This is a genomic window from Bradyrhizobium sp. SZCCHNR1015 (assembly GCF_032489875.1).
Lineage (GTDB): Bacteria > Pseudomonadota > Alphaproteobacteria > Rhizobiales > Xanthobacteraceae > Bradyrhizobium.
The window spans coordinates 228,613-284,644 of the sequence record NZ_JAUEYW010000005.1; the positions used below are offsets into that span (position 1 = coordinate 228,613).

General features: G+C 66.2%; 55 protein-coding genes and 1 tRNA gene (1 of these 56 cut by a window edge). 27 read left to right on the forward strand and 29 right to left on the reverse strand.

The genetic code is table 11. The features are described 5' to 3' along the window. The first annotated feature begins 394 nt into the window (after positions 1-394). Positions 395-916 carry a MarR family winged helix-turn-helix transcriptional regulator gene (locus tag QX128_RS11105; RefSeq protein WP_315804011.1) on the forward strand — a complete coding sequence of 174 codons (522 nt, stop codon included), beginning with the start codon at positions 395-397 and terminating at the stop codon, positions 914-916. A 64-nt stretch (positions 917-980) separates the two neighbouring features. On the opposite strand, the gene QX128_RS11110 is transcribed toward QX128_RS11105, so the two are convergent. Together QX128_RS11110 and QX128_RS11115 are read right to left on the reverse strand one after the other, a co-directional pair. Beyond that, positions 981-2,075, reverse strand: coding sequence for a hypothetical protein (locus QX128_RS11110; protein WP_316237454.1), 1,095 nt, complete (start codon positions 2,073-2,075; stop codon positions 981-983). A 586-nt stretch (positions 2,076-2,661) separates the two neighbouring features. Next, positions 2,662-4,191 carry a porin gene (locus tag QX128_RS11115; RefSeq protein WP_316237455.1) on the reverse strand — a complete coding sequence of 510 codons (1,530 nt, stop codon included), beginning with the start codon at positions 4,189-4,191 and terminating at the stop codon, positions 2,662-2,664. Between the two features lie 747 nt (positions 4,192-4,938). Between QX128_RS11115 and QX128_RS11120 the strand changes: the two genes are divergently transcribed. Continuing rightward, positions 4,939-5,032: transfer RNA gene (locus tag QX128_RS11120), tRNA-Ser, on the forward strand. 132 nt (positions 5,033-5,164) lie between these two features. Here the strand turns inward: QX128_RS11120 and QX128_RS11125 are convergent. From QX128_RS11125 to QX128_RS11165, 9 genes are all read right to left on the reverse strand, one after another. Continuing rightward, positions 5,165-5,518 carry a hypothetical protein gene (locus tag QX128_RS11125; protein WP_315804076.1) on the reverse strand — a complete coding sequence of 118 codons (354 nt, stop codon included), beginning with the start codon at positions 5,516-5,518 and terminating at the stop codon, positions 5,165-5,167. 126 nt (positions 5,519-5,644) lie between these two features. Continuing rightward, positions 5,645-5,911 carry a hypothetical protein gene (locus tag QX128_RS11130; protein ID WP_315740271.1) on the reverse strand — a complete coding sequence of 89 codons (267 nt, stop codon included), beginning with the start codon at positions 5,909-5,911 and terminating at the stop codon, positions 5,645-5,647. Between the two features lie 1,393 nt (positions 5,912-7,304). After that, positions 7,305-8,783 carry an Asp-tRNA(Asn)/Glu-tRNA(Gln) amidotransferase subunit GatB gene (gene gatB / locus QX128_RS11135; RefSeq protein WP_316181893.1) on the reverse strand — a complete coding sequence of 493 codons (1,479 nt, stop codon included), beginning with the start codon at positions 8,781-8,783 and terminating at the stop codon, positions 7,305-7,307. Positions 8,784-8,787: 4 nt separating this feature from the next. Continuing rightward, positions 8,788-9,084 carry a hypothetical protein gene (locus QX128_RS11140; protein WP_316237456.1) on the reverse strand — a complete coding sequence of 99 codons (297 nt, stop codon included), beginning with the start codon at positions 9,082-9,084 and terminating at the stop codon, positions 8,788-8,790. Continuing rightward, positions 9,075-10,550, reverse strand: coding sequence for an Asp-tRNA(Asn)/Glu-tRNA(Gln) amidotransferase subunit GatA (gene gatA / locus QX128_RS11145; protein WP_316237457.1), 1,476 nt, complete (start codon positions 10,548-10,550; stop codon positions 9,075-9,077). Before gatA ends, QX128_RS11140 begins: the two co-directional genes overlap by 10 nt. Next, complete coding sequence (locus QX128_RS11150) at positions 10,547-10,783, reverse strand: hypothetical protein (RefSeq protein WP_316237458.1); 237 nt, start codon at positions 10,781-10,783, stop codon at positions 10,547-10,549. The genes gatA and QX128_RS11150 overlap by 4 nt, the downstream gene beginning before the upstream one ends. Before the next feature lie 80 nt (positions 10,784-10,863). Then, positions 10,864-11,151 (reverse strand): Asp-tRNA(Asn)/Glu-tRNA(Gln) amidotransferase subunit GatC, encoded by a 288-nt coding sequence (gatC, locus tag QX128_RS11155; RefSeq protein ID WP_315804081.1) that lies wholly within the window; start codon positions 11,149-11,151, stop codon positions 10,864-10,866. A 120-nt stretch (positions 11,152-11,271) separates the two neighbouring features. Next, the gene (locus QX128_RS11160) at positions 11,272-12,348 is read right to left on the reverse strand and encodes a nitronate monooxygenase family protein (RefSeq protein ID WP_316237459.1); all 1,077 of its coding nucleotides are present in this window, start codon (positions 12,346-12,348) and stop codon (positions 11,272-11,274) included. 9 nt (positions 12,349-12,357) lie between these two features. Further along, the gene (locus tag QX128_RS11165) at positions 12,358-13,344 is read right to left on the reverse strand and encodes a nitronate monooxygenase (protein ID WP_316218304.1); all 987 of its coding nucleotides are present in this window, start codon (positions 13,342-13,344) and stop codon (positions 12,358-12,360) included. A 105-nt stretch (positions 13,345-13,449) separates the two neighbouring features. Here QX128_RS11165 and QX128_RS11170 point away from each other — a divergent pair, with 105 nt between their 5' ends. Together QX128_RS11170 and QX128_RS11175 are read left to right on the forward strand one after the other, a co-directional pair. Continuing rightward, entirely contained in the window at positions 13,450-14,340 is an 891-nt protein-coding gene (locus tag QX128_RS11170; protein WP_315804084.1) for a LysR family transcriptional regulator, read from the forward strand. Between the two features lie 226 nt (positions 14,341-14,566). Next, positions 14,567-15,502: a cyclase family protein gene (locus QX128_RS11175; RefSeq protein WP_316237460.1), complete on the forward strand. Its 936-nt coding sequence runs from the start codon at positions 14,567-14,569 to the stop codon at positions 15,500-15,502. Between the two features lie 46 nt (positions 15,503-15,548). Here QX128_RS11175 and QX128_RS11180 read toward each other — a convergent pair whose 3' ends face one another. After that, the gene (locus tag QX128_RS11180; protein ID WP_316237461.1) at positions 15,549-17,138 is read right to left on the reverse strand and encodes an ABC-F family ATP-binding cassette domain-containing protein; all 1,590 of its coding nucleotides are present in this window, start codon (positions 17,136-17,138) and stop codon (positions 15,549-15,551) included. 171 nt (positions 17,139-17,309) lie between these two features. Between QX128_RS11180 and ruvX the strand changes: the two genes are divergently transcribed. Both ruvX and QX128_RS11190 read left to right on the forward strand, forming a co-directional pair. Beyond that, on the forward strand, positions 17,310-17,795 hold the full coding sequence (gene ruvX / locus QX128_RS11185; protein WP_316237462.1) for a Holliday junction resolvase RuvX: 486 nt from the start codon (positions 17,310-17,312) through the stop codon (positions 17,793-17,795). A 3-nt stretch (positions 17,796-17,798) separates the two neighbouring features. Next, the gene (locus QX128_RS11190; RefSeq protein ID WP_316237463.1) at positions 17,799-18,722 is read left to right on the forward strand and encodes an AEC family transporter; all 924 of its coding nucleotides are present in this window, start codon (positions 17,799-17,801) and stop codon (positions 18,720-18,722) included. A gap of 9 nt (positions 18,723-18,731) precedes the next feature. Here QX128_RS11190 and QX128_RS11195 read toward each other — a convergent pair whose 3' ends face one another. From QX128_RS11195 to QX128_RS11205, 3 genes are read right to left on the reverse strand one after another with little or no spacing between them, the layout of a single operon-like run. After that, positions 18,732-19,556, reverse strand: coding sequence for a CPBP family intramembrane glutamic endopeptidase (locus QX128_RS11195; RefSeq protein ID WP_316237464.1), 825 nt, complete (start codon positions 19,554-19,556; stop codon positions 18,732-18,734). Then, complete coding sequence (locus QX128_RS11200) at positions 19,553-21,196, reverse strand: acyl-CoA dehydrogenase family protein (protein ID WP_316237465.1); 1,644 nt, start codon at positions 21,194-21,196, stop codon at positions 19,553-19,555. Before QX128_RS11200 ends, QX128_RS11195 begins: the two co-directional genes overlap by 4 nt. A gap of 22 nt (positions 21,197-21,218) precedes the next feature. Next, a complete protein-coding gene (locus QX128_RS11205; RefSeq protein WP_316237466.1) occupies positions 21,219-21,923 on the reverse strand; it encodes a M15 family metallopeptidase in 705 nt (234 codons plus the stop codon). A 172-nt stretch (positions 21,924-22,095) separates the two neighbouring features. On the opposite strand from QX128_RS11205, the gene QX128_RS11210 reads away from it, so the two are divergent. The 5 genes from QX128_RS11210 to dprA all read left to right on the forward strand — a co-directional run bounded on the left by QX128_RS11210 (position 22,096) and on the right by dprA (position 27,733). Beyond that, on the forward strand, positions 22,096-23,049 hold the full coding sequence (locus tag QX128_RS11210) for an aspartate carbamoyltransferase catalytic subunit (RefSeq protein ID WP_316237467.1): 954 nt from the start codon (positions 22,096-22,098) through the stop codon (positions 23,047-23,049). 23 nt (positions 23,050-23,072) lie between these two features. Further along, positions 23,073-24,374, forward strand: a complete 1,302-nt coding sequence (locus tag QX128_RS11215) for a dihydroorotase (protein ID WP_316237468.1) — start codon at positions 23,073-23,075, stop codon at positions 24,372-24,374. 30 nt (positions 24,375-24,404) lie between these two features. Next, the gene (gene plsY / locus QX128_RS11220) at positions 24,405-25,001 is read left to right on the forward strand and encodes a glycerol-3-phosphate 1-O-acyltransferase PlsY (protein WP_316237469.1); all 597 of its coding nucleotides are present in this window, start codon (positions 24,405-24,407) and stop codon (positions 24,999-25,001) included. Between the two features lie 213 nt (positions 25,002-25,214). Continuing rightward, positions 25,215-26,552, forward strand: coding sequence for a patatin-like phospholipase family protein (locus QX128_RS11225; protein WP_316237470.1), 1,338 nt, complete (start codon positions 25,215-25,217; stop codon positions 26,550-26,552). A 62-nt stretch (positions 26,553-26,614) separates the two neighbouring features. Next, positions 26,615-27,733 carry a DNA-processing protein DprA gene (gene dprA / locus QX128_RS11230; protein ID WP_316218295.1) on the forward strand — a complete coding sequence of 373 codons (1,119 nt, stop codon included), beginning with the start codon at positions 26,615-26,617 and terminating at the stop codon, positions 27,731-27,733. Positions 27,734-27,736: 3 nt separating this feature from the next. Here the strand turns inward: dprA and QX128_RS11235 are convergent, their stop codons facing one another. Continuing rightward, complete coding sequence (locus QX128_RS11235) at positions 27,737-28,135, reverse strand: helix-turn-helix domain-containing protein (RefSeq protein ID WP_316218294.1); 399 nt, start codon at positions 28,133-28,135, stop codon at positions 27,737-27,739. Positions 28,136-28,232: 97 nt separating this feature from the next. Between QX128_RS11235 and QX128_RS11240 the strand changes: the two genes are divergently transcribed. Continuing rightward, positions 28,233-28,844, forward strand: coding sequence for an FMN-dependent NADH-azoreductase (locus QX128_RS11240; protein WP_316218293.1), 612 nt, complete (start codon positions 28,233-28,235; stop codon positions 28,842-28,844). Positions 28,845-28,922: 78 nt separating this feature from the next. On the opposite strand, the gene QX128_RS11245 is transcribed toward QX128_RS11240, so the two are convergent. Next, a complete protein-coding gene (locus QX128_RS11245) occupies positions 28,923-29,696 on the reverse strand; it encodes an SDR family NAD(P)-dependent oxidoreductase (protein ID WP_316218292.1) in 774 nt (257 codons plus the stop codon). Between the two features lie 144 nt (positions 29,697-29,840). Here QX128_RS11245 and QX128_RS11250 point away from each other — a divergent pair, with 144 nt between their 5' ends. Beyond that, positions 29,841-30,284 (forward strand): helix-turn-helix domain-containing protein, encoded by a 444-nt coding sequence (locus tag QX128_RS11250; RefSeq protein WP_316218291.1) that lies wholly within the window; start codon positions 29,841-29,843, stop codon positions 30,282-30,284. A 13-nt stretch (positions 30,285-30,297) separates the two neighbouring features. Here QX128_RS11250 and QX128_RS11255 read toward each other — a convergent pair whose 3' ends face one another. Next, positions 30,298-30,507: a hypothetical protein gene (locus tag QX128_RS11255; RefSeq protein WP_315712655.1), complete on the reverse strand. Its 210-nt coding sequence runs from the start codon at positions 30,505-30,507 to the stop codon at positions 30,298-30,300. 225 nt (positions 30,508-30,732) lie between these two features. On the opposite strand from QX128_RS11255, the gene topA reads away from it, so the two are divergent. From topA to QX128_RS11275, 4 genes are read left to right on the forward strand one after another with little or no spacing between them, the layout of a single operon-like run. Then, positions 30,733-33,504 (forward strand): type I DNA topoisomerase, encoded by a 2,772-nt coding sequence (gene topA / locus QX128_RS11260; protein ID WP_316237471.1) that lies wholly within the window; start codon positions 30,733-30,735, stop codon positions 33,502-33,504. A gap of 4 nt (positions 33,505-33,508) precedes the next feature. Next, positions 33,509-35,884 carry a ribonuclease R gene (rnr, locus tag QX128_RS11265; protein ID WP_316237472.1) on the forward strand — a complete coding sequence of 792 codons (2,376 nt, stop codon included), beginning with the start codon at positions 33,509-33,511 and terminating at the stop codon, positions 35,882-35,884. Further along, positions 35,881-36,327 carry a DUF983 domain-containing protein gene (locus tag QX128_RS11270; RefSeq protein ID WP_316181857.1) on the forward strand — a complete coding sequence of 149 codons (447 nt, stop codon included), beginning with the start codon at positions 35,881-35,883 and terminating at the stop codon, positions 36,325-36,327. The genes rnr and QX128_RS11270 overlap by 4 nt, the downstream gene beginning before the upstream one ends. A 40-nt stretch (positions 36,328-36,367) precedes the next feature. Continuing rightward, positions 36,368-37,126 carry an NUDIX hydrolase gene (locus QX128_RS11275; RefSeq protein WP_316237473.1) on the forward strand — a complete coding sequence of 253 codons (759 nt, stop codon included), beginning with the start codon at positions 36,368-36,370 and terminating at the stop codon, positions 37,124-37,126. 15 nt (positions 37,127-37,141) lie between these two features. Here the strand turns inward: QX128_RS11275 and QX128_RS11280 are convergent, their stop codons facing one another. After that, positions 37,142-37,525: a Rid family hydrolase gene (locus QX128_RS11280; protein ID WP_316218286.1), complete on the reverse strand. Its 384-nt coding sequence runs from the start codon at positions 37,523-37,525 to the stop codon at positions 37,142-37,144. Between the two features lie 351 nt (positions 37,526-37,876). Between QX128_RS11280 and QX128_RS11285 the strand changes: the two genes are divergently transcribed. The 3 genes from QX128_RS11285 to QX128_RS11295 all read left to right on the forward strand — a co-directional run bounded on the left by QX128_RS11285 (position 37,877) and on the right by QX128_RS11295 (position 41,064). Beyond that, the gene (locus tag QX128_RS11285; RefSeq protein ID WP_316237474.1) at positions 37,877-39,202 is read left to right on the forward strand and encodes an LLM class flavin-dependent oxidoreductase; all 1,326 of its coding nucleotides are present in this window, start codon (positions 37,877-37,879) and stop codon (positions 39,200-39,202) included. Positions 39,203-39,321: 119 nt separating this feature from the next. Beyond that, complete coding sequence (gene rpmG / locus QX128_RS11290; protein WP_006611239.1) at positions 39,322-39,489, forward strand: 50S ribosomal protein L33; 168 nt, start codon at positions 39,322-39,324, stop codon at positions 39,487-39,489. Between the two features lie 222 nt (positions 39,490-39,711). Next, positions 39,712-41,064 carry a globin-coupled sensor protein gene (locus QX128_RS11295; protein WP_316237475.1) on the forward strand — a complete coding sequence of 451 codons (1,353 nt, stop codon included), beginning with the start codon at positions 39,712-39,714 and terminating at the stop codon, positions 41,062-41,064. A 112-nt stretch (positions 41,065-41,176) separates the two neighbouring features. Here QX128_RS11295 and QX128_RS11300 read toward each other — a convergent pair whose 3' ends face one another. The 4 genes from QX128_RS11300 to QX128_RS11315 all read right to left on the reverse strand — a co-directional run bounded on the left by QX128_RS11300 (position 41,177) and on the right by QX128_RS11315 (position 43,711). Then, entirely contained in the window at positions 41,177-41,407 is a 231-nt protein-coding gene (locus QX128_RS11300; RefSeq protein ID WP_315804107.1) for a hypothetical protein, read from the reverse strand. A gap of 145 nt (positions 41,408-41,552) precedes the next feature. Further along, the gene (locus QX128_RS11305) at positions 41,553-42,251 is read right to left on the reverse strand and encodes an aspartate/glutamate racemase family protein (RefSeq protein WP_316237476.1); all 699 of its coding nucleotides are present in this window, start codon (positions 42,249-42,251) and stop codon (positions 41,553-41,555) included. 186 nt (positions 42,252-42,437) lie between these two features. Next, complete coding sequence (locus QX128_RS11310) at positions 42,438-42,839, reverse strand: DUF1127 domain-containing protein (RefSeq protein ID WP_315804109.1); 402 nt, start codon at positions 42,837-42,839, stop codon at positions 42,438-42,440. 467 nt (positions 42,840-43,306) lie between these two features. Next, on the reverse strand, positions 43,307-43,711 hold the full coding sequence (locus tag QX128_RS11315; RefSeq protein WP_315804110.1) for a DUF1127 domain-containing protein: 405 nt from the start codon (positions 43,709-43,711) through the stop codon (positions 43,307-43,309). Between the two features lie 321 nt (positions 43,712-44,032). Here QX128_RS11315 and QX128_RS11320 point away from each other — a divergent pair, with 321 nt between their 5' ends. Further along, positions 44,033-44,788: a hypothetical protein gene (locus QX128_RS11320; protein ID WP_316237477.1), complete on the forward strand. Its 756-nt coding sequence runs from the start codon at positions 44,033-44,035 to the stop codon at positions 44,786-44,788. Positions 44,789-44,911: 123 nt separating this feature from the next. Here QX128_RS11320 and QX128_RS11325 read toward each other — a convergent pair whose 3' ends face one another. The 3 genes from QX128_RS11325 to QX128_RS11335 form a co-directional block, all read right to left on the reverse strand. Continuing rightward, complete coding sequence (locus tag QX128_RS11325; protein WP_316237478.1) at positions 44,912-45,082, reverse strand: hypothetical protein; 171 nt, start codon at positions 45,080-45,082, stop codon at positions 44,912-44,914. Positions 45,083-46,044: 962 nt separating this feature from the next. Next, positions 46,045-47,463: a PleD family two-component system response regulator gene (locus QX128_RS11330; RefSeq protein ID WP_316181848.1), complete on the reverse strand. Its 1,419-nt coding sequence runs from the start codon at positions 47,461-47,463 to the stop codon at positions 46,045-46,047. 12 nt (positions 47,464-47,475) lie between these two features. Continuing rightward, the gene (locus QX128_RS11335; protein ID WP_008964019.1) at positions 47,476-47,841 is read right to left on the reverse strand and encodes a response regulator; all 366 of its coding nucleotides are present in this window, start codon (positions 47,839-47,841) and stop codon (positions 47,476-47,478) included. A gap of 217 nt (positions 47,842-48,058) precedes the next feature. Between QX128_RS11335 and QX128_RS11340 the strand changes: the two genes are divergently transcribed. Continuing rightward, the gene (locus QX128_RS11340) at positions 48,059-48,358 is read left to right on the forward strand and encodes a DUF3572 domain-containing protein (protein WP_315718395.1); all 300 of its coding nucleotides are present in this window, start codon (positions 48,059-48,061) and stop codon (positions 48,356-48,358) included. After that, a complete protein-coding gene (locus QX128_RS11345; RefSeq protein WP_316181847.1) occupies positions 48,355-49,662 on the forward strand; it encodes a DNA polymerase IV in 1,308 nt (435 codons plus the stop codon). The genes QX128_RS11340 and QX128_RS11345 overlap by 4 nt, the downstream gene beginning before the upstream one ends. A gap of 8 nt (positions 49,663-49,670) precedes the next feature. Here QX128_RS11345 and QX128_RS11350 read toward each other — a convergent pair whose 3' ends face one another. Continuing rightward, a complete protein-coding gene (locus QX128_RS11350; protein WP_315804115.1) occupies positions 49,671-50,528 on the reverse strand; it encodes a cell envelope integrity EipB family protein in 858 nt (285 codons plus the stop codon). Between the two features lie 205 nt (positions 50,529-50,733). Between QX128_RS11350 and QX128_RS11355 the strand changes: the two genes are divergently transcribed. The 4 genes from QX128_RS11355 to QX128_RS11370 all read left to right on the forward strand — a co-directional run bounded on the left by QX128_RS11355 (position 50,734) and on the right by QX128_RS11370 (position 53,781). Then, positions 50,734-51,201 (forward strand): RidA family protein, encoded by a 468-nt coding sequence (locus tag QX128_RS11355; RefSeq protein WP_315804116.1) that lies wholly within the window; start codon positions 50,734-50,736, stop codon positions 51,199-51,201. Between the two features lie 30 nt (positions 51,202-51,231). Continuing rightward, positions 51,232-51,984, forward strand: a complete 753-nt coding sequence (locus QX128_RS11360; RefSeq protein WP_316237479.1) for a glycerophosphodiester phosphodiesterase — start codon at positions 51,232-51,234, stop codon at positions 51,982-51,984. A gap of 102 nt (positions 51,985-52,086) precedes the next feature. Continuing rightward, complete coding sequence (locus QX128_RS11365) at positions 52,087-53,295, forward strand: GNAT family N-acetyltransferase (protein WP_316237480.1); 1,209 nt, start codon at positions 52,087-52,089, stop codon at positions 53,293-53,295. Positions 53,296-53,355: 60 nt separating this feature from the next. Next, complete coding sequence (locus QX128_RS11370) at positions 53,356-53,781, forward strand: HIT family protein (RefSeq protein WP_315804119.1); 426 nt, start codon at positions 53,356-53,358, stop codon at positions 53,779-53,781. Here QX128_RS11370 and nadC read toward each other — a convergent pair whose 3' ends face one another. Both nadC and QX128_RS11380 read right to left on the reverse strand, forming a co-directional pair. Beyond that, a complete protein-coding gene (gene nadC, locus QX128_RS11375; protein WP_315804120.1) occupies positions 53,782-54,630 on the reverse strand; it encodes a carboxylating nicotinate-nucleotide diphosphorylase in 849 nt (282 codons plus the stop codon). Then, on the reverse strand, positions 54,627-56,032 hold the 3' portion of the coding sequence (locus tag QX128_RS11380; protein ID WP_316237481.1) for an L-aspartate oxidase. Its footprint extends 148 nt past the window's final position; only the last 1,406 of its 1,554 coding nucleotides appear in the window; its start codon lies beyond the right edge, outside the window; it ends in the stop codon at positions 54,627-54,629. Before QX128_RS11380 ends, nadC begins: the two co-directional genes overlap by 4 nt.

Consider the following 56,032-nt stretch of genomic DNA (forward strand, 5'->3'; position numbering starts at 1 on the left):
CTCCAAGTTGCTCTTTTGAGAAAGAACCGGACCAAGATCCCCCAGGACGATCCGCTTCCTCTGCTCCCGAAAAACCGCTTCAGCCGCTTCGCGCCATCGGACACACCCGCATCACGCGAGGGACTTAAGCGAACCACCTGTCACGGGACGATCGAGTAACCCCCCACCGTCGTCAGGAACTATGCCTTCGCTCATTCGGTAAGCAAAATAGTTTATGCAGTCAGGTAATTGAATGAAGCCGAAATGTGTCTTGAGGGCAACACAATGGCAGCTTGTTGTGCAGCGCACGGGGGACGGCGCATGTCCTCCTAGATAAGTGATTTTGTTGCGGATTTTTTTTCTTTAGGGTCGAGCTTCGTACTGGAACTCCTGAGCAATGGCGCCCTTGAAGAACATGTCTGCCGCACCTGTGGAAGCGGACGCGCAACCGCAGACTGCCGAACATCTGCCGAAGAATCGCGACGCCATTCTTCGCTTCGCCAGGGAGATCTCCACGATCAACGTCCATCTGGAGGAGCTGAGGTACTTCTGGGCCAAGCGAATCGGCATCAGTGGCCCGCAATGGATGATCCTGATGGCGATCTCCGAGCTGGATCAAGGCGAGGGAGTCGCCGTGAATGCGGCGGCCAAGCGGCTGCACGTCGACCCTTCGTTCGTCACGACGCAGTCGAAGCTGCTGGAGAAGAAGGGCTTCATGGAACGCAAGCCCGCGCCCAACGATGCGCGCGTGGTCCGGATGTCGCTCACCACCAAGACATCGGAGCAGTTCGCCGAGCTGGAAGCCCAGCAGGCGCAGATCTTCAGCTTCATCTTCGAGGAATTCGACGCTCGCGAGCTGGCGACGTTCACGGACAAGCTGGCTGGCCTCAAGGACCGTTTCGAGAAGGCCAGCGCGCGACTCACGATGGGGCTCTGAGGCCCCCGAGGCGACCACGGCCCAATCGCCTCTTACAGGCAGCGGGCCCAGATATGTGGTCGCATCAGCCAGGAGGCCGCTGAGACCCCGCCAGGCGCCTGGCGATCCAGTCAAAGACGAAGGCATCGGCTTCGAGCCAATCGGCGCCCGCGCTGGAGACGATCTTCAGAGTGATATCCGGGTGCTCGCGCTTGATCTGCGCGATCAGCCGGGTTGCGATGTCGGCTCGAAGCCAGCCACGCTCCGGCACCGCCACCAGCAGCGGACACATGATCTGCCGCGCCGCCAGCCCTTCCGTCGCGATCGGCGGCCTGCCCCGCTCGCCCGCACCGGGTCGGCGCGACAGGAAGACGCGCTCGTGAATATCCCACAAGCCGGCGTCGCAGACCGCCGCAGCATAACGCGGATCGAGTGCGATGCCGCGCGCGACGAAGGACGAACTCCAGTCATCGGCCAGGATCGCGATCCGGCCTTCGTCCACGTCATCGCGGGACGTCACGTAGTCCGTCACGCTCGCGATGGCTGATTCGAGATCGCGACGGCCGACGATCTCCTCGAAGCGGCAGTCCGGTCCGCTGCCCAGCAGATCGACCACCAGCAGCGCCAAGCCGCGCTGCTCCGCACGGGCCGCAAGCTTGAACAGCGACGTTTCCTTGCGACGGCCGGGCTCACCGATGCAGATGACGGTGGGCGCCCTGCCCGCCTCGCCACGCGCCGGCAGGAAATAGGCTTCGAGCGGATAGTCGGCGCGCCAGTGGATCGTGACGACCTCTCCCTGCGGATCGGCACAGCGCAGGAATTCGCGCGCACATTCGCGCATGCGGGACAGCACGACGTCCTGGCGGGAACGCGAGCTGCTGAACGGACAGGCCGCAGCCTCATAACAATCCACTGCTCGCGACCATTTGCGAAACGCCAGCTCGGGACGGCCGCTGCTCATGGCGTCGGCGGCGGCAGCCTTCATGGCGTCCGCGCATTGCATCCACTCGCGATACCAGGACTCGTCGTCGCTGGCGTCGATCCGCTGCGCAACCGCCAGACATTCCGCAAGATCCGCGCAGCCTTCCGGCCGCGCCTCCAGCAGCCGCGTGATGGCGCCCGCCAGATCGTCTTGCTCGGACCACGGACGCAGCACTCCCACAGAGCCTTCCGAACTCATCTTTGGACTCATTCCTCACTGGCGTGACGGTGTGGCCCCGTCATCTGACGGTCATGGTGACCATCCGGCATTTCCCGGTCAAGCCGATGCACAACGATTTTTGGTGAGACGATGGATGTATGCGCTGATGGCACGCGCCTACGGAGATCACGCTGAGGCTCTGCAATCGAGAGGCAACGTCAGATCTTGGGTGCCGAGGAGATCCCGATGTGAAAAAGCCTCCGGCGGGGCATCGCCGGAGGCTTCCTGGAGTCTAACATCGTATGATCGTCGTCTTGCGTCTGCGGTGTCGTCCTCACGAGGACGAATGATTACTCAGGCATGAGAAAATTAGCTTATCAACTCATCTGTTTTCAACACCATTTTTAAAAAAATACCAGCGTGCAGCCAACCTACTGAAACGAATGCGACTTTCGAGCTACAGGCAATCGAAGCTCTGCTCAATTGGCTCGATCCATCGATCTGGCATCGATCGCTTCTCGAGCGCACCGGACCCGGAGTCACTCCGGAATGAGCGCCCGCACACAAGCAAAAACCCCCGGCAGTTTCCTGCCGGGGGCTCTTGAACCCGATCAGACGATCAGGATCAGAAGTTGCGCTGAGCGCGGAGCAGCAAGGACACCGAGTTCTGGTCCTTGAGCTGATAGACCGCAGCCGGCTTGGAAGTCGTGGTCGTAGCCGGGGAAACAATGTTGCCCGAGTACTTCTGGTCGAGGTTGGTCCAGGCCACGTCGGCCGAGAAGGTCAGGTTCTTGACCGGGGTCCAGCGGGTGATCAAGCCCAGCGAGGAGATGTTGAAGTCGGGGTTGCAGGTGAAGCCTGCGCCCGCGATCGCACCCATCGCCGCGCTGCCGCAGATCAGGCCCTTGGCAGTGCTGTTGTAGGACACGGCAGCCCACGAACCGTAGATCGCGGTGTTCCAGGCCGGGTTCCAGTTGTGGGTGTACGCACCGCGCATACCGTAGGTCGTGGTCAGCTGCTGCTCACCGCCGGTCACGAAGACCGAGTCGCTGACGCCAGCGAAGCCGAGCGTGCCGTAGACACCAGCCGTGCTGCTGCCGCCGTACATCGCGTAGGTGGTCGGCACCAGGCTCTGAGCGTTGTAGCGGCTCGCACCGTTGGTGTAGACGCCCTGGATGTTGATGGTGTCGCCGGGGCCGGTCGGGATGTTCTTGATCGACAGGGCCAGCTGAGCAGCCCAGCCCCACTTGTCAGCCGGGTGACCGGTGAGCTCGGTGGCGCCGTAGTAGCCGGTGTGGTTGTCATGCGCCGCGAACGACGCCTGGAACAGACCCCAAGCCTGGTCGACACGAACCATGCCGACGATGTCCGGAGACACGTTGCCACCGAAGTTGTTGGTGCCATACGAGCCGCCGATGATGCCGGCCGCGGTGATGCCCGACACGTTCCACATGTTCGTGGTGTAGTACTGGCTCGCGTCCTGCGCCGAGATCGCCGCAGTGATGCCCGAGCCGAAGTCGGCGGTGTAGGTGAACTGGTTGACACCGGTCACGGTGCCGCCGCCGCCCCACAGGCCGTCGAAGTTGTTGCCCGGGTAGTTGGTCCAGGGCGCGTCGAACTGCGACACGGCCTTACCCATCGTGAAGCCGGCGAACTGGATGAAGGCGTAGTACACGCCAATGCCGCCCTGAGCGATGTTGCCGTCGGCCTGAGCGCCAGGAGCGCCAGCCGTCGAATAGGCAGTCGCGCCGGTCGCCGAGCCCGAGCCAGCGTAGGTGCCGCTGGTCCAGGTGAACGTCAGGTCAGCAAAGGTGCGGACCACGCCGTACTCGGTCGCGGTGCGCGTGTCGATGTTGAGGTCCTGACGAGCGCGGCTGTAGTAGTAGTTGCTCTGGCGGTTCATGCCGCCGGCAACGCCGTTGACCGCGTTGTTGTACTGGCCGTTGCTGGCGAACGACGTTTCAGCACGCAGGTAACCGCCCAGCTTGATGCAGGTGTCGGTGCCGGGGATGTAGTAGAAGCCAGCGCCGTAAAGCGAGCAGACCTTCACATATTCGACCGCCTTGGCCTTGATCGGAAGGTCAGCTGCCTGAGCCCCGGACATGGCGACGAGAGCGGCCGCCGAGCCCAGGACAAGGCTCTTGATCGTGTTCATAATGTTAAACCTCCAAGTTGCTCAGTCAGGGAAGGTTCCGCCTCCGCTGGGTGAGAGACACCCTTGGGGTTGGACCCGTTATCCCTCTTCGACCCGTCGCTCAGCCGCTTCGCGCTATCGGACACACCCGCATGAACGCGAGGGACTTGAGCGAACGACCTAAACGGGACGACGTCGGGATGCCCCCCTTCGTCGTGCGAGCAGAATTACCGAAGGCCTTTGCACACGCAACAAAGGAACCATCATTGCGGCGCCCAAGCGGCGCCTTTTCGGACCGGTGTTGCACAAAAGGCACGGAACCGTGGTTCTGCGGGAACACCTAAGTCGCTGTTTATGTTGTCGTTTTGTCACAACGCAATTTGAGGTGCTTAAGGCCGCGAGCACTCGCCCGCCCGGAACCCGCCCCAAGTCAGGCGCCGGGGCCGTGAATCCAGCCACGCGCTGAACGAGAATCGGGCTGGAGGACGCTGGCGTCTGCGTCCCCTCCCGCCGGCCGCCTTTGCTGCAGACGACCCTCTATATTAGGGGTCCTCCGCGTCAGGGATCATCGAGAGGGCTCGCACCGCCCGTCGACTTCGACGCGTACCGCGGCCGATCAAACGGCAGGTCCAGCCCGGATCGATGAGCCGAAGGTGAAGACCACCGCCCGCACCGGTCCGGCGAAGCCGCGGCCCTGTGAGGATTTCGAAACCGCATGCAATCTGCCGCTTGCGGCTCAGCGCGGCGTCGGGCATACCGACCGTCGCCGGAGACGTGGCCGAGTGGCTGAAGGCGGCGGTTTGCTAAACCGTTATAGGGTTGTAAAGCCCTATCGAGGGTTCGAATCCCTCCGTCTCCGCCAGCCGCCCTTGGGCGCGGCCAACAGCCCCCTCCCCCCAGATCATCCGCATCAAAGCCGAGCCGTTCACGCACCTGCCGGATCGCAACGGAGCGTGGCCGTCGTGATCACGGTTGCCGCTCGATCCCGCGCGGTTCAATCGAACAAGCCACGGCTGATGTTGATCACGAAGGCGGCGGGCACGCCGATGATGGTGCCGACGAACCCATAGCCGAGCGCAGCCCACCATGACGCTGCGCCTCCTGCTCCCATCGCGGCACCATAGATGGCGCCGAGACCGGCACAGAGGGCGGTCACCACGACGAGGCGGCGGTCATTATGGGCCTCGACCCGCAGACGCTTCAACTCGCGCCGGCTTTGCACCGCAGGCCCGGCCGGCTCGGTCGATCCACAATGCGGGCACGCCACTGCGCTGAAGGAGACGCCGCTGCCGCAGTCATGGCAGTCGATCAGCTCTTGCCGCCGCGCCTGTCGCCGTGCCTGGCCCATGCCGTCAATCCCGCTTGTCTGCGTCACACCGAACGACAGATAGGAGATTTATGGGCGCGCGACGAGGCCCGCTTCCGACGAGAATGAGCGATCGGGCGAGATCCGCCAAGCCGCGGCTTGGCTCGCTCAGTGCGCGGTCATCCAGGCGCGCGCCTCGCGCTGCGCGGTCGCGATCTCGGCGTCCGACATCTGCTCGGCGACCTCGCGGCGCATGGCCACGGCATCGACGCGGCCCCTGAGGGCGGCGAGATTGAACCATTTGTGCGCGGCGATCAGATCGACCGCACCGTCGCGACCGCTCGCATAGAGCATGCCGAGCTCGAACAGCACATCGCCGCTGGCGCCCTGCTCCGCGGTGGTCACGTCATCGAAATTGAGTTGTCCCTGAAACATCGTCGCTCTCCTTCGCTTCGAGGAGGCGGCTGGTCACCCGAGCACGCCCCCGTCCAGCTGTTCAACGCCTGGTTATCCCCATGCCGTCTCGCGGCTTATGCGCGAAGGATGACCGATCAAGTTTGAAAGGCAGTTTAAACATCGTGCTGAACGAGCCCTGAACGCGGAACCCCGCATTTTCCCGGGCCGGGTTCAATGCATTGATTCGAAATGGATTTTTCAACCCGGCAAAGAGCGGTTTACCGTTCTGTTTGGCAAACTCATAACCATCCGCGAAAGCGCCTCACCGCGCTGGCGCGAAGCGCACCACGCCGCTGGTCAACAGCCGCATCGCGACTGGACACGTCTCGACAGCACGTGCGGGAGATTGCGCAGCGCGAGCACGCCTGCGCCGAGCTGCTGATGATGCTGTTCGTCTATGGGGAGGTTGGAGGCACACAGTCGCCAAGGGCGCGGTGCTCAGGGATCGAGGGCGTCGGCGAACACGTCAGGATCAGATCCCACTCTGGCTGATAGCCGCTCGTGAGATTGCAGACCGGAAACGCGATCTGCACCGAACGAAGAAATCCTGTTTCTTCTGCCGGACCGCACCGCGAGCGAAGCCGCTCTCGAGTTCGATCCGACCGTTGACCTGATGTCTCGCCGACACCCTCTATCGTCTGTTGGAGCTTCAGGAGATCCGCCCGGCTCTCGAGGAGCCATGCAGACCTAACGTTCCAACGACGTGCCGGCATCAGCTGCCGGACTCATCTCGCAGAGGACTGCGAGAGTTACTTCTTCTTGGCGACCTTCTTGGTCTTCTTGGCAGTCTTCTTCGCCGCGGTCTTCGCGACCTTCTTCACTGCCTTCTTCGCCTTCTTCGCTTTCTTGGCCATGTTGCCCTCCGATGTGAGATGGCTTAGTCGATGCGTGCACTCGGGAATCGAGCTGCACTCCTCATCGATACACCAACGAGTGAAAAAAAACAGCTTCCGGCTTAAGGAAGTGTTGACAGGCGCGCGCGCACGCGGCTGGCGCAACGCGCGAAGCAGCGCATCGATCGATCGCGAAAATCCAAACGTCGCTCTGCGCAAGGCCGCGATCGCAACTAATCGCGATTGCGCAAAAAGCCTGTGCTGCAAGTATTTTTCTGAGCGACTGAACGGCACGTCGCACGCGGCGACGCCGGCGTGTCGGCGTGCAGACTCGCACCGCGAGAGCAACGCGCGGACTCTGAGTCGTAAATTTTGGCAACGAAAAAATTTTCATTGCACACGCCCTCGTGTGCGTTCGAACGCTCGGCAATGGTGGCTTTTTTGCGAATCGCACGCGGCGATTCGCCGGACCGCGGCGCCAAAACAAAACGGCGCGCACCCTCGTGCGCGCCGCCGGAACGAAGACGAGCGAGCGTCGTTCAGATGCCGAGCTTGCTCTTCAGGAGATCGTTCACCGCCTGCGGGTTGGCCTTGCCGCCCGACGACTTCATCACCTGACCGACGAACCAGCCGGCGAGCTGCGGCTTGGCCTTCGCCTGCGCGACCTTGTCCGGATTGGCGGCGATGATCTCGTCGACGACCTTCTCGATCGCGCCGAGATCGGTCACCTGCTTCATGCCGCGGCTCTCGACCAGCTCGCGCGGGTCGCCGCCTTCGCTCCAGACGATCTCGAACAGGTCCTTGGCGATCTTGCCGGAGATCGTGCCTTCGCCGATCAGCGCGACGATCGCCGCGAGCTGAGAAGCCGAGACGGGCGACGACGCGATGTCACGGCCTTCCTTGTTCAGCCGGCCGAACAGCTCGTTGATCACCCAGTTGGCGGCGAGCTTGCCGTCGCGCGCCCGGTCGGACAGCGCCTCCAGGACGGCCTCGTAGAACGCAGCGCTCTCGCGCTCGGCGACCAGCACGGAGGCGTCGTAGGGCGACAGGCCGAAATCCGCGATGAAGCGCGCCTTCTTCTGGTCCGGCAGCTCCGGCAGCGCCGCCTTCAGCTCGTCGACGAAGGACTGCGAGAACTCCAGCGGCAGCAGGTCCGGGTCCGGGAAGTAACGGTAATCATGCGCCTCCTCCTTGGAGCGCATCGAGCGCGTCTCACCCTTGTCGGGATCGAACCGGCGGGTCTCCTGCTCGATCGTGCCGCCGTCCTCGATGATCTCGATCTGGCGCCGCGCCTCGGCCTCGACCGCCTGGCCGATGAAGCTGATCGAGTTGATGTTCTTGATCTCGCAGCGGGTGCCGAGCGGCCCGCCCGGCTTGCGCACGGAGACGTTGACGTCGGCGCGCAGGGATCCCTTCTCCATGTCGCCGTCGCAGGTGCCGAGATAGCGCATGATCGAGCGCAGCTTGGTCACGTAGGCCTTGGCCTGCTCGGCGTCGCGGATGTCAGGCTTGGAGACGATCTCCATCAGCGCCACGCCGCAGCGGTTGAAGTCGATATAGGACAGCGACGGCGACTGGTCGTGCAGCATCTTGCCCGGATCCTGCTCGATGTGCAGGCGCTCGATGCCAACAGTGGCGGTCCTGCCGCCGTCGAGCTCGACCGTGACCTCGCCCTCGCCGACGATCGGGTCCTTGTACTGGCTGATCTGGTAGCCCTGCGGCAGGTCGGGGTAGAAATAGTTCTTGCGGTCGAACACCGAGCGCAGGTTGATCTTGGCATTGAGCCCGAGCCCGGTGCGCACGGCCTGCCGCACGCACTCCTCGTTGATGACCGGCAGCATGCCCGGCATCGCCACGTCGACCAGCGAGACGTGGCTGTTGGGATCGCCGCCGAAGGCGGTGGAGGCGCCCGAGAACAGTTTCGACTTCGAGGTGACCTGGGCATGGATCTCCATGCCGATCACGACCTCCCAGTCGCCGGTGGCGCCCTTCATCAGCTTGCCGCTGGTTGCCGTCATGGCTCTAACTCCCAAGCAGTGCGGAGACGATCCGCTCGAATTCGATAACCAACGCATCTTTCGCGACCGGCTGCCCGGCCTGGCGATACCAGTAGCCGGCATTGCCGAGGTCGCCCTCGACGCGATGCAGATGTGCGTGCGCCCAGGCCGCGTCGCGGCCGGGCTCGTCCTGAATGATCTTGTGCGCCCGGTCCCAGTCGCCCTTCGCCAGCCACCACAGGCCGGTGAGCACCGGCGTCAGGCCGGCCGCGGGCGCGTCGCCCGCGAGGCTCGTCTTGAAATCGGCGACGCTTACCACCACCGAACCGGCGTGAAGCGTCCCGCCGCCTGCTCGATGACCTCGCCGAGCGAGAACAGCGTCTCCTCGTCGAACGGCCGGCCGATCAGCTGCAAGCCCAGCGGCAGCCCCTGGCTGTCCTTGCCGGCGGGCACCGCGATGCCCGGCAGGCCGGCCATGTTCACGGTCACCGTGAAGATGTCGTTGAGATACATCTCGACCGGATCGGCGCCGCCCTTCTCGCCGATGCCGAAGGCGGCCGACGGCGTCGCCGGCGTCAGGATCGCGCTCACGCCCTGGGCGAAGCAGTCCTCGAAATCCTTCTTGATGAGGGTCCGGACCTTCTGCGCCCGGATGTAATAGGCGTCGTAATAGCCGGCCGACAGCACATAGGTGCCGATCATGACGCGTCGCCGCACCTCGGGCCCGAAGCCCTCGGCCCTTGTGTTCTCGTACAGCTCGCCAATCGACTTGCCGGGCACGCGCAGACCGTAGCGGACGCCGTCGTAGCGGGCGAGGTTGGAGGACGCCTCGGCCGGTGCCACGATGTAATACGCCGGCAGCGCATATTTGGTGTGCGGCAGCGACACCTCGACGGTTTCTGCGCCGGCGGCTTCCAGCCACTTGCGACCCTCGCTCCAGAGCTTTTCGATCTCGGCCGGCATGCCGTCGAGCCGATACTCCTTGGGGATGCCGATCTTCATGCCCTTCACGGACTTGCCGATCGCGGCCTCGTAGTCCGGCACGGGGATGTCGACCGAGGTGGTGTCCTTCGGGTCGTGGCCGGCCATCGAGCGCAACAGGATCGCCGCATCGCGGGTCGAACGCGCGATCGGGCCGGCCTGGTCGAGCGAGGAGGCGAAGGCGACGATGCCCCAGCGCGAGCAGCGGCCATAGGTCGGCTTGATGCCGACGGTGGCGGTGAACGCCGCGGGCTGGCGGATCGAGCCGCCGGTGTCGGTCGCGGTCGCGCCCATGCACAAGAGCGCCGCCACCGCCGACGCCGAGCCGCCGGACGAGCCGCCCGGCACCAGCGTGGTGTTGGAGCCCTCGCGGCGCCAGGGATTGCCGACCGGGCCGAAGCACGAGGTCTCGTTGGACGAGCCCATCGCGAACTCGTCATTGTTGAGCTTGCCGAGCATGACGGCGCCGTCGCGCCACAGCTGCGAGGTCACGGTCGACTCGTAGGTCGGGACGAAGTTGCCGAGGATCTTCGAGCACGCCGTGGTACGGACGTCCTTGGTGGCGAACAGGTCCTTGATCCCGAGCGGAATGCCGGCCAGCGGCCCGCCCTCACCCCTGGTGATCTTGGCGTCGGCGTCGCGCGCCATCGCGCGCGCCTGGTCCGGCGTCTCCATCACGAAGGCATTGAGCGCCCGCGCCTCCTCGATCGCCTTGAGATGGGCGTCGGTCAGCTCGAGCGACGTGAAGGTCTTGCTCGCGAGACCCTTGCGGGCCTCGGCGAGCGTCAGCGAAGTCAAATCGGTCATTTGTTGATCGGGCTGCAGAAGAACGGGGAGAGCGTCTTGTCGTCGTCGGCGTCGTCCGCGAAGAACTTGTTCTTCGCAGGGGAGGCTTTCTTGGTATTGGCGGCCGCTTCGAGCTGGTCGAGGATCTCGTTGACGGCCTTGTCCGGGTCGGCGGCCTTGCCCTGCCGCTCCATGGCGTCGAGATAGTCCATATAGGCCTTGTAGGCCGCTTCATCGTCGCAGAGCAGGCACATCGGCGTTGGCTCGCTTGTCGGTTTGAAGGAGCGGATCACGCGCGACGGGCGCGCGGACCTGCCTCGGCTATTCCACCTGGCTATTCCACGACCTTCGGCACGAGAAAGAAGTTGTTCTCGGTCATCGGCGCGTTCTTGACGATGTCGTCGGCGATGTCGCCGTCGGTGACGACGTCCTGGCGCTTCTTCATCGCCATCGGGGTCACCGAGGTCATCGGCTCGACGCCCTCGACATTGACCTCCGAGAGCTGCTCGACGAAGGCCAGCATCGCATTGAGCTCGCCCTGCAGATGCGGGACCTCGGCGTCAGTGACAGCGATCCGCGCCAATTGCGCGATCTTGCGGACGGTGGCGGCATCGACCGACATTATATAGGGCCTCACGGGAAACAGTGAACCCGCCCTATAGCAGAGCCGGCTTTCGCGCCGCAACCGGCAGCCTCCGGACTTTCCCAGGGCACCGCCCCGCCCGTGACGCCGCCTTTGGCGTCAGCCCGCCAGCTTCGCAAGCCGCGCCAGCGCCTGTTCGGCCAGCGTCCGCGTCAGCTCGGCCCCCGGCAGCTCGCGGCCGAGCGGCAGCGCCTGCCCGGCCCAGAGATTGGTGAAATCGACCTTGCCCTGCTTCTCCGCGGCCGCCTTGAGCGGGCCGAGCGCGGTCGCGGCATGAGGAAACGCCGGCGCGTCCGGCGAGATCGGCCCGACCTCGCGCATCACCCGGTTGGCGACGCCGCGCGCGAGCCGGCCGGTCATCACGTTGGTAATAACGGTGGATTCGTCATCGGCGGCGGCAAGTGCGGCACGCGCCAGCACGCTGACCTTGGATTCGGGGCAGCGCAGATAGGCGCTGCCGATCTGCACGCCGGAGGCGCCGAGCGCGAACGCCGCGGCGATGCCGCGCGCATCGGCGATGCCGCCCGCCGCGATCACCGGGACATCAACCGCATCGACGATCTGCGGCACCAGCGCAAACGTCCCGACCTGCTCGGCGAGCTTGTCGGTCAGGAACATGCCGCGATGGCCGCCCGCTTCCGCACCTTGCGCGATGATGACGTCGGCGCCGTTCCGCTCCAGCCACACCGCCTCGCGCACCACGGTCGCGGACGCCATCACGACCGTGCCTGTCGCCTTCACGCGGGCCAGCAGCGACGGCTCGGGCAGGCCAAAATGGAAGCTGATGATCTCCGGCTTCAACTCCTCGACGACGGCGCACATCGCGGCATCGAACGGCGCACGGTTCGCGGCCGGGACCGGAGCGTCGGGATCAACGCCGTACTCTTGATAATATGCGCCGAGCCGCTTCTTCCACCCGGCCTCACGTGCCGCGTCGGCCTCGACGGGCGTGTGGCAGAAGAAGTTCACATTGATCGGCGCCGAGACGCGCTGGCGGATGATGTTGACCTGCTCGCGGGCCTTGTCCGCCGAGAGCATCGCGCAGGGCAGCGAGCCGAGCCCGCCGCCTCGCGCCACCGCGATGACGAGATCGGCGTCCATCACGCCGGCCATCGGCGCGAGCACGATCGGGTGCTCGGTCTTGACGAGATCCAGGAAGCGGCGGTCGGGCCACATGATTTGCTCCTATTGCTTGGCGAAGACGGCGGACGAGTTGCGCCGCCCTTGCAGGATCTGCTCGGCCTCATCGACGATGCGCGCGACGATCTCGGCGGCCGGCGGGATATCATGGATCAGGCCGACCGCCTCGCCGGCAATGACCGCGGCGATGTCGAAATTGCCTTCCGCCCTCGCCTTCACATAGTCGGCCGACACGCGCTCGACCTGCTGCAGCAGCTCGACCTCGCGCGCTATCCAGCGCCGCGCATGGTCGTTGACCAGGCAGCGTCCGGTAAACGGCGCCGGCCAGACATTGTTGCGCGACAGGTCGAAGACGATGCCGCGCACGGTCTCGCCTGATTTTGCCGCGCATATGCGGCGCTTGGCTTCGTCTGCACCGGCAGCTTCCTGGCTGGCATAGAAGCGCGTGCCGAGCAGCACGCCATCGGCGCCGAGCGTGAGCATCGCGGCAAGACCGCGGCCATCGGCGAGACCACCGGCGGCGGCCACTGGCACGCGACCGGCTGCGAGATCGATGATGGCCGGCACGATGTCGAGCGTGGTCCGCGAGGCGCCATGGCCGCCTGCTTCGGTTCCTTGCGCGATCAGGACATCGGCGCCGGCCGCGATCGCCTGCTCGGCCATGGCCTCGTCCTGCACCTGGCAGATCAAGCGCGCGCCCGCCTGCTTGATCGCCGGTGCAAAGCGCCGGGGATCACCGAACGACAGCATCACGGCGGTGGGCTTGGCCGCAAGCGCGATCTCGAGCAACTCCGGCTGCTTCGCCAGCGACCAGGTGATGAAGCCGATGCCGAACGGCGCACGCAGGCCATCGAGCTTCGCTGTCTCCTGCATGAGCCAAGCGCGGTTGCCATAGCCGCCGCCGAGAATGCCGAACCCCCCGGCACCGCTGACGGCGCGCACCAGCCGCGCATCGGCAATCACATCCATCGGCGCCAGCAGGATCGGATGATCGATGCCGAGCCTCTCCGTCAGCGCGGTTCTCAGCGGCATGAAGACTCTCCTGCGCTCTGGACGCGGACATTAGGCGCGGGTAGCATTCTCTGAAAATGAATAGTTGAGAACTCTGCCATCGCAGATTCAAAACGGAGAGCGGCCATGGAACTGAGCGACCTGCAGACCTTTGCCGCGGTGGCGCGCGCCGGCGGCATCACGCGCGCCGCGGAGGTGCTCAACACGGTCCAGTCCAACGTCACGCAGCGGATCAAGGCGCTGGAAGCCGAGATCGGCACCGCGTTGTTCGAACGCCACAGCCGCGGCATGACCCTGACCGGCGCCGGACAGCGCCTGCTGCCCTACGCCGATCGCATCGCGGCGCTGTCGCGCGAAGCGGTTCTCGCCGCGCGTGACGACGGCGAGCCGCAGGGGCCGCTGATGATCGGCTCGATGGAGACGACCGCCGCGGTGCGCCTGCCGACGCGGCTCGCCGACTTCCATCGCCGCTTTCCCGCCGTCGCCCTCAGCCTGCGCACGGCGCCGACCGCCGATCTCGTCGCGAGCGTGCTCGACGGCACTCTCGATGGTGCCTTCGTCGCCGGTCCGATCGACCATCCCGATCTCGCCGGCGTCGTCGCGTTCGAGGAAGAGCTGGTGCTGGTGACGGCCCGGCGCTTCGAAAGCCTGTCCGCCTTACGCGCGGCGACCGCGGCGTCGGGACCGACCGCGCTGGTGTTCAGGACCGGCTGCACCTACCGGCAGCGGCTGGAGCAGGTGTTCAACGATTTCGGCTGGCCCGCCGCGTCCCGGATCGAGCTCGGCACCCTCGACGGCATGATCGGCTGCGTCGCCGCCGGCATGGGCGTCGCGCTGCTGCCGCGCGCGGTGGTGACGCGGCACGCGATGAGCGGCAGCGTCGGGCTGCACACACTCGATCCGTCCCATGCGCAGGTCGAGACGCTCTTCATCCACCGCCGCGCGGCGCATCGCAGCAGTGCGCTGTCGGCCTTCATGGAAGGCCTCGGCTGCCGGGATCACGACATCGCGGCGTAAGACGTTCGCCCAGAGATTGTGCACAGGCGTCCCAGCCACAAGACACATTCCACAGCACGGAATCAACGCCACCTCCGCAAAACACTGCCATTTCGACCGATGCGACGTTCGGGCGCTGTGCAGCGCACGCATCCGAAAACATTTTGTCCGGCAGCCCTGCACTACGTTAGGATGCAGCGCTGGCCAGCGCGAAAACAACAAACATCAACATGTCGGAGGAAATGCGATGCGCAACGCGTTCGTGTTGGGCTGCTCGATTGCCATGATGGGTGCGATCGGGACGGCCCAAGCCCAGGACTGGACGAAATCGAAATGGGGGCCGAACGACGAGATCGGCGCGGCCAACTACATCACGCCGGAGCTCGTGGTCAAAGCCGCCTCGCTGGTGAAGACCGGCAAGACCTATCCGCTCGGCATGATCATCGACTCCAAGACCCCCGCCTACCCGCCGCGCTCGTTCAAAATCACGGTGGTGCAGCCGGGACAGGCGGGCATTCCCGGACTCGGGCCCAACAAGGCGACCTACAATGACGACATCGTCGAAGGCTGGGTCGGTGTCGGCAGCCAGATTGACGGTCTCGGCCATCTCGGCGTCGAGCACGTCTATTACAACGGCAACAAGCTGCTCGACTTCGCCGATCCGACCGGCCTGAAGAAGCTCGGCATCGAGAAGGTGCCGCCGCTGGTCGCACGCGGCGTGCTGCTCGACATGGCCGCCTATTATAACACCGACGTGGTCAAGGAAGGCACGGCGTTCAACGTCAAGGAGATCGAGGAGGCCGCCAAGAAACAGGGTGTCGAAATCCGCCAGGGCGACATCGTCATCTTCCACACCGGCTGGCTCGGTCTGATCGGCAAGGACGACAAGCGCTACGGCGCCGGTGAGCCGGGTCTCGGCGTCGAAGGCGCGAAATACCTGACCTCGAAGGGCGTGGTCGCCGTCGGCGCCGACAATTGGGCGGTGGAGGCGATCCCGTTCGAGTCCAACAACCTGTTCGAGGTGCACCAGATCCTGCTCGCGATGAACGGAACCTACATCCTGGAGAACATGGACACCGCTGAGCTCGCCAAGGACAAGGGCTACGAGTTCCTGTTCGTCCTGGGCCAGCCGCGCTGGCGCGGCGGCGTCCAGGGCATGATCAACCCGATCGCGATCCGTTAGCTCATTGAATCGCATCTGCTTTGCGGGCACGGTCTGCCGTGCCCGCTCAGCCATTCACGACGAACTCCCCGGCAATGCCGATCGCCGCAAGAAATGACGGGTCGTGGCTGACGACCAGCAGCGCGCCGTCGAAGTCGCGCAGCGCCCGCTCCAGGATCTCGATCGAGAAAATGTCGAGATGGTTGGTCGGCTCGTCGAGCAGCAACAGCCATGGCGGACGCTCGCCGCCGAACGTGCAGGCAAGGCCCGCGCGCAGGCGCTCGCCGCCGGACAGCGTCTCCACCGTCTGCTCGGCGTCGCGGTTGCGGAATGCGAAGCGCGCGCAGGCTGCATGCGCCGCTTCGGCGCCGAGCGCCGGATGGAGGCGGCGGAAATTGCCGATGATGCTGTCGCTGCGATCCAGCAACGCGACGTGTTGATCCAGCATCGCGATACGCCCGTCGGCGCGCCGGACCGTTCCATCGGTCAGCGGAATCGCGCCGATCGCGGCCCTGAGCAGCGTGGTCTTGCCTGCGCCATTGCGTCCGGTGATCGCGATCCGCTGCCGGCCCCTGACACCGAGCGTCCAGGGACCGAACCTCCTGTCGCCGGCGCTCACGACCGCGTCCTCCATCGCAAGCAGCTCGGTGCCGGCGCCGAGCCCGGTCGGCGGCAGGACCATCGAGAGCGGCGTCAGCACCTCCACATGTTGTCGCGCCTGCTCTGCTCGCTCGGCCGCTTCGGTGATCAAGCGCTCGGCGAGCCGCTGCGATCGCCCGCTGGTCGTCTCGGCCCGCTCGGCTCGGGCGCCCAGCAGGATCCTCGGCGCCGAGCCGGCGGCGGCGAAAGCACGGCCGGCCTTGTCCTTGCGCGCCTTGGCTTCGCGCTGGCGCTGCACGGCGCGGCTGACATCCCGCACATGCGCATCGGCGCGGTCCAGCGCGATCGCTGCACGCGCCCGCGCATCCTCCCGCGCCTGCGTAAACATCGTCCAGCCGCCACCGACGATGTGGACCCCGACCGGGGTAAGCTCCACGATCCGGTCCATCATCTCCAGCAGCGCGCGGTCATGACTGGCGACCAGCACGCCGCCGCGCCAGCGCCGCATCAGCCGGCCGACGGCGTCGCGGCCCTCGGCATCGAGATTGTTGGTGGGCTCGTCGAGCAGCAGCAGATCCGGCGCCTCGATCAGTAGCCGCGCGATGCCGATGCGCGTCCGCTCGCCGCCGCTGAGCGAGTCCATCGAGCGATCGAGCGCAATTCCGGCGAGACCTGCCTCGGTCAGCGCGTCATCGACACGACTGGGCAGGCTCCAATCCGCGCGCGCGAGATCATCGGCAAGATCGGCGTCCTGGCTCTTTCCCGCGACGATACGGTCGATGACCGCAAGGTCGCCGGCCACGCCGAGCGCCTCGTCGACACGCAACCCGGGTTCCCAGTGCTGCGCCAGGAGGCCGAGCGTTCCGCTGCGCGTCACCGCTCCGGCCGCCGGCTCCGAGACGCCAGCGACGATGCGGAGCAAGGTCGACTTGCCGGAGCCGTTGCGGCCGACCAGACCGACGCGTTCGGCGCCGATCGAGAGCGTGAGATTGTCGAAGAGAGGATGACCGTCAGGTGTCGCGGCGGCGACCGCGTCGAGCGTGAGACAGAAGGACATGAGCGACCGTGATGGCAGAGGACACAAAGCGGCGGGCAATGTTGGTCCTGCGATCCACGGCACCACTCCTGTTCACGGTACGATGCTCCATATAGAACGATGGCAGCGGAGCGACAAGCCATGCGCCTGCCGTGCTGGCTCGGGGGATGCACCCGTGCTAAGCGGCGCGCCATGCCCGCTCCCATCCTTCCCCTCATCGAAGCCGCCGGCCGCTGGCCCGAGCGCGGGGCGCTCGTCGGCCTCGATCTCGGCACCAAGACCATCGGCGTCGCCGTGTCGGATCCCGACCGGCGGCTCGCCACCGGCGTCGAGACCATCCAGCGCAAGGCCTTCAAGGCCGATGCTGTCAGACTGCAGGCGATTTGCGCCGAGCGCAAGGTGGTCGGCTTGGTGCTGGGCCTGCCGATCAACATGGACGGCAGCGAAGGGCCGCGGGCGCAATCGACGCGGGCGTTCGCGCGCAACCTCGCGGGCATCACCGACCTGCCGATCGGCCTCTGGGACGAGCGGCTGTCGACGGCCGCCGTCGAGCGCGAGCTGATCGGCATGGATGTCAGCCGCGCCAAACGCGCCGAGGTGATCGATACGCATGCAGCGATCTTCATCCTGCAGGGCGCGCTCGATCGGCTTGCGACCTTGCGCCAGTCCGGTCGCTAGCGCATGAGCCCCGTCGCTGCGGCGCTCGCGCCGGTGTTCCTGCTGATCGTGATGGGCTTCGGCCTGCGGCGCAGCCTGATCCGGCTGGATACGCAATGGCACGGGCTCGAGCGGCTGACTTATTATGTGCTGTTTCCGGCGCTGCTGCTGCAGAGCCTGGTGAAGGCCGATCTCGGCAAGGTGCCGGTCGCAGGCATCGGCGGCGCCCTGTTCCTGGCGATGCTGGCGATGTCGGCGCTGTGCCTCGCGCTGCGGCCGCTGCTCACCCGCTCCGGCATCGATGGTCCGGCTTTCACGTCGATCTTCCAAGGGGCAACCCGCTGGCAGACCTACGTCGCGCTGAGCGTGGCGGGCAGCCTGTTCGGCCCGACCGGGCTCGCGGTGGCCTCGGTCGGCATGATCGCGATCATCCCGATGGTCAACGTATTCAGCGTCGCCGTGCTCGCCCACTATGCCTCGCCGACCCGCCGCTCGATGCGCGAGATCCTCGCCACCATCATCCGCAATCCGCTGATCTGGGCCTGCATCGCCGGGCTCGCACTCAACGTAGCCCATGTGCCGCTGCCAAAGCTCTGGCACGATGCCGCCGATGCGCTCGGCCAGGCCTCGCTGCCGATCGGTTTGCTGGTGACCGGCGCCGGTCTGCACTTCGAGGGCTTGCGGCGCGCCGGCCCGGCCGCCGCGCTCGGCGTCGTGCTCAAGCTGGTCCTGATGCCCCTCCTCGCTATCGGGCTTGCCGGATGGTTCGGCGTCACCGGCCCGAGCCTCGTGGTGGTCGCGATCTGCGCGGCGGTGCCGACCTCGCCGAGCGCCTATGTGCTGGCGAAGCAGATGGGCGGCGATGCGCCGCTGCTGGCGCAGATCATCTCGCTGCAGACCGTGCTGGCCGCGCTGACCATGCCGCTCGCGATCGCCTGGGCGAGCTGAACACCGCGCTCAGGAGTGGCCGCTGGCGAGCCACATGGTTTGCACCGTGGCGGCGAGGTTGTTGAGCCCGTGCAGCACCATGGTCAGATAGGTGGAGTGGGTTCGAGAGCGCAGATAGCCGAACCACACGCCGAGGGAAAACACGTTGAGCAGCGCGAACCAGTCGTACTGGAGATGCAGCACGGTCCACAGCAAGGACGACAGCACGATGGCGCCGGGCACCTGCAGGAAGGTGTCAGACCAGCCGCGATAGAGAAAGCCGCGCGCCATGAGCTCTTCCGAAACCGGCGCCGCGACGCAGAAGGCGATGACCAGCAGCCAGACCACGCCGTCGCCTCTGGCGGTCTTCAGGATGTCCACCATGAAGCTCGACGACGTGTCTCCGCGGCCGGTCAGTTGCGAAACCAGCTCCCAGCATCCCAGGATCACGACCATCCCGACAACGCCAAAGCCGAAATTCTTCCAGCCGGTCCAGCGCAGGCCCAGATAGTCGGCGAACGACATGCGGGTGTGGCGGACGGCAAAATAGATCGGGATCAAAATGGCCGGAACGCCCATGATCGCCGACAGCGAGACCGTGAGCGACCGGCTCGCGATCTGGATCATGGCCAACTGAAACGCGGCCATGCTGTCGATTGGCCCCTCATGGCGCAGCAGGAAATAGACGATCGGAGTCAGCTGGCCGATGAAGAACACGACGATGATGAGGAGGCCCCACAGCAAGGTGCGCCAGAAGCCGAGCGTGCGCGGCTGATGCTGCGCCGGAGCGACCTGCTGTGGCGGGTTGCCCGGATCGAGGGAATCCATCACGGCGGCTTCGGGAGTGTCGGTCAAGGCAGCGCGCGCTCCAGCAAGGTACGGATGTCCGAGGGATCGAGATCGATGGCGCCGTACATGCTCGGATGAACAGCGGAAAGACGCGTCGCGGCGAACAGTTCGGCATGGCGAGGCGTGACCACGTTGAGCGCGGCACAGGCGGCGAGCAGCGCCAGTTTCTCCACCGCGAGCCGGGCAACGCGCTCGGAATCCGGTCGGCGGAAGCTGGTCTCGATGAAAGCGAGCGCCTCCGCCGCACCGGGCAACCCGCTGGTCTCTGCCTTCAGATGCATCAGGACATGCGCGGCAGCCTCCGTCTCGCGCGACAGCGCGCGCAGCACGTCGAGGCACATCACGTTGCCCGAGCCTTCCCAGATCGCATTGACCGGCGACTCCCGGAAGTGGCGCGCGAGAACGCCGTCCTCGACATAGCCATTGCCGCCCAGGCACTCCATCGCCTCATACAGGAACGGCGGCGCGCTCTTGCAGACCCAGTATTTGATCGCGGGCGTCAACAGCCGCATGTAGGCGGCTTCGCTCGCGTCAGCCGGCGTGCGGTCGAACGCGCGGCACAGCCGCATCACCAGCGCCACCGTCGCCTCGACATGGAGAGCCATGTCGGCGAGCACCGCCTGCATCAAGGGCTGGTCGGCGAGATGCTTCTGGAACACGCTGCGATGGCGCGCATGATGCAGCGCATGCGCGAGCCCCGAGCGCATCAGGCCGGCAGACGAGATCGCGCAATCCTGCCGCGTCAGTTGCACCATCTGGATGATGGTGCTGATGCCCCTGCCCTCGTCGCCGACCCGCTCGGCATAGCTGCCTGCGAACTCCACCTCCGACGAGGCATTGGAGCGATTGCCGAGCTTGTCCTTCAAGCGTTGAAACTGGATCGCGTTCACCGCGCCATCCGGCGTGAAGCGCGGCATGAAGAAGCAGGTCAGGCCGGCATCGGCCTGCGCCAGCACCAGGAACGCGTCGCACATCGGCGCCGACATGAACCATTTGTGCCCGGTGATGCGATAGCCATCGGTCGTACGCTCAGCGCGCGTCATGTTGGCGCGCACGTCGGTCCCGCCCTGCTTCTCGGTCATGCCCATGCCGAGCGTCATGCCGCGCTTTTGCCACCACGGCGCAAACGCCGGATCGTAGTCGCGCGTGCCGATGAGGGGCATCGTCCGCGCCAGCAGGTCAGGCTGCGCGGCCAGCGCCGCCACCGAGGCCCGCGTCATCGTGATCGGACAGAGGTGTCCGCTCTCGACCTGCGAGGCGATGTAGAACTTCGCCGCGCGTACCACCTCCGACGCGCCGCCAACAGGATGGCCCCCGGCGGTCCATGTCGAATTGTGCAGGCCGGCCTCGACCGAGCGCGTCATCATCTGATGATAGGCCGGATGAAACTCGACGACGTCCCGCCGAAAGCCCTTGGCGTCGAAGCTGCGCAGCTTCGGCGTGTTCTCATTGGCGAGCCGGCCCTGCTCGGCCATCGCAGCCGAGCCCCATCGCTTGCCGAAAGCTGTCAGCTCCTGCTCAGCCCCGGCACCACCATTGGCCTTGACGGCGTCGGCCAACGGCCGGTCGGCCGTGAACAGGTCGACGTCCTCGAACGGCGGCGACTGGTTTAAGACCTCATGGGTCGCGAAGGAAGACTGCGTCATGGCCGTGCCCTGCAGAGATCAATCATCGGCGCGGCCGAATGGGAAAAACATAAGTGGTCGCGCCAGCGCCCGGCAGCGAAAAGTGCCACCACTCCTTGGCATAGTTCACAAAACCTTGCCGCGCCATCACCGCAACCAGTTCGTTGCGCCAGCGGCGCTGCTCCGGTGTCAGGTTCTGCGCAGCGGTATGGGCCTTCACGTCGGAACAATCGTAGCCGGTTCCCATGTCGACGCTGCCCTCGGGCGCGCGTAGCGCTGCCGGCGCGGTGCAGTCCGCGTAGTCCTTGGCCGGGTCGAACGCCGCGGAATTGTCCGCCGCGAGCTCGACCAGCGTGAGATCGAGCGCCGCACCGGTCGAATGGCTCGAACGCACGGCGATATAGCCGAGACGGAACAGGTCCTGCTTGGCAATGCGCGGCGTGTAGCGGCGGCCGGCCGTGGTCTCGACGCCGTCCTGGGACCAGGCCAGCATCTCTGCGACCGCACGCACCGGCCGGTAGCAGTCGAGCATCTTCAGCGACAGGCCGCGCTGCCGCAGCTCGGCCTGAGCCGCCTGCAGCCGCCGCGCCACGTCACGCGTCACGACGCATTCGGCCGCCTCGTAGCCCGGCAAGGGTCGGCCGACGAAATTGTTGCTGCCGGCATAACGGATGTCCTGGAGGATCGTCGGGTCGATGTCGCGGAGATAGACGAAATCGAACGGCAACGCGGCCGCGCAGGCCGGCACGATCGCCGCCAGCAGGATCAGCGCATATCGGAGCGGGCCTCCTCCGACGACGGCCCGCCAGCCCCCGGTTTGGAGCCCCCTGAGAGGCTCGGAAGACGGAACGGGGGATAACTCGGAACCCCGGCTTTCGGCCTTGCCCCCCATGGAAACCGCGCCTATAGCTCTGGCTTTAATGGCAACCTCTCCGAAATCGACTTTCGTCCTCGTGCACCGGCATTTGCTGGGAATCGAGGGCCTTTCCGCCCACGACATCACCGGCCTCCTCGACCTGTCCGAGGAGTATGTCGAACTGAATCGTCAGGTCGACAAGAAGCGCACCGTGCTGCGCGGCCGCACCCAGGTCAACCTGTTCTTCGAGGCCTCGACCCGCACGCAATCCTCGTTCGAGCTGGCGGGCAAGCGGCTCGGCGCCGACGTCATGAACATGTCGGTGTCGTCCTCGTCCATCAAGAAGGGCGAGACCCTGATCGACACCGCGGTCACGCTCAACGCGATGCATCCGGACATTCTGGTGGTCCGCCACCACGCCTCCGGCGCGGTCGAGCTGCTCGCGCGCAAGGTCGACGGCTCCGTGATCAATGCCGGCGACGGCGCGCATGAGCATCCGACGCAGGCGCTGCTGGATGCGCTGACGATCCGCCGCAACAAGGGCCGCATCGAGGGGCTGGTCATCGCGATCTGCGGCGACGTGCTGCATTCGCGCGTGGCGCGATCCAACATCCTGCTGCTGAACACGATGGGCGCGCGCGTCCGCGTGGTCGCACCCTCCACGCTGCTGCCACCCGGCATCGAGCGCATGGGCGTCGAGGTCGCGCGCGACATGCGCGAGGGGCTCAACGGCGCCGACATCGTGATGATGCTGCGGCTGCAGCGCGAGCGCATGAACGGCTCGTTCGTGCCGTCGTCGTCGGAATATTTCCAGTATTTCGGGCTCGACCAGAAGAAGCTCGCCTACGCCAAGTCCGACGCGCTGGTCATGCATCCGGGGCCGATGAACCGCGGCGTCGAGATCGAATCCATCGTTGCCGATGGCGCGCAGTCGCTGATCCGGGAGCAGGTCGAAATGGGCGTCGCCGTGCGCATGGCCGTGCTCGAAGCACTGGCCCGCAACCTGCCCAACGCGTGATACAGAAGTCGGGACCAAACGCCATGCTGACCGACCGCCGCCCGATCCAGCTCGCCAATGCGCGCGTGATCGACCCCTCCCGCGACTTCGACGGCCCCGGCGACGTGCTGATCGCCGACGGCGTCATCCGCGACCTCAAGCGCGGCATCGGCGCCGCGGGCGTGCCCGAGGGCACCGATGTCGTCAACTGCGCCGGCAAGATCGTGGCCCCCGGCCTGATCGACATGTGCGCCTTCGTCGGCGAGCCGGGTCTGGGCCATCGCGAGACATTCGCCAGCGCCAGCCAAGCCGCCGCGACCGGCGGCATCACCACCATCATCTGCCAGCCCGGCACTGAGCCTGTGATCGACAATTCGGCGACCGTCGACTTCGTGCTGCGCCGCGCCCGCGACACCGCGATCGTCAACATCCAGCCGATGGCGGCGCTGACCAAGGGCCTGCGCGGCGAGGAGATGACCGAGATCGGGCTGTTGCGCGCCGCCGGCGCCGTCGCCTTCTCCAACGGCCACAGCAGCGTGATGAACGCCCAGGTGATGCGCCGCGCGCTGACCTATGCGCGCGATTTCGACGCCCTGATCGTGCATCACACCGAGGATCCGAACCTCGTCGGCGAAGGCGTCATGAACGAAGGCGAGTTCGCCTCGCGGCTCGGCCTCTCCGGCATTCCGCCCGCAGCCGAAGCCGTCGTGCTCGAGCGCGACATGCGCCTCGTCGCACTCAGCAAGGGCCGCTATCACGCGGCCGCGCTGAGCTCGATCGACTCGCTCGACATCCTCAGGCGCGCCCGCGAGGCAGGGCTCACGGTGAGCGCGTCGGTCTCGATCAATCATGTCACCCTGAACGAGAACGACATCGGCCCCTACCGCACCTTCCTGAAGCTGACGCCGCCGCTGCGCACCGAGGTCGACCGCCGCGCGCTGGTCGAGGCGCTCGCCTCCGGCCTGATCGACGTCATCATGTCGGACCACACGCCACAGGACGTCGAGGTCAAGCGGCTGCCGTTCGCGGAGGCTGCCAGCGGCGCGGTCGGACTCGAGACGATGCTGCCGGCGGCGCTGCGGCTGGTGCACAATGGCGAGCTCAGCTGGACCGCCCTGATCCGCGCGATGTCGACCCGGCCCGCCGAGCTGCTCGGCCTGCCCGGTGGCACCTTGCGGGCGGGCGCGCCGGCGGACATCATCGTGATCGATCCGGACGTGCCCTGGATCCTCGATCCGGCAGACCTCAAATCGCTGTGCAAGAACACGCCGTTCGACGAAGCCCGCTTCACCGGCCGCGTGGTCCGCACCATCGTCGGCGGCCGCACCGTGTTCGAACATGTCTGACGCCAGGCGAAGCGTCGAAGGAGTCGCGTGATGGGTTCCGAAGCCTTCCTGCCGGTCGCTCTCATCATCGGCTATCTCCTCGGCTCCATCCCGTTCGGCCTGATCCTTACCAAGCTCGCCGGCACGCAGGATCTGCGCAGCATCGGCTCCGGCAACATCGGCGCCACCAATGTGCTGCGCACCGGCCGCAAGGGGCTGGCGGCGGCGACCCTGCTCGGCGACGCTCTCAAGGGCACGGCGGCCGTGATCATTGCGGGCTATCTCGGCGGCCCGAATGCCGCGATGGTCGCGGGCCTCGGCGCCTTCCTCGGTCACTTGTTCCCGGTGTGGCTGAAGTTCCGCGGCGGCAAAGGTGTCGCCGTTTACATCGGTATTTTGATCGGTCTGTTCTGGCCGGGCGCGATCTTCTTTTGCCTGGTCTGGCTCGCAACCGCCTTCGCGCTCCGCTACTCATCACTCGCCGCACTCGTCGCCAGCGTGCTGACGCCGATCGTGTTGTGGGCTTTCGGCCACACCGCGCTGGCCGCCTTGTTCACCCTGCTCACATTGTTGCTCATTTACATGCATCGCGAAAACATCAAGCGATTGCAGGCCGGCACCGAGAGCAAGATCGGCGCGAAGAAGTAACTACTCCGGGCAAATACGGGTAATGTGTGGTTCGTGCTGAAATCGCAGCGGCAAGGCAGCAACACCTGTGCTTCATCAGCTAACAAGTCAACGCCGGACCCTGGCGTGAATCATGATTGCCTGTCATGATTCCGGCATCTGATTACGCAAGACCCATTCAAGCGGTTCGTCGCCACGCGCGATGATCGCACTGATGAGGAGCCGGCGCAGCAAATGTCCACCCCGGTCCGTTCCAGCGCCAGCGCCCTCCTCTCCGCCGCTCAGATCTGGTTGACGGATGCGTTCGGCTCCACCAGCGAACCCGCCGCTCCCTCGCCGGCGACAGCGGTCGAGCCCGCGACGAGCGTCGGCGTAGGCGCGGCTGAAGATCTGGTTCCTGAGAGCGCAAACGCCGCGATGGAGCCTTCGACGAGCACGCCGCAGGAAAGCACCGCCGCCGTCAAGCTTCCCATGACCGGGGCGGCGGCTGCCGCCGAGCCCAAGCCTGCGGAAACGCCGGAGCGATCGCTCGCCGAGACGATCGCCAGCGCCACCCTGCCGCCGCCGCCGCGAACGTGGCCGCCGCGCAAGCTGTCGCTGGCCCTGCAGGGCGGCGGAACGTTCTCGGCCTTCACCTGGGGCGTGCTGGATCGCCTGCTCGAGGAACCCGGTTGCGATTTCGACACCATCAGCGGCGCCAGCGCCGGCGCGGTCAACGCCGCGCTGCTCGCGAGCGGGCTGGCCAAGGGCGGCCGTGACGAAGCGCGCAACCGGCTCGCTTTGTTCTGGACCCGGCTGATGGAGGAGGCGTCGTTCCGATCGCTGCTGGTGATCGGCGCGTACTCGCCGGCGAGCAGCTCGGTGTCGTTCGGTGCGGGGCTGCGGAGCGGACGCGCCGACCCGCTCGATCTCGATCCGCTCCGCGACCTCCTCCGCGAGACGATCGATTTCGACGCCGTGCAGGGCCCGGCCGCGCCCCGCCTGCTGGTTGCGGCGACCCGGGCCCGTGACGGCCTGCCGCAGATCTTCCGCAATGCCGGCGTCACGCCGGATGCTCTGCTCGCCTCCACCTGTCCCGCGCAACTGCACGCCGCAGTCGACATCGAGGGCGAGGCGTATTGGGACGGCGGCTACGTCACCAATCCGCCGCTGATCCAGATCGCGCATGAGTCGAGCGCCGCCGACCTGCTGGTCGTTCAGGTCATGCCCGCGCGCGACGCCTATGTGCCGATGACCTCGGCCGCGATCGATCGCCGCCTCGACCAGATCGCCGGCAATGCGGTCCTGAACGCCGAGCTCGCGGCACTCGAATGGGCGCGCAGCGACGGCCTGCATCCGCCGCGCGTGCATCGGCTTGCCGCCGAGGACGAGATCGAGGCCCTGGCTCAGCGCGATGCGACCGACCTCGGCAGCGGCTTCATCGAGCTGCTCTACCAGCGCGGACGCGACGCCGCGGAACGCTGGCTGCGCGAAGCCCCGGCCGGCACCACGCCGGCCATCCCCGACGAGCAGCCCGCGCTGGCGTCTCCGGTGTCCGTGTCCGAGGACGTGCGCGACGTCGCGCCGGCGTAGCGCGCCTCTTCCCTGCGTCTTCGGGTTGCTCCATTCTAGCCTCCGGGTTTGGGGGGCTATGCGTGGACGCCATCAACACGACGATCGAGCTCAGCGACACCGAGCGGCGCGACCGGCTGCGGCTGATCCGTTCCGACAATGTCGGCCCGCGCACCTTCCGCTCATTGCTCGACCATTTCGGCACCGCGCGCGCCGCGCTCGACCGGCTGCCCGACCTGGCACGCCGCGGCGGCGCGGCCGGAACCGGCCGGATCTGCACGGTCGGCGAAGCCGAGGCCGAACTCGACGCCTGCAAGCGGCAGGACGTCGACCTGCGGGCGCCGGACGAGGACGGCTATCCGCCCCGACTCGCCACCTGCGACGATGCACCTCCGCTGCTGGCGGTGCGCGGCGCCCGCGAGACGCTGATGCGCCCGATGATCGCCATCGTCGGCTCGCGCAACGCCTCCGCCGCCGGACTCAAATTCGCCGGCCAGATCGCCCATGAGCTCGGCCAGGCCGGCTTCATCATCATCTCGGGGCTCGCCCGCGGCATCGATCAGGCCGCCCATCGCGCGAGCCTCGGCAGCGGCACCGTCGCGGTCCTCGCCGGCGGCCATGACCGGATCTATCCGCCGGAGCATGTCGATCTGCTCGGCGCCATCATCAGTGGCAGTGGCGCCGCAATCTCCGAGATGCCGCTCGGACACGAGCCGCGCGCCCGCGACTTTCCCCGCCGCAACCGGCTGATCTCAGGCGCCTCGCTCGGCGTCGTCGTCGTCGAGGCTGCGCATCGCTCGGGCTCGCTGATCACGGCGCGCATGGCCGGCGAACAGGGACGCGAGGTCTTCGCCGTCCCAGGCTCGCCGCTCGATCCCCGCTGCGCGGGCACCAACGATCTCATCAAGCAGGGCGCCACGCTGGTCACCGAAACCGCCGACATCATCCAGGCCGTCGGCCCGATCATGGAGCGGCCGCTGCCCTTTTCGCTGCGCGAGCCGGACGAGGAGTTGTTCGCCCCCGATCCCGAGAGCCACGACCGCGCGCAGGTCACGGCCCTGCTCGGCCCGACCCCGGTGTCGATCGACGACCTGATCCGGATCAGCGGCCTGTCGCCGGCCGTGCTGCGCATGGTGCTGCTGGAGCTCGAGCTGGCCGGCCGCCTGGAGCGCCACGGCGGCGGGATGGTGTCGCTGATCTGACTCTCAGTCCGCATCCCTGCGCGCGTCGAAGCGCGTGCGCGCCTGCTCGATCTGCTCCTGGTGCTGGATGGCCCATTGCCCAAGCGCCTGCACCGGCTGCGACAGGCCGCGGCCGAGATCGGTCAGCTCATAATCGACCCGCGGCGGGATGGTCGGAAACACCGTCCGCGTCACCAGCCCGTCGCGCTCGAGGCCGCGCAGGGTCAAGGTCAGCATCCGCTGGGAAATCCCGCCAACGAGCCGCTTCAGCTCGTTGAAGCGCTTCGGGCCGTCCTGAAGCATCATGATGACGAACACGCTCCATTTGTCGCCGACACGCGCCAGGATCGAGGCCGCGCCCCGGCAATCATCATGACTTGGCTGCGTCGGGAGATCGGGATCATCGCTGTTCGCAAGTGTCACGGCTGTGCTCGGGTTTCAAGAATGTGCGTTCTTGTGAGGTTACAGCACAGTCACTCATAGTGCGCCAGTTACAAACCAATACTGAGGTGACTGACCTATGACCCAACTCCTCCACATCGACTCCAGCGTGCTCGGCCCGAACTCCGTCAGCCGTCAGGTATCCGCCGCGATCGTCGGCCGTTTCCGCCAGATCATGCCGGGGCTGGAGGTGATTTACCGAGATGTCGCAGCCGAGCCGCTGTCGCATCTGTCAGGAACGCATGTCGCCGTCGCTTACGGAGCGCCCGTCGAGGATCCCGCGGTGGAAGCTGATGTCGCTGCCGGACAGGCCGTTCTGGAAGAGTTCCTGGCTGCCGATATCGTCGTGATCGGCGCTCCGATGTACAACTTCTCCATCCCGAGCCAGCTCAAGGCATGGATCGACCGCATCGCAGTCAAGGGTAAGACCTTCAGCTATGGCCCAAACGGCCCGCAGGGTTTGGCCGGTGGCAAGCGCATTATCGTGGCGCTCTCGCGCGGCGGCCATTACGGCGCGGACACGCCGATGGCGGCATTCGAACACCTGGAGACCTATTTGCGCAGTGTCTTCAGCTTCATCGGCGTCACGGATCTCGAATTCGTTGCGGCCGACGGTGTCCAGATCGGCCCGGAGCATCGCGAGCAGGCTCTGGCGAAGGCGATTCAAACGGCCGGCGGTCTCGCCGCTTGAGTCCCTCGGTGGCTGCCGCCGGCAGCCACCGCTTTCAACCCCGGGGCAGGTCTCAAACCGCCCACCGACCCGGCCCGGTCAACCCCGATAGATCGGCGCACCGGCCGGCGAGCTCGTGGCGCCGCCATCGACGAACAGCTCCTGGCCTTGGACATGCGCGGCGTCGTCCGAGGCCAGGAACAGCACGGTGCCGGCGATATGGTCAGGCTCGCCGATATGACCGAGCGGGGTGGTCGCCGCGATTCTGGCCTCGAACATCTTTTCGGCATCCGGCGTGGCGACCGCGGCGCCCCAGATCGGCGTCCGGATCGCGCCCGGCGCGACCACGTTGACACGGATGCCGCGCGGCGACAGCTCCGACGCCAGCACCCGCGCCATCGCGCGCACCCCGGCCTTGCTCGCGGCGTAGGCCGAATAGCCGGGATTCCCGAGCACGGAGATCACCGAGCCATTGAGGATGACCGAGGCGCCGTCCTTGAGATGTGGCAGCGCCGCCTGCATGGTGAAGAACACGCCCGTCAGATTGGTGCGGATCACCTGCTCGAACACCTCGAGCTTGGTTGCCCCGGCCGGCGTCGAGCCGGGGATGCCGGCATTGGCGAACAGGATGTCGAGCTTGCCGAAGCGTTCTGCGGCGGTGGCAGCCGCGGCCTCGGTCGCGGCGATGTCCGTGGCATCGGCCACCAGCGCCAGCGCGTTCGGCCCGAGCTCGCGCGCCGCAGCCTCCAGCCGCCCGGCATCGCGCCCGGTGATCGCGATCCTGGCGCCTTCGGCGACGAAACGGCGGGCGGTCGCAAGCCCGATGCCGCTACTGCCGCCGGTAATCAGTGCCGTCTTGTTCGCAAGCCTCACGTCCGTCTCCATATGGTTGCATTATTAAACCGATGGACGACATAGGCTATCTGGTTTTATAATGCAACCACACAAGTGCGTGAGCGGACGCGAGCGCCCTCGGGGGCATCGGCCGCCCGCGGGTGACAGGACAAGGATGATCTGATGGTCAAGCGCACCAGTCTGGAAGGCGACGCCTGCCCGATCGCGCGGTCGCTGGATGCGATCGGCGACTGGTGGTCGCTGCTGATCATTCGTGACGCGTTCCTCGGCCTGCGCCGCTTCAGCGCGTTTCAACGCAGCCTCGGCATGGCCAAGAACATCCTTGCGGCGCGGCTGCGGGCGCTCGTCGATCGTGGCATCCTGACCACCGAGCCGGCGTCGGACGGCAGCTCCTATCGCGACTACGTGCTGACGCCGAAGGGCCGCGGCCTGTTTCCGATCCTGGTCGCACTGCGGCAGTGGAGCGAGGAATTCGACGAGCACCCCGACGAGATCGCCACCGCGCTCGTCGACCGGGTGAACCGCAGGCCGGTTCGCAAGCTGCTGCTCACTGCGGATGACGGCCGGACGCTGGCGCCGGAGGAAACCGCTCTCGCCCCGCGGTGAGCACGACTGGCCGTCAGCACAGCCTGCGGCGGCTGCGCAGCCTGAGATGCTCCTCGGCCTCGAGGTTCGCCATGCGCAGGAGATAGTCCAGCATGTCGAGGCGATGACGCTGCGCCAGATGCGACAGGCTGGCCGTCACCTCGGCGATCAGAGCTGCCGCGGCGTCGGGATCCTCCACCATCGCCTCGACGTCCGGGTCGCTTTTGTCCGCTGCCTTGGCCAACAACTGTCACCCAGCATAAGGAATTTGACGAAAAACAACCTCAAAAGAGCGCGGATCTCATCGTGCTCCGTACAACCTGATAGGTACTTCGCCGATCCAACGCAATCGCCTTTCAACATCCCTCGATTTGACAGGAACCCCCTCACCACCCATGTTCGGGTCAACGAGGCAGGCGCGAATCCCGCGAAGCCAGCTTCAATCCTTCCACTAAGCCATTGGAAATACATGAATATCGTCATCGTGGAGTCGCCTGCGAAGGCCAAGACGATCAATAAGTATCTGGGCTCCTCCTACGAGGTTCTGGCCTCTTTCGGTCATGTTCGCGACCTTCCGGCCAAGAACGGTTCCGTCGATCCGGACGAGAATTTCCGCATGATCTGGGAGGTCGATCCCAAGGCGGCCGGCCGACTCAACGACATCGCCAAATCGCTGAAGGGGGCTGACCGGCTGATTCTCGCCACCGACCCTGATCGCGAGGGCGAAGCGATTTCCTGGCACGTGCTGGAGGTGCTGAAGGAGAAGCGTGCGCTCAAGGATCAGAAGATCGAGCGCGTCGTCTTCAACGCCATCACCAAGCAGGCCGTCTCGGAGGCGATGAAGCACCCGCGCCAGATCGACGGCGCGCTGGTCGACGCCTACATGGCGCGCCGCGCACTCGATTACCTCGTCGGCTTCACGCTCTCTCCCGTGCTGTGGCGCAAGCTGCCAGGCGCCCGCTCGGCCGGCCGCGTGCAGTCGGTGGCGCTGCGCCTCGTCTGCGATCGCGAGCTGGAGATCGAGAAGTTCGTGCCGCGTGAATATTGGTCGCTGATCGCGACCTTGGCGACGCCGCGCGGCGACACCTTCGAGGCGCGCCTCGTCGGCGCCGACGGCAAGAAGATCCAGCGGCTCGACATCGGCACCGGCGCGGAGGCCGAGGATTTCAAGAACGCGCTCAACGCGGCGAGCTACACGGTCGCGACCGTCGATGCCAAGCCGGCACGGCGCAATCCGCAGGCGCCCTTCACCACCTCGACGCTGCAGCAGGAGGCGAGCCGCAAGCTCGGCTTCGCGCCGGCGCACACGATGCGCATCGCGCAGCGGCTCTACGAAGGCATCGACATCGGCGGCGAGACCACCGGTCTCATCACCTATATGCGAACCGACGGCGTGCAGATCGCGCCGGAGGCGATCACCCAGGTGCGCAAGGTGATCGGCGAGATCTACGGCAACAAATACGTCCCGGATAGCCCGCGCCAGTACCAGGCCAAGGCCAAGAACGCCCAGGAAGCGCACGAAGCGATCCGTCCGACCGACCTGTCGCGCAAGCCGGCCGAGCTGCGCAAGCGGCTCGATGACGATCAGGCCAAGCTCTATGAGCTGATCTGGACCCGCACCATCGCGAGCCAGATGGAATCGGCCGAGCTTGAGCGCACCACCGTCGACATCATCGCCAAGGCGGGCGCGCGCACCCTGGAGCTGCGCGCCACCGGCCAGGTCATCAAGTTCGACGGCTTCCTCGCGCTCTATCAGGAGGGCCGCGACGACGAGGAGGACGAGGACAGCCGCCGCCTGCCGCAGATGAGCCCGAACGAACAGCTCAAGCGGCAGAATCTCGCGGTCACCCAGCATTTCACCGAGCCGCCGCCGCGCTTCTCCGAGGCCTCGCTGGTCAAGCGCATGGAGGAGCTCGGCATCGGCCGTCCCTCGACCTATGCCTCGATCCTGCAGGTGCTGAAAGACCGCGGCTACGTGAAGCTCGAGAAGAAGCGGCTGCACGGCGAAGACAAGGGCCGCGTCGTCATCGCGTTCCTGGAGAACTTCTTCCGCCGCTACGTCGAGTACGATTTCACGGCCGATCTCGAGGAGCAGCTCGACCGCATCTCCAACAACGAGATCGCCTGGCAGCAGGTGCTGAAGGATTTCTGGACCGGGTTCATCGGCGCCGTCGACGACATCAAGGACCTGCGCGTCGCGCAGGTGCTCGACGCGCTCGACGAGATGCTGGGGCCGCACATCTATCCGCCGCGCGACGATGGCGGCGATGTCCGTCAGTGCCCGACCTGCGGCACCGGACGACTCAACCTCAAGGCCGGCAAGTTCGGCGCCTTCGTCGGCTGCTCGAACTATCCGGAATGCCGCTACACCCGCCCGCTCGCCGCCGACAGCGAGGCGACCGCCGATCGCGTGCTCGGCCAGGATCCGGACACCGGCCTCGACGTCGTCGTCAAGGCCGGCCGCTTCGGCCCCTACATCCAGCTCGGCGAGCAGAAGGATTATGCCGAGGGCGAGAAGCCGAAGCGCGCCGGCATCCCGAAGGGCACCTCGCCTGCGAGTCTCGAGCTCGACCACGCCCTGAGGCTGCTGTCGCTGCCGCGTGAGGTCGGCATCCATCCCGAGACGGGTCTGCCGATCATCGCCAATCTCGGCCGCTTCGGGCCGTTCGTGAAGCACGACAAGACCTATGCGAGCCTGGAGGCCGGCGACGAGGTGTTCGACATCGGCCTCAACCGCGCCGTCACCCTGATCGCCGAGAAGATCGCCAAGGGACCAAGCAAGCGCTTCGGCGCCGATCCCGGCAAGGCGCTCGGCGAGCATCCCTCGCTCGGCGCCGTCGCCGTCAAGGCCGGCCGCTACGGCGCCTATGTCACCGCCGGCGGCGTCAACGCCACCATCCCCGGTGACAAGGAGAAGGACACGATCACCCTGGCCGAGGCGATCGCGCTGCTCGACGAGCGCGCCGCCAAGGGCGGCGGCAAGGCGAAGGCCAAGGGCAAGGCGGCGAAGCCGGCCAAGTCTGCCAGCAAAGCGGCGGCCAGCAAGGCCAAGCCGAAGACCGGCGGCGACGACGACACGCCGAAGCCGGCGAAGAAGGCCGTGGCGAAGAAGGCGGCCGCCAAACCGAAATCAGACTCCACCAGCAAGGCGCGTGCGCCGGTCGCCAAGGCCGCCAAGACCTCGGCGAAGCCCGCGACCAAGGCGACGCCCAAGAAGAGCGCTGGCAAGGCCCGCGGATGAGAAAATGAGCAAGAAGCGCGACATCGGCTTCCCTCCGCGGGAGGCCATCGTCGCCTACATCCGCGCCAATCCGGGCAAGGTTGGCACCAAGGATATCGCCCGCGAGTTCGGCCTGAAGAACGCTGATCGCGCGGCCCTCAAGCAGTTGCTACGCGAGCTCGTCGCCGACGGCACCGTGAAGAAGAGCGGCCGCAAGACCGTCGTCGAGACCGCCACCTTGCCGGCCACGCTGGTTGTCGACATCACCGGGCGCGACAGCGACGGCGAGCTGATCGCCAAGCCCGCCGAGTGGGACGAGGCCGAGCAATCCGAGCCGCCGCGCATCCGCATCCACACCCCGCGCCATGCCGGGCCCGGCTCGGCGGCCGGCGTCGGTGACCGCGCGCTGCTCCGCGTCGAGCCGATCAAGGATGAGGCGGGCGTGTCCTATCGCGGCCGCGTCCTCAAGGTGCTCGATCAGGCGCGGCAGCGCGTGCTCGGCATCTTCCGGGCTAATCCCGGCGGCGGCGGCCGCCTCATTCCGGTCGACAAGAAGCAGGCGGGACGCGAGCTCTCCATCGCCCCCGCCGACGCCAAGGACGCCAAGGACGGTGATCTCATCAGCGTCGACCTGCTGCGCGGCCGCGGCTACGGCCTGCCCTCCGGACGTGTGAAGGAGCGCTACGGTTCGGTCGCGACCGAGAAGGCAATCAGCCTGATCGCGATCCATGCCCACGAAATCCCGATGGATTTCTCCGCGGCGGCCGTGGCAGAGGCCGAAGCCGCGCAGCCCGCGAGCTTGAAGGGGCGTGAGGACTGGCGCGAGCTGCCGCTGGTCACGATCGATCCGCCCGATGCCAAGGATCACGACGACGCCGTTCATGCCGAGCCGGATCCCGATCCGAACAATGCCGGCGGCTTCATTCTCCATGTCGCGATTGCCGACGTCGCCTACTACGTGCGGCCGGGCTCGGCGCTCGACCGCGACGCGCTGATCCGCGGCAACTCGGTGTATTTCCCCGACCGCGTCGTGCCGATGCTGCCCGAGCGCATCTCCAACAATCTGTGCTCGCTGGTGCCGGGCGAAGCGCGCGGCGCGCTCGCGGTGCGCATGGTGTTAGGCGCGGACGGCCGCAAGCGCTCGCACTCGTTTCATCGCGTGCTGATGCGCTCGGCCGCCAAACTGTCCTACGCGCAGGCGCAGGCCGCCATCGACGGCAAGCCCGACGACGTCACCGGCCCCCTGCTCGAGCCGATCCTCAAGCCGCTCTACGCGGCCTATGAGGTCGCCAAGCGCGGCCGCGACGCGCGCGATCCGCTTGACCTCGACATTCCCGAGCGCAAGATCCTGCTGAAGAAGGACGGCACCGTCGACCGCGTCGTCGTGCCGGAGCGCCTCGATGCTCACAAGCTGATCGAGGAGTTCATGATCTCGGCCAACGTCGCCGCGGCGGAGCTTTTGGAGAAGAAGGCGCTGCCTTTGATCTACCGCGTGCATGATGAGCCGACGGTGGAGAAGATCCATGCGCTGCAGGAGTTCCTGAAGACGCTCGACGTGCCCTTCGCCAAATCAGGCGCGCTCCGGCCGTCGCTGTTCAACCGCGTGCTGACCCTGGTCGCCGGCCAGGACTACGAGCATCTCGTCAATGAGGTCGTGCTGCGCTCGCAGGCGCAGGCGGAATATTCGACCGACAATTACGGGCATTTCGGCCTGAACCTGCGCCGCTACGCGCATTTCACCTCGCCGATCCGCCGCTACGCCGACCTCGTCGTGCACCGCGGCTTGCTGCGCGCGCTGGGCCTCGGCGACGGCGCCCTGCCCGACAGCGAGACGCCGGATCACCTCGCCGAGGTCGCGGCGCAGATCTCGGTGACCGAGCGGCGCGCGATGAAGGCCGAGCGCGAGACCGCCGACCGCCTGATCGCGCATCATTTGGCGGACCGCGTCGGCGCCACCTTCCAGGGCCGCATTTCCGGCGTCACCCGCGCCGGCCTGTTCGTCAAGCTCGATGATACCGGCGCCGACGGCCTGGTTCCGATCCGCACCCTCGGCACGGAATATTTCGACTATGACGAGACGCGACATGCGCTGATCGGCCAGCGCAGCGGTGCCATGCACCGGCTGGGTGACGTCGTCGACGTCCGTCTGGTAGAAGCTCAGCCGGTGGCCGGTGCGCTGCGCTTCGAGCTGCTGACCCAGGCGGATGTGCTGGTGTCGCGGCATCCGCGCGGCGCAGGACCCCGGCGAAAGAATAACGTCGGGAAGAACGCCAAGGCGACCAAGCGGGCCAAATCCGAGGCTCGGCCGAAGCACAAAGAAAAAAGCCGCAAGAAAAGCCCAGCGGCAGGGGCAAAACGCAAGCCCGGCACATCGAAGAAAGGCAGATCGTGGACGCCATGACCTCAACGCCCCGCACATTGCCCCCGCAGACTTGGACGCGTGACGCCGGCGCCGTCGAGAAGCGCGACGTCTGGACCGCGATGAAGCGCGGCCTGCGCGGCCGCTGCCCGCGCTGCGGCGAGGGCAAGCTGTTCCGCGCCTTCCTGAAGGTCGCGGACAACTGCGACCGCTGCGGCCAGGATTTCTCCGGGCATCGCGCCGACGATCTTCCCGCCTATCTCGTGATCGTCATCGTCGGCCACATCATCGTGCCGCTGGTGCTCTCGATCGAGACCAACTACGCGCCGCCGGTGGCGCTGCAGCTCGCGATCTATCTGCCGGTGACCTTGGTCGCCTCGCTCGCCTTGATTCAGCCGGTCAAGGGCGCCGTCGTCGGGCTGCAATGGGCGTTCCGCATGCACGGCTTCGACGACAATCCCGTGGAAGGCATTCCACCGGTGTGAGCGACCAAACGATCAACAAATAAGAAAAAGCGGGGAGGACATGAGCGATACGGCACAGGCGAGCAGCGCGCCGGCGGGCAAGCCCGCCGAGAAGGAAGCGGACCATCATCCCTACACCAAGCCACGCGATGCTGCGACCTTGATCCTGGTCGACCGCAGCGGCGCGGTGCCGAAGGTGCTGGTCGGCAAGCGCCACGACAAGGTCGTGTTCATGCCCGGCAAGTTCGTCTTCCCGGGCGGCCGCGTCGACAAGTCCGACCATCGCATCCCGGTCGCAGCGCCCATGCCGGCCGAGCTCGAAGCCAATCTGTTCAAGGGCAAGCCGCAGACGACGGCCTCGCGCGCGAAGTCGCTCGCCGTCGCCGCGATCCGCGAGGCCTGTGAGGAAACCGGTCTCTGTCTCGGACGCAAGGTCGGCGGCCCCGCGCCGAAACTGGACGGGCCATGGGCGCCGTTCGCCGACGCCGGCCTGCTGCCCGACCCGTCGGGGCTGTTCCTGATCGCCCGCGCCATCACCCCGCCCGGCCGCATCAAGCGCTTCGACACCCGCTTCTTCACCGCCGATGCCTCCGCCATCACCCACCGTGTCGAGGGCGTGATCCATGCCGATGCCGAGCTGGTCGAGCTGGTCTGGGTCGAGCTTGGCTCCAGACCGCTCGCCGATCTGCATCCGATGACCAAGAACGTGCTCCACGAGCTCGACCGCCGCCTCGCCACCGGGCCGCTGCGCCACGACGCTGACGTGCCTTTCTTCCATTTCTATGGCGGCAAGATGCAGAAGGACGTGCTGGGCGCGTGAACGCAGCGTATTCGATCATCCATCGTGGATGATTGCGGTCGCCTCGATTTCGACCCGGGCGTTCGCGGGCGTGAGACCCGCGACCATCACCAGCGTGCTGGCCGGCCGAACCGCGCCGAACGCTTCGCCATGCGCGCGGGCAACGGCGTCGATGTCCGCCATGTTAGTCACGTACACGACCGTCCGCACCACGTGACGGAGCTCCGCTCCCGTCGTCTGCAGGGCTTCGGCAATGATGCCGATCACGCTTTGCGCCTGAGCGAAGACATCACAATCCAGATCAGAACCGCGCGCGGTCGTCCCGGAGACGAAGACGTGGTTGCCGACGCGGACGGCGCGTGCATAGCCGTAGACGTCCTCGAACGTATAGCCTGAGGTGATATTGAGCCGTCCTGACATTTCGAATACTCCCTCGCGACGGATGTGAAAGGCGCCGGCGCCGTCCACCCGTGCTACGGGTGCTGGTCGCAGCGAGCGGACAAAGGTGTCGTCCCGGCGAACGCGGCCCATACCGCGGAATCTCTCGATCGGCCCCGATGGCGGAGACTGTGCCTCCCATGCCCTTCACGGAGTATGGATCCCGGCGTTCGCCGGGACGACACTGTTGGTTTGATCGACGGCGTGGCTCACCTTGGAATGTGCGTGCTACCTCCGCCACCAAAAACGAAATCGTGTTCTGCGGCGGGTGGCTGACACGCATCAGCCGAGTTCCTATCTGCTGACGAGAGCAATCATCCCGGACGCCCCCACATGGCCCCTCGTCAACTCAAGCTCGGCGCCTTCATGCGCCCGGTCTCCATCCACACCGGCGCGTGGCGCTATCCCAGCGCCTGGCCGGACGCGAATTTCAACTTCGCGCATCTCAAGCAACTGATCCGCAAGCTCGAGGCCGGCAAGTTCGATGCCTTCTTCATGGCCGATCATCTCGCCGTGCTGAACATGCCGATCAACGCGCTGAAGCGCAGCCACACCGTGACGTCGTTCGAGCCGTTCACCCTGTTGTCGGCGCTATCGGCGGTCACCGAGAACATCGGCCTGATCGCCACGGGATCGACCACCTTCGACGAGCCCTATCACGTCGCCCGCCGCTTTGCTTCGCTCGACCACATTTCCGGCGGGCGCGCCGGCTGGAATATCGTCACCACATCGAACCCGGATGCCGCGCTGAATTTCGGCCTCGACGATCACATGGAGCACGCCGAGCGCTACAAGCGCGCCCGCGAGTTCTACGACGTCGTCACCGGCCTGTGGGATTCCTTCGCTGACGATGCCTTCGTGCGCGATGTCGAGAGCGGGCTGTTCTTCGACCCTGCGAAGATGCATGTGCTCGATCACAAGGGCAAATATCTGAAAGTCCGCGGACCGCTCAACATCGCCCGCCCGGTGCAGGGCTGGCCGGTGATCGTGCAGGCCGGCGCCTCGGAGGACGGCAAGCAGCTCGCGGCAGAGACGGCCGAGGCCGTGTTCACCGGCGGCGGCAGCCTCGCGGATGGAAAGACACTCTATGCCGACATCAAGGGCCGCATGGAAAAGGTCGGCCGCGATCCGGAGCATCTGAAGATCCTGCCCGGTGCCTTCGTCGTGGTCGGCGACAGCGTCGACGAGGCCAAGGAGAAGCGCGCGCTGCTCGACAGCAAGGTGCATGACGACAGCGCCATCGCCTCGCTCTCGGTCATCCTCGGCACCGACGCCTCCGGCTTCGATCCCGATGGCCCGCTGCCGCCGATTCCCGAGACCAACGCCTCCAAGAGCGGCCGCCAGCGCCTGGTCGATGTCGCCGCGCGCGACAAGCTCACGGTGCGGCAACTGGCGCAGCGGGTCGGCGGCTACGGCGGTCTGTCCTTCGTCGGCACGCCTGCGACGATCGCCGACCAGATGCAGGAGTGGCTGGAAAGCCGTGGGTCGGACGGCTTCAACATCATGTTCCCATTCCTGCCGGCAGGGCTCGACGATTTCGTCGACAAGGTGATTCCCGAGCTGCAGCGCCGCGGGATCTTCCGGACGGAGTATGAGGGGCCGACCTTGCGGGAGAATCTCGGCCTGCCCCGGCCGAAAAACCGCTTCTTCCCAGCCTAGGCACCCCAGAATCTGGCCCTCAAACCTTGACTTTGGGGGCTGGCTGGGTAGGTTGCCGGCCAACGGCGCCCCCTCTTTGGCCGGTGCCCACCCTATCCCCGATTCCAGAGGTTCAAGACATGGCCAAGGCGGTCACCATCAAGGTCAAGCTCGTGTCGTCGGCCGACACCGGCTTCTATTACGTCGCCAAGAAGAACTCGCGCACCATGACCGACAAGATGGTCAAGAAGAAGTACGACCCGGTCGCGCGCAAGCACGTCGAATTCCGCGAAGCCAAGATCAAGTAAGATCGCGGTCTGCTGCGACTTCAACGGGGCCGTTTCGGCCCCGTTTTTTATTGGGCCGATGCCTCCACTCCTGCGGCACGGGCCATCTCCCATCTGATCGGTCCATGGGCCGCGGCTGAATCCGATTCCCGACTTAAGGAGCCATCAACCAAACCCGTGCGATTTGGGGTAGCGGCGCACCCTCAGTAGCGTCTCCCTCCTTATCTTACCGGCAGACCAGCGATGACCGATCTTCAGACTTTGCAATCCCGGCTCGATTTCATCGGCATCGACCATGCGACCCGGGAGGCGCTGCGGGAGCTGCGGCCGCTGATCGGCAAGGTGCTGCCCGGCCTGCTGGACCAGTTCTATGCCCATGTCGGCAAGGTCCCGCATCTCGCCAAGATGTTCTCCAGCCCGGCCACGATGCGGCACGCCAAGCAGGCCCAGCACGATCACTGGATGTCGCTGGCGACCGCGAAGTTCGACGATGCCTATGTGAAATCGGTGACCCGGATCGGCGAGGCCCACAACCGGATGGGGCTGGAGCCGCGCTGGTACATCGCCGGCTATTCGCTGATCGTGACCGGGCTGCAGAAGGCGATCGAGACGGAGATCGCGGACGGCTGGTTCGGCGGCCAGGCGGCGCGCGAGAAGAAGGCCGCGCTGCAGGCTGCGATCACCAAGGCGGCGATGATCGACATGGATCTCGCCATCTCGGTCTATCTCGATGCGGCCAAGACCGAGCAGCACGCCGCCATGCAGCGCATGGCCGACGAGTTCGAATCCACCGTCGGCCAGATCATCAACAAGGTCCATGCCGACGCGCGCACGCTCGAGGTCTCGGCCAACACGCTGACCAAGACCGCCGAGCAGACCCAGCATTTGTCGGCCAGCGCGGCCTCGGCCTCGGGCCAGGTCTCGACCAACGTGCAGTCGGTCGCCTCGGCCGCCGAGGAGATGACCTCCTCGGTGCATGAGATCGGGCGGCAGGTCAGGGAATCGACCACCATCGCCAAGGAGGCCGTTCGCCAGATCGAGCAGACCGATGTCGGCATCAGCGAGCTGTCGCGCACCGCCGAGCGCATCGGCGACGTGCTCAAGCTGATCACCTCGATCGCCGCCCAGACCAACCTGCTGGCGCTGAACGCCACCATCGAGGCGGCGCGCGCCGGCGACGCCGGCCGCGGCTTCGCGGTGGTCGCCTCCGAGGTCAAGGCGCTGGCGTCGCAGACCGCGAAAGCCACCGAGGAGATCGGCCAGCAGATCGAAGGCATCCAGAGCGCGACGCAGTCCTCGGTCGCCTCGATCAAGCAGATCGGCGGCACCATCCAGCAGATCTCGGAGATCGCCGCCGGCATCGCCGCGGCCGTCGAGCAGCAGGGCGCCGCCACAGGGCAGATCTCGCGCAACGTGCAGGAGGTCGCCGGCGGTACGACCCGCGTCGCCAGCAACATCGGCGACGTCAGCAAGGGCGCCAGCGCCACCGGCACCGCGTCATCGCAGGTGCTGGCGTCGGCGCATTCGCTGTCGCGCGAGAGTGATCACCTCAAGGACGAGCTGGAGACATTCCTGCGCAAGGTGCGCGCGGCCTGACCCAGTTCAGCCGGCGCGTCGGGCGCGTCAGCGTGAGCATCACCCGCCATTCCTCCGCGTCGCAGGAACGGCGGACGACGTTGCACTGAACCGGGCCGACGCACCGGGCGTGCTACATCCCGTGGCTCTGGAACACCGCCGAGCAGCGCTTGCTCAGCTTGGTCCGGTTCTGCGTCAGACAGTTCTGAACTGCGAAGTCATCGCCGAGCTGACTGCGGCAGAAGCGCTTGGCATCCGGCGCGCACGCCTTCTGCTCCTGCGGCGTCCCCATATGGCCCTGGGCCATGGCGAATGACGGCAGAACGGACAGCGACACGGCAACCGCAAACATCAGCTTCTTCATTGGGTGCTCCTTCTTGGGCTGAAACAAACGTTTCCCGCCCAAGGGGGTTCCGACGGAACTGTGCGTCCGAAGACCGGATGGCGAGCATCGCAGCCAATGCGGCCTGCACATCCTGCTTTGAACGATCAGCGCCTTGCCGCAATTCTCAGCCGGCGCCGGACATCGCCCGCGCCAGCGCAGCACGCGCGAGCAGACGCGTCGAATCCAACGTCGGCAGAGGCGAGTTGGCATCGTCGATGATCAGCGGAATCTCGGTGCAGCCGAGTGCGACGGCGTCGCAGCCATCACCTTTCAACCGTGCGATGATCTTCTGAAAGGTCGCGACGGAGGGCGGCTCGAACCGCCCGTAGACGAGCTCATCCATGATGATGCGGTTGGCTTCGACGCGATCGGCCTCCTCGGGACGCGCGAACGCCAATCCGTGTGCCATCAGGCTGTCCGGATAGACATTGCTGTCGACGAGCCATGTCGTGCCGGTGATGCCGATACGCCTGTAGCCTCTCCTGACCGCCTCCTTGGCCACCTCGTCGGCGATGTGCAGCCACGGCAGCGGTGAGCATGGCAGCACGAGCGGCAACGCCTGGTGGATGGTGTTGTCGGGACAGATCAGGAAATCCGCGCCAGCCGCAGCGAGCTTGTGCGCCGAGGTCAGCATCAGCTCGGCGACGCCATCGAGATCGCCGCGATCGAGGCAGGCCACGTAGTCGGCGAGCGACGGCGTGTGCATCGACACCTCGGGATGGGCATGCGGCCCGAGCAGGTCGGCACCCTCCCTGCAGATCGTGCGATAGCAGAGCGCCGCGCCCTCGGCGGAGCAGCCGACGATGCCGATGTGTCGTGTCATTCGTCGTTCCATCCCATCAACGTCGCCGACGATGATAGCGCGAAAGGCGGCCGAGCGTGAGCATCGCCAGCCGCCCACGCGCACCATCCTCCGTCATTGCAACAGAACGCGCGCACGGCATCGCCAGGGCAGATCACACGCTGATCCGCCCTGCCGAGAGATCCGTTCGCGCTGGCCGGTCCGCAGCTACATCACGCCGCGGGACATCATGACATTTGCCATGTCGTGCCTGAGGCGATCGAGCGCGCGGTGAGCCGCGATATGGTCGAGATCGCCTTGCGTCAGGCCAATATCCACCAGTTGCGCCTCGCTCAGGTCCCGCAGATGCAGTCTCATCATCCGGCGCCGGCGGCTCTCCTGGAACGCCAGCCAATAGCCTGCGAACAGGCCGAACAGTCCCGGAGCCGTGAGGCCTGGCGGCCCCGCCGCATTCTTTTCCGACAATGCGTCGCGCAGCACCGTGACGGATGCGTCTGGACGCGGCGCGGCTGGCACCTGGTGCGCCGCGTTCTTCAGCAATGTGAGAGGACGATCGCGCGTGGCGGCATTGCGCGCGATCTCGGCAGTGAGGTGGCTCTGGGGTGGCATCGGATGCTCCTGCTGCGTGGTGCCGGCAGGGAGCGTGGCCAAACAAAAGGCCCCGTCCGATGCCGGCGGGGCCTGGTGGAATGATCGTGTCGTCGAAAACCTAGTGCACGACTCCTCCCACGGCCCGACTGCGGCGGGTCGTATGTTTGCGGTTGGAGTTGCGCACGACGTTGATCATGGTTTTCATCTATCACGGAGACTGCGCCAGATCAAGGCATGTAGTTCCTGCGCTCGCGGATGAGCACCCATGCGAGGCTGTGTTATGCCGAGCCCCGAGCACACGACGTCTCCGGCAGACTGGTGTCCAGACAGAGGCGCCATCTCACCTCCGTCATTGCGAGCGCAGCGAAGCAATCCAGAGCCGTTTGCGGGACCCTGGATTGCTTCGCTGACGCTCGCAATGACGTCGCGGCGGCTATCTCGCGCTATTGGTCGGTTGTCCCTGCGTCGCCACTTTCAACGACCGGCTACATTCCCCGGCGCGCGATGAGATATCGTGGGTTGTCCCGCAGGCTGTCGAGCGTCTGCAGCGCGGCGATGTGCTCGATCTCGGCGCGCGTGATGCCGATGTCGGTGAGCTCGCGTTCGCTCAGCTCGTAGAGGCTTGCTCGCGCGCTCTCGCGGCGTTGCCGTTCTTGAATGGCGCGCCAGCATCGGCCGATCAGGCGGATGACCAGCCAGGTCGGTCTGGCCGGCGGGCCGGCCGCGTCCTTTTCCGACAACACCTCTTGCAGCGCCGCGATGGACGCTTCGGGTGGCGTCGATGGCTGCACGCTGCTGATCGCGTCTTTGACTGAGGCGATCGAGAGATCGACGTTGAGCCCTGACACGTGCCCGGCGTCGATGATCGAATTGGTCTGGTGGGGTGGCATCCTGCGCTCCTGCTGTTGTGCCGGCAGGGAGCGTGGCCAAACAAAAGGCCCCGTCCGATGCCGGCGGGGCCTGGTGAGAACATCGCGTCGTCAAACTCCTAGCGCGCGACTCCTTCCACGGCCCGGCCGAAGCGGGTCATGTGGTCGAAGTTCATGATGCGCACGAGTTTGTTCATGGCACTTAGATACCACGCTGCCCGCACAACATCAAGCGATATGTCGGCGTCACGCATCCTGGAGGCGAGTTGTTGTTGTCCAACAGCACGCGGGGCCAATCGGCGCTCATGTGATATGCTTCGATCGGGAGCGATGTACGATCGGATGGCCGACGCCTTTGATGCACAGATGCGGACTTATCGCGGGCATCTTCGCAGGTTGAACCGCGCCCTTGTCGAGGACTACGCACGCCAGAACAGCAAGCACGTGGCCATTGCTATCGAGCAACTGGAACGGGCGGCTCCCGTCACGCTTGCCATCATGCAACTTCACCACGCCATTCGCCGCTCGCCCGCACGCAATTTCTGGCCGCTGATCCGCAAGACCAAGGGTATGCTCTTCATCCAATCAGCCGCGGCCGGCCAGGACAGCCCCTCGCCGTGGCGACGAACGGTGTCGGGCAATCTGCGCTACGCGTTGCCGGGATATCTGCTGTTTTCGCCATGGCCCCCGAACTATCGCCGAAGGGTACGAAACCAGACGATCGCGCTTCAGCGCACGAGCGCCACGATCCAATCGATGGCAGACGAAAATGATACCTGGGTTCATCAACACCTTCACTCGTTCATTTTTTTCCGGACGCAGCAAGCCCGGTGGCTCGTTGACGAGATCAGAGCGCTACAGAGTATTGCGGCCCCGGACAGCATAGCAGCGCTGGACAGGTGGTCCGATGACCCACAGCGCGGCTCGAGCACCACATTGCGGATTTCGCAGGATACACTCGTTTATAGCAACGGCTCAGATCGTTGCGAGATCGAAATCCCCAGCGAGTTCACGAGGCCTCTCGTTGTCCCCTCGACGCCAGATCACGAGTTGAGACTGCATTTGGTTCGGGCTGGACCGCAATCCTACTACCCATGAGTTCGCTGGACGGATTGGCCTGATCGAGGTTCATCACGGCACTCCGGCTCTTCCGGAAATGATCCTCCATATCAGGGCGGGAATCTCCGACAATAACGGCTGACCAGGCGGCGATGACCCACGCTACGCACCGCGCTCCGCCATGAAGCGTTCCAAGATGTCAGCCAGCGAGCCCGAAACGCCTCCCAAGACCATGAGGACCAAAAGATCGGTCTGCACACCGAGCGCTTCGAGGACCAAGACCCCGCACAACATCAGCACGCCGGTCATAACACCCATGCGAAGCGGCTTCATGTTTTCCCCCAACGAGCAAGCAACGCCACGATCAAGCTAACATAAGACGCCTGACGTTCGCAGGTCCGATCAGCGTCAGCCTTATTTTCGGGCGTCCGTCCGAGCGCGCCGACATGATCCTGCGCCAAAAGACGAGCTTCTCGAACGCTTTCAACCATATCACTCTCGTCGGCTGTTCGGAGCGCAATTTGCGCTTTCTTTTTTCCAGAAATAGTGCTACCTCCATGACATCCCACCTCGCCATGAGGGGCGCATCGCGATCGTCACGAGCGTGAGGTGGGTTGCGGTGGGCGTGTCGGGGTGCAGCGTGGTTGATCCGCGCGGACGAACATCCTGATGCGCACGGTGAAGCCGTGTGGTCCTGGCCTCCCGACGCTGAGGCCAAGCGGGCGCTGCGACGAAGCGCGCCGGTGACGGGGGCAAGAACGCCGGTCCCCGGGGAGAGCACGGAGTAAGCCGTAGAGCCATCGCGCAGGGAGGGCCGGATGTCCGGCTCGTACCTGTGGTTCTGCCGCGTGCTTTCTTTCTGCACGCGGACCATGGGTGCGACCAGCACCCGGCCTTCCCTGCGCCCTCTGTTCTCGAAGAGGGTTTTGAATGGCAAAGCTCGGGCGCGGATGCGCCGCGAGGACGATTGGTCATGTCTGAACGGAAAGCACACGTGAACGCAGCATTCCGACGCGATGGAGCACGTCTTCCTCGCGAGGATGCATCAGCCCCGCGGCCGTCCTTCGAGACGCACGCCTGCGGCGTGCCCTCAGGACGAGGTTCGTGGTTTTGGCGTGATCTCGGAGGGATGCTGGAGAGATCTTGGCGAAGCTCTCAACCTCATGCTGAGGAGCGCCGCTTGCGGCGCGTCTCGAAGCACGAGGCCCGGAATCGCTCGATGGCAGATGGAGGGCGTTGGACAGATGCGCGGCAACTTCAGCCGAGGACGAAGAGAGCGCAGCCCCCCTGCCCCTCTAGCGGCCGCGGCCGGCGGCCTGCGGCAGGAAGGTCGGCTGATGGACCGGGGCGATCGCCACCGCGCGGTTGCGACCCTCGTTCTTGGCCCGGTACAGCGCATTGTCGGCGCGCTTCATGACGTCGGCGATCGGCTCGCCCTTCTGCTCCAGGGTCGACAGCCCGATCGAGACCGTGACCTCGATGCGCTTCTCACCCTTGTGAACCGCGAACGGCTCGTTGGCGACCGAGCGCCGCAGCCGCTCGGCGACCATGCCGGCGACGTGCAGGTCGGTCTCGGGCATCACGATCACGAACTCCTCGCCGCCATAGCGGCAGGCGAGATCGATGCCGCGGATCGACTTGCGCACCCGCATCGCGAACTCGCGCAGCACGTCGTCGCCGGCATCATGGCCGTAATTGTCGTTGATCGACTTGAAGTAGTCGATGTCGAGCATCATCAGCGCCAGCGGCTTGCCGCGGCTCGCGGCCTGGTCGGCCAAGGTCGAAAGATGCGTCTCCATGTAGCGGCGGTTGTGAAGGCCCGTCAGCGCGTCGGTGATCGCCATCTCGATAGAGTTCTGGACGTTGTCGCGCAGATGGTCGGTGTAGCGGCGCTTGCGGATCTGGGTGCGGGCGCGCGCCAGCAGCTCGTTCTTGTCGACAGGGCGCAGCAGATAGTCGTTGACGCCGATCTCCAGCCCGCGCAGCAGCCGCGAATTGTTTTCCGCATCGGCAATCGCCAGGATCGGCACGTGGCGCGTGCGTTCCAGCGAGCGCAACTGGCTGCACAGCCGCAGGCCGTCGAAATCGTTGAGGTCGAGCGAGACGATGACGAGGTCGTAATTGCCTTCGGCGGCGTTGAACACGGCCTCGGCGGGATTGGTCTCGACGTCGATGGAATGCTCGGTCGCCAGCATCGGCCCGAGCCGCTCGTAGGACGACGGCCGGTCGTCGACCAGCAGCACCCGCCCGCCCTTGCCGGCGTCGGCGACCGCGTTGCGCTCGGGCGCCTGCACGCCGATCTCGAGCGAGGTCAGCGCGCGCATGCGCAGCTCGTCGGTCATCATCTTCAGCCGCGTCAGCGAGCGTACGCGCGCGATCAGCACGACGTCGGAGACGGGCTTGGTGAGGAAGTCGTCGGCACCGGCCTCCAGGCCGCGCACGCGGTCGGACGGGCTGTCGAGCGCCGTCACCATGACGACCGGAATGAAATGCGTGGCCGGATTCGACTTCAGCCTGCGGCAGACCTCGAAGCCGTCCATGTCCGGCATCATGACGTCGAGCAGGATGATGTCGCATTCGGCGCGCTGGCAGATCTGCAGAGCCTCGGCGCCGTTCGCGGCGGTCAGCACGTCGAAATATTCGGCCGACAGCCGCGCCTCCAACAGCTTGACGTTGGCCGGGACGTCGTCGACGACGAGGATACGCGCGGACACTGCAGAAACTCCTTAGCCGATAAAGCGGCGTACCGTTTCAATGAATTTTCCGACCGAGATCGGCTTGGAAAGATAGGCTTCGCAGCCACCCTCGCGGATGCGCTCCTCGTCGCCCTTCATCGCAAAGGCCGTCACTGCCACCACCGGGATGGCACGCAAATCCGGATCGTCCTTGATCCATTTCGTCACTTCCAGGCCCGAGACCTGCGGCAGCTGGATGTCCATCAGGATCAGATCGGGGCGGGTCCGGCGCACGATGTCGAGCGCCTCCACGCCGCTGGACGTACCGGAGGTCTGGTACCCGTGGGCTTCCAACAGATCGCGGAAGAGCTTCATGTTGAGCTCATTGTCTTCCACGATCAGGACGGTCTTGCCCATCCGCCCCTCCGAATCACTGACACCGGCATGTCCTCTGGCGGACGACTGTCCACCGCTACTCATCTAATTCAAACTAGCCCCAGATTCGTTCAAACCCGTTAAGGTGGGATTCCATCTTTCCCCGAGATGGTTTCCACTTGCTTGAACCCATTCCGAAGACTCGGGCATGATGGGCGCAAAGTAGAGCCGACAAGTTAACGGAAAGGCAAATCCGCCGTTGAAAAAGCCCGTTCGAAATCCGCGCGAAGTCGCTGAAATCGTTGCAGTTCAGGCCCTCGGCTTCCTGGCCGGCGAACCGGAGCGGCTGGGCCGTTTCCTGGCCGAGACCGGGATCGGGCCGGAGACGCTGCGATCCTCGGCCGCCGACCCCAATTTCCTGGTCAGCGTGCTCGATTTCGTGCTGCGCGATGACGAGACGGTAAAGGCTTTTGCCGCCCACTCCAAGTTACATCCCACCAATATCATGGCAGCACGGCAGGTATTGGGCGACCGCCAGTGGGAGCGCGACGTGCCGTGACCGGCTCGGCGCCAGCGAGCGGGTCACGCGCGGTCAGCGGGCCGACCTGCTTCTGCCGAGACTGCCTGACGGACCTCGACGATGGCGCGCGCCGCTGTTCGGGCTGCGGCTCGCCGCGCCTCGTCCGCCATCGCGCCCTGCCCGCGCTGACGCTCGCCCATATCGACTGTGACGCGTTCTATGCAACCGTCGAGAAGCGCGACAATCCAGAGGTCGCCGACCGGCCCGTCATCATCGGGGGCGGCAAGCGCGGCGTGGTGTCGGCGGCCTGCTACATCGCCCGCACCTATGGCGTGCGCTCGGCGATGCCGATGTTCAAGGCGCTGGAGCTGTGTCCCTCGGCGGCCGTGATTCCCCCGGACATGGCGAAATATGTCCGCGTCGGGCGTGAGGTCCGGCAGGCGATGCAGGCGCTGACGCCGCTGGTCGAGCCGCTGTCGATCGACGAGGCGTTCCTCGACCTCTCCGGTACCGCGCGCGTCCACGGCATGATCCCGGCCAAGGTGCTGGCGCGCTTCGCCCGCGACGTCGAGCAGACCATCGGCATCACGGTGTCTGTCGGGCTGTCCTGCAACAAGTTCCTGGCCAAGATCGCCTCGGATCTCGACAAGCCGCGCGGCTTTGCCGCGCTCGACCAGGAGGAAGCACTGATGATGCTGGCCGACAAGCCGGTCGGCTTCATCTTCGGCGTCGGTCCGGCGACCCAGCAACGGCTGGCGAACCAGGGCTTCCGCACCATCGCCGACCTGCAGCGCGCCGACGAGATCGAGCTGATGAAGCAGTTCGGCGGCGACGGCCGCAGGCTGTGGCGGCTGGCGCGCGGCATCGACGACCGCAAGGTGGTGGCCGACCGCGGCGCCAAGACGATCTCGAGCGAAACCACCTTCGACACCGACATCCGCGACTACGTGACCCTGGAAAAGACCCTGTGGCGGCTGTCGGAGAAGGTGTCGGCACGGCTGAAGGCGAGCCAGCTCGCCGGGTCGACCATCACGCTGAAGCTGAAGACCGCGGACTTCCGTCAACGAACGCGCTCGCAATCGATCGCGGCGCCGACGCAGCTCGCCGGCAAGATCTTCGCAATCTGCAAGGAGATGCTGGCGCGCGAGACCGACGGCACGGCGTTCCGGCTGATGGGCACAGGCGTCAGCGCGTTGCGCCCGGGCTCGGAGGCCTCCGACACCGACATGCTCGACCGCCGCTCGGCCTCGGCCGAGCGCGCGATCGATGCGCTACGCAAGAAGTTCGGCCAGGCCGCGGTGATCCGCGGCATCGCCTATGACGGCCCGGAGCAGACCGAATGACGCCCCGGTCAATTGCTGCAGGGCTTGCCGTCCTTCACGTCCTTGACGTCGAACTTGCCGAGCGCGCCGGCGATGACGAAATCATTGTAGTCGAGCACGAGCGCGCGCGAGACGCCGTTCTCGTAGAGCTCGAACGACATCGCGTAGACCGGCGTCTGCTCGCCCTCGGCCCGCTTGGCGTCGCGGTCATAATAGCTGACCGTCACCGGCCACCGCGTCATCTTCTTCATCTCGTCATTGTCGGTCGAGGCGTCGGGCTTGGCGGCGGCCTTGTCGGCCGGCACGGGCGCACCGATCACGGTCAGCGTGTTGTAGACCTTCTCGCCATTGTCCGAGCCGTCATAGACCGTCAGCTCGAGCAGCGACTTGCCCTCGCGCGCGGCGGCGATGATGCGATGAATCTGCTCGGTCGGAAAAACGGTCGAGCCGTCGAGCGTGAAGGTCTTCGCCTCGGGCTGCTTGAGCTTGACGGTGATGTGATCGCCGGTGCGCTCGGCGATCCCGTCGACCGGGCTGGAGGCCTGCTCGTTCATGCGCGAGTCGATCTTGAAGCGGTAGCTCTTCCCGGCGCCGTCCTCCCATGCGGTGGACCGCAGGTCGCTCAGGGTCACCTTGCCCTCCCCGAGATCGAGCTCCGAGACCTGGCGGAATTCCGAAGTGTAGCCGTCGCAGGCGTTGCCGGAGAAATTGTAGAGGATGCGGCCGCGCGCGCTGTTGACCGGGCTCGAACCGCGCGACTTGACCAGGCTCAGGTCGTAGAGCGCCTGATGCGGCAGGAACGGCACCGCCGCCCCGGCCTGCGCCGGACCGAACGTGATCGCCGCGACGGCGAGCGCTCCCATCGACAGTCGAAACGAATGAGCCATGAGTTTTCCTCGGTGGACGTATCGCTAAACCGTCACATTAGAGACCGCTGCATTGCGTCGCAACTGCGGCTGTCTCACGGAAACGTGCGCTTAAAGCGCCGGAATCGCGTCGGTGCTGGCAGCTTGCATGTCACTGGCAACTGCGCCAAACAGGGCCGCGGTCCGGCACCGGACCGGCTTTCAGGCGACAGAACGGGGATTTGAGATGGCGGGTACGGTCGAACAGAACCTGGCGGCACAGGGCATCACACTGCCGGCACCAAAGGCACCGGTGGCCAATTACGTCCCGTTCGTGCGCACCGGCAATCTGCTGTTCGTGTCGGGCCAAGTCTGCCTCGGCGGCGACGGCAAGATGATCGCTTCCGGCAAGCTTGGCGGCGGCGTGTCGATCGAGGACGGCTATGCGGCCGCGAAGGGCTGCGGCGTCAACCTGCTGGCGCAGGTGAAGGCGGCGGTCGGCGATCTCGACAAGGTCGTGCGCGTGGTCCGGCTCGGCGGCTTCGTCAATTCGGCGCCGGATTTCCTCGACGGACCGAAGGTTCTCAACGGCGCCTCCGACCTGATGGTCGCCGCCTTCGGCGACAAGGGCCGCCACGCCCGCACCACCGTCGGCGTCTCGGCCCTGCCGTCCGATGCGGCGGTGGAAGTTGAAGGCGTGTTCGAGGTTGAGTGAGTTCGAAATTGAAGACAATGGACGGGGCGAATGCGCGCACCTGACTGGCTGACGGCCCGCCCCGTCGCCCATCGCGGCCTTCATGATGCTGTCAGCGGCATCATCGAGAACATGCCGGCCGCCGCACGCGGCGCCGTGGCCGGCAACTTCGCCATCGAATGCGACATCCAGCTGTCGGCCGATGGCGAGGCCATGGTGCATCACGACTATGATCTCGGACGCCTCACCGAGGGCACCGGCCCACTGATCGAGAAGACCGCGGCAGAGCTGAAAGCGATCAAGTTCAAGCAGACCGACGAGCAGATGATGACGCTCGGCGACCTCTGCAACCTGATCGCCGGACGCGTGCCGCTGGTCGTCGAGGTCAAGAGCACGTTCCAGGGCGATCGCCGTCTGGTCCGGCGCATGGCCGAGGTGCTGGCGTCCTACTCCGGGCCGGTGGTCGGGATGTCGTTCGATCCGGACCAGGTCCGTGCCTTGCGCGAGACCATGCCGAAGCTGACGCGCGGCATCGTCGCGCAGCGCAGCTACGAGGACGGCTATTGGGCCAAGCTGACCCAGGCGCAGCGCGACAGCATGCTGCATCTGAAGCACGGCTTCAGCAGCCAGCCGCATTTCGTCGCCTATTGGGTCGACCAGCTGCCTGCGCCGGCCCCCTGGATCGCGCGCAATGTGTTCGGCTGCCCGCTGCTGACCTGGACCGTCCGCACCCCCGAGCAGCGCGCCGCTGCGGCCCGCTACGCGGATCAGATGATCTTCGAAGGGTTTACGCCGGAGACGTGACGCCGGCCTTGAACTCGCTGCTGCGATGCACGATCTTCAGGGCGTGGCATCTGGAACGTCCCGGCCGGGGCGTCCCGTGCCGGCCGGTTTGACAAGGACTCGATGGCATCGCCTGAGATCACGCTCGAAGCCGTTCCCGGGATCAGCGAGATCCCGGCGGCCGCATGGGATGCCTGCGCCAATCCCGGCGGTCGCGTTGGTCCCGGCTCATCTCCCGCCTGCGGCCGCGGCTACAATCCGTTCATCTCACACGCGTTTTTCTCAGCACTCGAAGCCTCTGGCTCGGCCACCCTGCGTACCGGCTGGGCGCCGCGCCATCTGGTGGCGAAGATCGGCGACGAGATCCTCGGCGTCGTGCCGTGCTATCTGAAGTCCCATTCGCAGGGCGAATACGTCTTCGACCGCGGCTGGGCCGACGCCTATGAGCGCGCCGGCGGCCGCTATTATCCGAAGCTGCAGGTGTCGGTCCCGTTCACGCCGGCGACCGGGCCGCGGCTCTTGATCCGCGCCGACCAGGACCAGGAATTGATCGGCAATGCGCTTGCGCAGGGGCTCAAGGCGCTGTGCGGGATCAGCGAGGCGTCCTCGGTCCATGTCACCTTCGCCCGGGAGTCCGAGTGGCAGCTGCTCGCCACGCAGGGCTTCCTGCAGCGCACCGACCAGCAGTTCCACTGGCACAATCAGGGTTTTTCCAGCTTCGACGATTTCCTGGCGACGATGAATTCGCGCCACCGCAAGGCGATCAAGCGCGAGCGGCGCGACGCATTGGCCGCCGGCATCACCATCCAATGGCTGACCGGCAAGGACATCACCGAGGACGCCTGGGATGCGTTCTTCGCGTTCTACATGGAGACCGGCTCGCGGAAGTGGGGCCGGCCGTATCTGACCCGCAAGTTCTTCGCGCAGATCGGCGAGACCATGGCTGAGGACGTGCTGCTGGTGATGGCCAGGCGCGACGGCCGCTGGATCGCCGGTGCGATCAACTTCATCGGCTCGGATACGCTGTTCGGGCGCAACTGGGGCGCCATCGAGCACCACCCGTTCCTGCATTTCGAGGTCTGCTACTACCAGGCGATCGACTTTGCGATCCAGCACAAGCTTGCCGTGGTCGAGGCCGGCGCCCAGGGCGAGCACAAGATCGCGCGCGGCTACCTGCCGCAGACTACCTACTCCGCCCACTACATCGCCGACCGCGGCCTGCGCCACGCCATCGACGACTATCTCAAGCGCGAGCGCGCCTATGTCGAGCAGGCCGGCCGCGAGCTCGCCGAATCCGGACCGTTCCGGAAAGGCATGGACGAGCCGTCTTGACCGGCGACACCTGCCGGTGAGAGTAAGGCGCACCAAGAAGAACCGCTTAAGGGACTGCCCATGACCGCCTACGATCCCAACAATCCGTTCGCAAAGATCCTGCGCGGCGAATTCCCCTGCACCAAGGTCTACGAGAACGACCACGTGCTGGCGTTCCTCGACATCATGCCGCGCGTCCCCGGGCATACGCTGGTGATCCCGAAGGTGCCGGCCCGCAACATCCTTGATATCACCGAGGAGGACTACCTCCATGTCGGCCGTGCCGTGCGGACCATCGCGCGCGCGGCCAAGACCGCGTTCGCCGCCGACGGCATCACCGTGCAGCAGTTCAATGAGCATGCCGGCGGGCAGATGGTGTTCCACCTGCACGTCCACATCATGCCGCGCCACAATGGCGATTCCCTGCTGCCGCCCGCGAGCCGCAAGGAAGATCCGAAGGTGCTGGAGGAGAACGCGGCGAAGCTGATTGCGGCGCTGAAGGGCTGATCAGGCCTCGTCGAGCCCGATGTCCAGCGCGGCCGACGAATGCGTGATCCAGCCGACGGAGATCAGGTCGACGCCGGCCGCGGCGATCGCGGGCGCGGTCTCCACGGTGATCCGGCCCGAGGCTTCGGCGATGGCCTTGCCGCCGATCATGCCCACCGCGGTTTCGAGCTCCGCCGGCGTCATGTTGTCGAGCAGCACCGCGTCGACGCCGAGCGTCAGCGCCTGCTCGAGCTGCGCCAAGGTGTCGACCTCGACCTCGATCTTGACGAGATGGCCGGCATGGGCCTTCGCGCGCGTGATGGCAGCCTTGATGCCGCCGGCGATGGCGATGTGGTTGTCCTTGATCAGGACGGCATCGTCGAGCCCGAACCGATGATTGCCGCCGCCTCCGGCGCGCACCGCATATTTCTCCAGCGCGCGCAGGCCCGGCGTGGTCTTCCGGGTACAGACGATCTGCGCCTTGGTCCCTTTCACCGCCGCGACCAGCGACGCCGTCGCGCTGGCGACCCCGCTCAAGCGGCAGAGGAAGTTGAGCGCCACGCGCTCGCCGGTCAGCAGCGCCCGCGCCGGGCCGCTGATGGTTGCGATCGTGTCTCCCGGCGCCGCGGCGCTGCCATCAGGCCGCACGACCTCCAGGCGCACGTCCGGCGAGACGGTCTGGAAGGCGCAGCGCGCCACATCGAGGCCCGCGATCACGCCGTGCTGGCGCGCCCGCAGCTTCAGCGATGCGCGCTGCTCGGCCGGCACGATGGCATCGGTGGTGATGTCGCCGGCCCGGCCGAGATCCTCAAGCAGCGCCATGCGCACCAGCGGCTCGTAGAGCAAGGGCGAGAGAGGATTGAGACTCATGGCACTGCACTCCTCAACGGCGTCTGCTCGGCCTCGACGATGTCGCGCGCAACCGCAATCGCCTCGGGCAGAGTGAAGCTGGACGGCTGCGCGACGGTCCGCGTGTCCGGACGATCGCTGCGGAAATGCGCGCCGCGGCTCTCCCCACGGGCATGCGCCGCGACCGCGATCATCAGGCCGACCAGCGCAGGATCAGCCGCGGGCCCGGCCTGCTCCGCCAGCGGAAGCAGGCTGCGGACGGCCGCCGCGATCGTGCGGCGCTCGCGCATCACGCCGAGCGCATGCGACAGCAGTGGCCGTACGGCCGACGGATCGGACGCCGGCGGAATAGCCGCCACCGCGCATGGCTTGCCGGCACGCTGCGGCGCGCCGGCCACGCTTTCGGCCACCCATTGCGCGCAGACGATCGCTTCCATCAGCGAGTTGCTGGCGAGCCGGTTGGCGCCGTGCAGGCCGGTGCGGCTGGCCTCGCCACAGGCCCACAAGCCCTCGACCGTGCTGCGTCCCATCGCGTCAACAGCGACGCCGCCCATATGATAGTGCACGGCTGGCCGCACGGGGATCGGATCGCGCGCGGGATCGATGCCCGCCATGCGGCAGAAGGCGCTGATCACGGGATAGCGCGCGGCGAAATCCTTGCCCGGCTTGTCGCGCGCATCGAGCAACACACGGTGTCCCTGCGCGCGGCGCCGCCACACCGCGCGCGCCACCACGTCGCGGGGCGCCAGCTCGGCCCCCGGCTCGTCGGCCATGAAGCGCGTGCCGGTCTCGTCGATCAGCACCGCACCGTCGCCGCGGATCGCCTCGGTGAGAAGCGGCAGCGGCCGCGAGGGCCCGTCAAACGCGGTGGGGTGAAACTGCACGAATTCGAGATCGGACAGCACGGACCCGGCCCGCGCCGCCAGCGCGAGCCCCTGGCCGAAGCAGCCGGTGGGATTGGTGCTGTCGAGGAACAGCCCGCCGATGCCGCCGGTTGCGATCACGACGCGTGTCGTGGCGAGGATCAGAGCCGCATCGCCGCGCACCGCAACCACGCCCTGGATCGCGTTGTCGTCGACAATCAGCCGGCGCGCCTCGACGCCCTCGAGCAAGGTCACCGAAGCACAACGCCGCACAGCCGCGATCAGTGCGCGCATGATCTCGCGTCCCGTGCCGTCGCCGGTCGCATGCACGATCCGCTTGCGGCTGTGCGCGGCCTCCAGGCCCAGACGCCAGCGTCCATCCGCATGCCGGTCGAACGCGACGCCGAGCTGGGCGAGGCGCTCGACCGCGGCCGGCGCAGCATCGATGATACGGCGCGCGGCGGACTCGTCGCACAATCCCGCTCCGGCAGCGAGCGTGTCCTTAAGATGCAGCGACGGATCATCGTCATCGCCAACCGCCGCGGCCAGTCCGCCTTGCG

Coding starts and splice junctions, on each gene's coding strand:
- topA (WP_316237471.1), top strand. CDS start 30,733: ATGAATATCGTCATCGTGGAGTCGCCTGCGAAGGCCAAGACGATCAAT.
- QX128_RS11210 (WP_316237467.1), top strand. CDS start 22,096: ATGGCAACCTCTCCGAAATCGACTTTCGTCCTCGTGCACCGGCATTTG.
- QX128_RS11305 (WP_316237476.1), bottom strand. CDS start 42,251: ATGACACGACACATCGGCATCGTCGGCTGCTCCGCCGAGGGCGCGGCG.
- QX128_RS11295 (WP_316237475.1), top strand. CDS start 39,712: ATGACCGATCTTCAGACTTTGCAATCCCGGCTCGATTTCATCGGCATC.
- QX128_RS11335 (WP_008964019.1), bottom strand. CDS start 47,841: ATGGGCAAGACCGTCCTGATCGTGGAAGACAATGAGCTCAACATGAAG.
- QX128_RS11175 (WP_316237460.1), top strand. CDS start 14,567: ATGCGCAACGCGTTCGTGTTGGGCTGCTCGATTGCCATGATGGGTGCG.
- QX128_RS11285 (WP_316237474.1), top strand. CDS start 37,877: ATGGCCCCTCGTCAACTCAAGCTCGGCGCCTTCATGCGCCCGGTCTCC.
- QX128_RS11250 (WP_316218291.1), top strand. CDS start 29,841: ATGGTCAAGCGCACCAGTCTGGAAGGCGACGCCTGCCCGATCGCGCGG.
- QX128_RS11270 (WP_316181857.1), top strand. CDS start 35,881: ATGACCTCAACGCCCCGCACATTGCCCCCGCAGACTTGGACGCGTGAC.
- plsY (WP_316237469.1), top strand. CDS start 24,405: ATGGGTTCCGAAGCCTTCCTGCCGGTCGCTCTCATCATCGGCTATCTC.
- QX128_RS11225 (WP_316237470.1), top strand. CDS start 25,215: ATGTCCACCCCGGTCCGTTCCAGCGCCAGCGCCCTCCTCTCCGCCGCT.
- QX128_RS11360 (WP_316237479.1), top strand. CDS start 51,232: ATGCGCGCACCTGACTGGCTGACGGCCCGCCCCGTCGCCCATCGCGGC.
- QX128_RS11180 (WP_316237461.1), bottom strand. CDS start 17,138: ATGTCCTTCTGTCTCACGCTCGACGCGGTCGCCGCCGCGACACCTGAC.
- QX128_RS11355 (WP_315804116.1), top strand. CDS start 50,734: ATGGCGGGTACGGTCGAACAGAACCTGGCGGCACAGGGCATCACACTG.
- QX128_RS11365 (WP_316237480.1), top strand. CDS start 52,087: ATGGCATCGCCTGAGATCACGCTCGAAGCCGTTCCCGGGATCAGCGAG.
- QX128_RS11240 (WP_316218293.1), top strand. CDS start 28,233: ATGACCCAACTCCTCCACATCGACTCCAGCGTGCTCGGCCCGAACTCC.
- QX128_RS11170 (WP_315804084.1), top strand. CDS start 13,450: ATGGAACTGAGCGACCTGCAGACCTTTGCCGCGGTGGCGCGCGCCGGC.
- QX128_RS11150 (WP_316237458.1), bottom strand. CDS start 10,783: ATGTGCCTGCTCTGCGACGATGAAGCGGCCTACAAGGCCTATATGGAC.
- QX128_RS11160 (WP_316237459.1), bottom strand. CDS start 12,348: ATGTGGCCCGACCGCCGCTTCCTGGATCTCGTCAAGACCGAGCACCCG.
- QX128_RS11350 (WP_315804115.1), bottom strand. CDS start 50,528: ATGGCTCATTCGTTTCGACTGTCGATGGGAGCGCTCGCCGTCGCGGCG.
- ruvX (WP_316237462.1), top strand. CDS start 17,310: ATGCCCGCTCCCATCCTTCCCCTCATCGAAGCCGCCGGCCGCTGGCCC.
- QX128_RS11165 (WP_316218304.1), bottom strand. CDS start 13,344: ATGCCGCTGAGAACCGCGCTGACGGAGAGGCTCGGCATCGATCATCCG.
- QX128_RS11115 (WP_316237455.1), bottom strand. CDS start 4,191: ATGAACACGATCAAGAGCCTTGTCCTGGGCTCGGCGGCCGCTCTCGTC.
- rpmG (WP_006611239.1), top strand. CDS start 39,322: ATGGCCAAGGCGGTCACCATCAAGGTCAAGCTCGTGTCGTCGGCCGAC.
- QX128_RS11110 (WP_316237454.1), bottom strand. CDS start 2,075: ATGAGTTCGGAAGGCTCTGTGGGAGTGCTGCGTCCGTGGTCCGAGCAA.
- QX128_RS11105 (WP_315804011.1), top strand. CDS start 395: ATGTCTGCCGCACCTGTGGAAGCGGACGCGCAACCGCAGACTGCCGAA.
- QX128_RS11130 (WP_315740271.1), bottom strand. CDS start 5,911: ATGTTTCAGGGACAACTCAATTTCGATGACGTGACCACCGCGGAGCAG.
- rnr (WP_316237472.1), top strand. CDS start 33,509: ATGAGCAAGAAGCGCGACATCGGCTTCCCTCCGCGGGAGGCCATCGTC.
- QX128_RS11300 (WP_315804107.1), bottom strand. CDS start 41,407: ATGAAGAAGCTGATGTTTGCGGTTGCCGTGTCGCTGTCCGTTCTGCCG.
- QX128_RS11325 (WP_316237478.1), bottom strand. CDS start 45,082: ATGAAGCCGCTTCGCATGGGTGTTATGACCGGCGTGCTGATGTTGTGC.
- gatC (WP_315804081.1), bottom strand. CDS start 11,151: ATGTCGGTCGATGCCGCCACCGTCCGCAAGATCGCGCAATTGGCGCGG.
- QX128_RS11320 (WP_316237477.1), top strand. CDS start 44,033: ATGGCCGACGCCTTTGATGCACAGATGCGGACTTATCGCGGGCATCTT.
- QX128_RS11275 (WP_316237473.1), top strand. CDS start 36,368: ATGAGCGATACGGCACAGGCGAGCAGCGCGCCGGCGGGCAAGCCCGCC.
- QX128_RS11310 (WP_315804109.1), bottom strand. CDS start 42,839: ATGCCACCCCAGAGCCACCTCACTGCCGAGATCGCGCGCAATGCCGCC.
- nadC (WP_315804120.1), bottom strand. CDS start 54,630: ATGAGTCTCAATCCTCTCTCGCCCTTGCTCTACGAGCCGCTGGTGCGC.
- QX128_RS11315 (WP_315804110.1), bottom strand. CDS start 43,711: ATGCCACCCCACCAGACCAATTCGATCATCGACGCCGGGCACGTGTCA.
- gatA (WP_316237457.1), bottom strand. CDS start 10,550: ATGACCGATTTGACTTCGCTGACGCTCGCCGAGGCCCGCAAGGGTCTC.
- QX128_RS11280 (WP_316218286.1), bottom strand. CDS start 37,525: ATGTCAGGACGGCTCAATATCACCTCAGGCTATACGTTCGAGGACGTC.
- gatB (WP_316181893.1), bottom strand. CDS start 8,783: ATGACGGCAACCAGCGGCAAGCTGATGAAGGGCGCCACCGGCGACTGG.
- QX128_RS11125 (WP_315804076.1), bottom strand. CDS start 5,518: ATGGGCCAGGCACGGCGACAGGCGCGGCGGCAAGAGCTGATCGACTGC.
- QX128_RS11215 (WP_316237468.1), top strand. CDS start 23,073: ATGCTGACCGACCGCCGCCCGATCCAGCTCGCCAATGCGCGCGTGATC.
- QX128_RS11370 (WP_315804119.1), top strand. CDS start 53,356: ATGACCGCCTACGATCCCAACAATCCGTTCGCAAAGATCCTGCGCGGC.
- QX128_RS11190 (WP_316237463.1), top strand. CDS start 17,799: ATGAGCCCCGTCGCTGCGGCGCTCGCGCCGGTGTTCCTGCTGATCGTG.
- QX128_RS11200 (WP_316237465.1), bottom strand. CDS start 21,196: ATGACGCAGTCTTCCTTCGCGACCCATGAGGTCTTAAACCAGTCGCCG.